A 57457-nucleotide genomic window follows, 5' to 3' on the forward strand; every position below is an offset into this window, starting at 1 on the left:
AGGGTCAGCGCATTGGGTTCGGCAAGGCTGTAGCCATATTCAAACCCCAGCACCGCATATTCCGACAGCATGGAATCGATGACCTCGTAGCGGGCCTGCCCTTCGCGGACATGGTTGAGCGGATAATAGCGGTCTTCGTTTTCCTGATTGATCAGGGCCGAGTGGCGCTGGCTGAACGTGCCGCGCGCAGAATCCTGACCGGACAGGCGCACGGGGAACCCTTCGGTCATGAGGCTGCCAAAGGCGAGCGCTTCGGCCGTGGCCCAATCAAAGCCTTCGCCGTTTTCGAACATGGCTTGCTTGGCTTCAAGCAGACGACCAACGGTCTTGTGGATCGGGAAACTATCAGGTGCGGTCGTGATCGCGCGCCCGATATCGGCCATGGTGGCCGGTTTGATCGCGGTTTCGCCACGTTGGTAATTGTCTTCGGCGTCACGATCCAGATGTGACCATTTCCCGTCAAGCCAATCGGCCTTGTTGGGTTTGTAGTCCTTGCCCGCCTCGAATTCGTCATTCAGGTGGGACTGGAAGCTGGCCTTCATATCCTCGATCTCGCCCTCGGGGATCAGGCCGTCGCGCACAAGGCGTTCGGTATAAAGCGTCAGCGTGGTCTTGTGGCCCTTGATCTTCTTATACATCACCGGATTGGTGAACATCGGTTCGTCGCCTTCGTTATGGCCGAACCGGCGGTAGCAGAAGATATCCAGCACCACATCCTTGTTGAACTTCTGGCGGAATTCCGTGGCGACCTTGGCGGCGTGGACCACGGCTTCGGGATCGTCGCCGTTGACGTGGAAAATCGGCGCTTCCACCACCAGCGCGTTGTCGGTCGGATAGGGGCTGGAACGGCTAAAGTGCGGGGCCGTGGTAAAGCCGATCTGGTTGTTCACGACGATATGCATCGTCCCGCCACAGCGGTGCCCGCGCAGACCCGACAGTGCGAAACATTCGGCCACGACACCCTGGCCCGCAAAGGCCGCATCGCCGTGCAGCAGGATTGGCATGACAGCCGTGCGGTCGGTATCGTTGAGCTGGTCCTGCTTGGCGCGCACCTTGCCCAGAACCACGGGGTTCACGGCCTCAAGGTGGCTGGGGTTCGCCGTCAGCGACAGGTGCACGGAATTGCCGTCAAATTCACGATCAGACGACGCGCCAAGGTGGTATTTCACATCGCCCGAACCGTCCACGTCTTCGGGTTTGAACGACCCGCCCTGAAATTCGTTGAAAATCGCGCGGTAGGGCTTGGACATGACGTTGGCCAGCACCGAAAGGCGGCCACGGTGGGGCATGCCGATGACGATGTCACGCAGGCCCAACGCGCCACCGCGTTTGATGATCTGCTCCATCGCGGGCACAAGGCTTTCGCCGCCATCAAGGCCGAACCGTTTCGTGCCCATGTATTTGACGTGCAGGAATTTCTCGAAACCTTCGGCCTCGACCAGCTTGCTCAGGATCGCCTTGCGGCCTTCCTTGGTGAACGCGATTTCCTTGCCGTAGCCTTCGATGCGTTCTTTCAGCCAGCCCGCTTCTTCGGGGTTGGAGATATGCATGTATTGCAGCGCGAAGGTGCCGCAATAGGTGCGGCGCACAATGGCAAGGATCTGGTTCATGCTGGCAATCTCAAGGCCCAGCACATTGTCGATAAAGATCGGGCGATCCATGTCGGCGGCCTCGAACCCGTAAGATGCAGGGTCCAGTTCGGGGTGCGGGGTCTGGTCGCGCATCCCCAGCGGGTCAAGATCGGCAACCAAGTGCCCACGGATACGATAGGCGCGGATGATCATCAGCGCACGGATGCTGTCCAGCACCGCGTTGCGCACCTGCGCTTCGCTGACCTCGACACCCTTTTCCTGCGCCTTGGCCTTGATCTTGTCGGCGGCCGCTTTGGGTTCGGCGGGCCACTGGCCATCCAATGCGGCGGTCAGATCGTCATTGGGAACGGGCGGCCAATCAGTGCGGCCCCAAGACGGGCCTGCGGCCTCGGCCTTGGCATCCGCAGGGGCATCGCCCAAGGACTTGAAGAAGTCCCGCCAGCTTTCGTCCACGGCACTGGGGTCGCTCGCATAACGGGCGTAAAGCTGCTCGATGTATTCAGCGTTATGCCCCTGCATGAACGAGGAGGCGTGGAATGCGTCGTTGGGGGATTGGTCAGTCATGAAGTCACCTGATGTAGGGTGGGACTTGTCCCACCAATGGTGGAAGGCGGGACAAGTCCCGCCCTACATTTTACCCGATTGCTTTCAGCACTGCTTCGCCAAGTGTCGCGGGGCTGTCGGCCACGACGATCCCTGCGGCTTTCATCGCTTCGATCTTGGATTCCGCGTCGCCTTTGCCGCCCGCAACGATTGCGCCTGCATGGCCCATGCGGCGTCCGGGAGGGGCGGTGCGGCCTGCAATAAAGCCGGCTGTTGGCTTCCAGCGGCCCGCTTTGCGTTCATCCGCAAGGAACTGCGCGGCTTCTTCTTCGGCGCTCCCGCCAATCTCGCCGATCATGATGATCGAGGTGGTTTCGGGGTCAGCAAGGAACATTTCCAGCACGTCGATGTGTTCTGTCCCCTTGATCGGGTCGCCGCCGATGCCCACAGCCGTGGACTGGCCAAGGCCAATGTCGGTTGTCTGCTTCACGGCTTCATAGGTCAGCGTGCCGGAACGGGACACAACCCCGACTGACCCGCGCTTGTGGATCGCGCCGGGCATGATGCCGATCTTGCAGGCGTCAGGCGTGATCACGCCGGGGCAGTTTGGCCCGATCAGGCGGGATTTCGACCCTTCCAGCGCGCGCTTGACGCGCATCATGTCCAGAACCGGAATACCTTCGGTGATGCAGCAGATGAACGGAATTTCCGCATCGACCGCTTCAAGGATTGAATCCGCGGCAAAGGGTGGCGGCACATAGATCACGGTCGCATCCGCGCCGGTTTTTTCCACGGCCTCGTGGCAGGAGTTGAACACCGGCAGGTCAAGGTGGGTCATCCCGCCCTTGCCCGGTGTCACGCCACCGACCATCTGCGTGCCATAGGCAATCGCTTGTTCGGTGTGAAACGTCCCCTGCGAGCCGGTAAGACCCTGACAGATGACTTTGGTGTTTTCGTCGATGAGAATGGCCATGGTGTTATCCTTTCACCGCTTTGACGATTTTCTGAGCACCGTCTTTCAGGTCGTCAGCGGCGATCACGTCCACGTCGGAATTGTTGATGATGGCTTTGCCCTCTTCCACTTTCGTGCCTTCAAGGCGCACGACCAGCGGCACTTTCAGGCCGACTTCTTTCACCGCGGCGATCACGCCCTCGGCGATGACGTCGCAGCGCATGATGCCGCCAAAGATGTTCACAAGGATGCCTTTGACGTTGGGGTCGGATGTGATGATCTTGAAGGCTTCGGTCACCTTTTCCTTGGTCGCGCCGCCGCCTACATCGAGGAAGTTGGCAGGTTCTGCGCCATAAAGTTTGATGATGTCCATCGTCGCCATCGCCAGACCCGCGCCGTTGACCATGCAGCCAATTTCACCATCCAATGCGATGTAGTTCAGATCGAATTTCGACGCGGCGAGTTCCTTGGGATCTTCCTCGGTCTCGTCGCGCAGGGCGGCCACATCGGCGTGGCGGTAAACGGCGTTGCCGTCGAACGATACCTTGGCATCCAGCACCTTGAGGTCACCCTTGTCGGTGACGATCAGCGGGTTGATTTCCAGCATCTCCATGTCTTTTTCGGTGAATGCCTTGTAAAGCAGGCCCATCAGGTTGACGCATTGTTTCACCTGTTGACCGGTGAGGCCGAGGGCAAATGCAACACGGCGACCATGGAACGGCTGGTAGCCTGTCGCGGGATCAACGGTGAAATTCAGGATTTTTTCAGGCGTCTTGGCGGCGACTTCTTCGATGTCCATCCCGCCCTCGGTCGAGCAGACAAAACCGATGCGGCTGGTTGCGCGATCCACCAGCAGGGCGAGGTAAAGTTCGGTTTCAATGCCCGATCCATCCTCGATATAGATGCGGTTGACGACCTTGCCCGCGGGGCCGGTCTGGTGCGTGACCAGGGTGCGGCCCAGCATTTTCTTGGCTTCCTGTGCGGCTTCTTCCACGGATTTGGTCAGGCGCACGCCGCCCGCTTCACCGGCGTCGGCCTCTTTGAACTTGCCCTTGCCGCGGCCACCTGCGTGGATCTGCGCCTTGACCACCCAAAGGGGTCCGTCCATTTCGCCAGCGGCGGTTTTCGCCTGTTCGGCGCGCAAAACGGCGCGTCCATCGCTGACCGGAGCGCCATAAGAGCGCAGCAGCGCCTTGGCCTGATATTCGTGGATATTCATGTTCGTCCCTCGTTTGCCAGTGGCTTTGGCTCTTTCAAACACACTATGGGGGCCTAAAACATGACTATTTTGACAACAGGGGCAAAAACCCGACATTTGTGATCACACTCGCAAAACGTGTGATCACAAAATTGGAAATGTCGCGAACTGTGATGATTCGGTCGTAGGGGTGGCGCACAAAAAAGGGCGCCCGGATGGGGCGCCCCGATTTCAGATGGGTTGGATCGTATTACGCAAGCGAACTGTCGATACCAACGCAGGCTTCGACAAGGCCTTTCACGGCGTCGACAGATTTGTCGAACATCGCCTGTTCGTCTTTGTTCATCTTGATCTCGACGACGCGCTCGATGCCGCCGGCACCAATCACAGTTGGCACGCCGACGTAGAAGCCGTTCAAGCCATAAGCACCGTCAACGTGGGCCGCACAAGGCAGCAGGCGTTTTTGGTCTTTCAGATAGGCTTCGGCCATTTCGATGGCGGATGTGGCAGGCGCATAGAAGGCGGAACCGGTTTTCAGCAGGCCAACGATTTCGGCGCCACCATCACGGGTGCGTTGCACGATGGCGTCCAGTTTTTCCTGCGTGGTCCAGCCCATATCGACCAGATCGGGCAGGGGGATACCGGCAACCGTGGAATAACGGGTCAGCGGGACCATCGTGTCGCCGTGGCCACCCAGCACAAAGGCTGTGACATCGCGCATCGACACGTCGAATTCTTCGGCGAGGAAGTGACGGAAGCGCGCGCTATCCAGCACGCCCGCCATGCCGCAAACCATGTTGTGGGGCAGGCCGGAAAATTCTCGCAGCGCCCAGACCATCGCATCAAGCGGGTTGGTGATGCAGATCACGAATGCATTGGGCGCGTGTTTGGCAATGCCTTCGCCCACGGATTTCATGACCTTGAGGTTGATGCCCAGCAGGTCGTCGCGCGACATGCCCGGCTTGCGCGCCACACCCGCGGTGACGATGCAGACGTCGGCACCTGCAATGTCGGCGTAATCGGATGTGCCCGACATCGCGGCATCAAACCCTTCGGCGGGGCCGGATTCGGCGATATCCAATGCCTTGCCCTGTGGCAGGCCATCAGCGATGTCGAACATGACAACATCACCCAGTTCCTTGACAGCTGCGAGGTGGGCAAGCGTGCCCCCGATATTCCCTGCGCCGATAAGCGCGATCTTTGCTCTGGCCATTTTGAAAGGTCCTTTGTCCGTTCGAGATTTGGTCGCCGATTGCTAATCCTTTCCAAGACATCGCGCAAGGTCGCTGCGCTGCGGCATAGCGCAGGCCATTGTTTGCAGGGGAATGTTTGCGTAAGTCTTTGCGCAAATCGGGGTTGGATTGGGCGTGGCGCAGCTGTGGCACCAATGATTCCCATGCGAAAGGCCACAACGTGGACGGAACCTATTTCTGGACATTGGCGGTGATTGCTGCGGTCTGCACCGGTCTGTCCAAGGGCGGATTGCCGGCGATGTCAATGCTGTCGGTGCCTGTTCTGTCGCTGGCAATTTCGCCCGTGACGGCAGCGGGCCTGCTGCTGCCTGTCTATCTCTTTTCGGATATTTTTGGTGTTCTGGCCTACCGTCACGAGTTTCGCCGCGACCTGCTCAAGATCACGGCGGTGGGGATGCTGATTGGCGGCGCGATTGGCTGGGCGACCGCGACGGTGGTTTCGGAAAATCTGGTGCGGGTGCTGATCGGGGTGATCGGCGCGACATTTGCCGTGAACCTGTTGTTGCGCCCGACCGGCGCCGTTGCCCCGCGCCCTGCCACATGGGGGCGGGGCGTGTTCTGGACAACCATTGCAGGGTTCACCAGTTTCGTGAGCCACGCCGGCGCGCCCCCCTGGCAGATCTGGCTGATGCCGATGAAGCTGACAAAGATGGCCTTTGCGGGCACGACGACCATGGCGTTCGCGATGATGAACGTATCAAAGATCGTGCCCTACTATTATCTGGGCCAGTTTGATCCGCAAAACCTGCGCGTGGCGGGGATGCTTTTGATCCCAGCAGTTGTGGGTGTTTACATCGGCTACCGGCTGACGCGCCTGTTGCCGGACAGGGTGTTTTTCGGGTTTGTGACCTGGGCGCTTTTGGGTGTGTCGATCAAGCTGATCTGGGATGGCGCATTGGCCTAGGCAGGCGCGTCCGTGTTGGGCAACCCTTCGGCCATCACCTGAAACGCCTGTCCTGACGCGACCATGCAGGTCAACCCGCCAGCCGCCGTGACGGTGATCGTCCAACTGCCCGTATCAAGCGAGGCAAACACCTCGACCACTGTATTGTTGGCGCCGACACCGATGGACTGGCGGCTTTCGCCATACCCTTCGGCAAGGCGCTGCACGACAACATCATGGGGTGCGCAGTTGCCCGATTGCGCGACGGCTTGCGTCGCCATGAAGGCCAGTGTTGTTACGCCCAGCGTCATTTTCAGAAAAGTGCGTGTCATGGCAGTGCCTTTCGGTGCGTTTCATCGTCTTGCCACAACCCTGCCGCCTGTTTCCTTAAATATGGTTAACAACCCTTAACGATGGGTGTTGCGCTGCGTTGCGGCATTTTCTCGGTTGAATGATCTGCGAATTTCTGGCCTGTTCCGCGCAACATTGTTGCGAGGAAGATTCGATGACCCAACGCCCCACACGGTCCGCCCTTTATATTCCCGGTTCAAAGGAACGTGCCCTGGACAAGGCGCGCGGGTTGGCGACCGATGTGATCCTGTTCGACCTCGAGGATGCAGTGGCCGTTGACGAAAAGGAAAACGCCCGCGCCACGCTGGCAGCGGAACTGGCCAAGGGCGGCTATGGCAACCGGATGCGGATCGTGCGGATCAACGCGCTGGACACGCCGTGGGGCAAGGATGATGCCGCTGCCGTGGCGCAGATGGATTGCGATGCGGTGCTGCTGCCCAAGGTGGACGGGCCGGATGACATCAAAGCCCTTGCTGCGTTGTTGGACCTGCCGATCTGGGCGATGATGGAAAGCCCCTTGGGCATTCTGAACGCCGCCGCAATCGCCGCGCACACCCGCGTGCAGGGGTTTGTGCTGGGCACCAACGATTTGGCCAAGGATTTGAACACGCGCTCGGTTGCCAACCGCGAACCGCTGCTGATGTCGTTGCAGATGTGCCTGTTGGCGGCGCGTGCGCACGGCGTTGTGGCGCTGGACGGTGTTTACAATGCCTTCAAGGATGACGCGGGATTGCGCGCCGAATGCGAGCAGGGCCGCGACATGGGCTTTGACGGCAAGACGCTGATCCACCCAGCGCAACTGGCCATCGCCAACGCCGCCTTCGCCCCGACCGAGGCCGAGATTGATCTGGCCAACCGCCAGATCGCCGCGTTTGATGCGGCCGAGGCCGAAGGGCAGGGCGTTGCCGTTGTGGATGGCAAGATCGTCGAGAACTTGCATATCGTCACCGCCCGCGCGACCTTGGCCAAAGCAAAGGCAATCACGGAAATGGGTGCATCATGATTTGGCTGATTTTGGGACTGGCACTGTGGTCGGGCGTTCACCTGTTCAAGCGGATCGCGCCAGAGCGGCGCGCTGCAATGGGCGACAAGGCCAAGGGGCCGATTGCGCTGGCGCTGGTCGCAAGTATCGTTCTGATGGTGATCGGTTATCGCGGATGGGATGTTGAAACCTTTTACTGGGGTCGCTCGCCCGCGATGACGGGTATCAACAACTTGTTGATGTTGCTGGCGTTTTATCTGTTTGCAGCCTCTGGCAAAGGCACACGTATCACCCGCGCGATCCGCCACCCGCAGTTGACGGCGGTGATCGTCTGGTCGGGCGCGCATCTGCTGGTGAACGGCGATGCGCCGTCCTTTGTGCTGTTTGGTGGTTTGGCCATCTGGGCCGTTGTGGAAATGATCGTGATCAATCGTGCTCAAGGGCCGCGCGGCGCCTATCACGCCCCGCCCGTCAAATCCGAGGTGATTGCCGTGGTGGCGACCCTTGTCGTATTCGCAATCGTGTCGGCCATCCACATCTGGCTTGGCTACAACCCGTTTGGATAACCCATGCAAATCTACCGCTTTCTGACCGAAGACGACACATCGGCGTTCTGCCACAAGGTATCTGATGCCCTGTCCAAAGGCTGGGTGCTTTATGGCGATCCGCAATACACATTCGATCAGGCCAACGGCGTATTGCGCTGCGGGCAGGCCGTGGTGAAAGACGTGGACACGCCCTATTCCCCCGACATGAAGCTGGGCCAGCAATGACCAAGACGAATGCGGGCCGTTTCTTCGAGGATTACGCCGTTGGCGATGTGATCACCCATGCGGTGCCGCGCACGGTGGGGGCGGGTGAGCGCGCGCTTTATCACGCGCTTTATCCGGCGCGCCATGCGGTTTGTTCGTCCGATCAGTTTGCCCAAAGTTGCGGATTGCCAGCCAGCCCGCTGGACGATCTGGCAGCATTTCATGTGATTTTCGGGAAAACCGTGCCGGATGTGTCGCTGAATGCGGTCGCCAATCTGGGTTACGGCGACGGGCGCTGGCATCGGCCCGTCTGGCCCGGCGATACGCTGCGATCTGAATCGCAAGTGATTGGAGTCAAACAGAACTCCAACGGCAAGACCGGGGTTGTCTGGGTGCGCACGCGCGGGCTGAACCAACGTGATGAACTGGTCATGGACTATGTGCGCTGGGTGATGGTGCGCAAAGGTGATCTGGATGCGCCCGCGCCCGAAACAGTCGTGCCGGCCCTTGCACCGGTGGTGGACCCTGCGACTTTGGTGATCCCGCAGGGCCTTGATTTCAGGGGTTATGATTTCGCGCTGGCAGGCGAGCCGCATCGCTGGGGCGATTATCAGGTGGGCGAGGTGATCGACCACGTGGATGGCGTGACCATTGAAGAAGCCGAACATATGCTGGCCACCCGCCTGTGGCAAAACACCGCCAAGGTGCATTTCGACGCGACCAACCGGGCGGACGGCAAGCGGTTGATCTATGGCGGGCATGTGATGTCGCTGGCGCGCGCGTTGTCATTCAACGGGCTGGCGAATGCACAGATGATTGTCGGGCTGAACGGCGGCGCCCATGCGAACCCCTGTTTCGCAGGCGATACCCTGCGGGCCTGGAGCGAGGTGCTGGATCACGCGGAAACGGATGCCCCCGGTGTTGGTGCGATCCGCCTGCGTCTGGTGGCGACAAAGGGTGCGGCGGGCGTGTTGCGGGGCGAGGATGGGAAATACCACCCCGATGTGCTGCTTGATCTGGATTATTGGGCGTTAATGCCAACTTAGGCGTTGATTTTCTGCATCACTTTTGGCGCACGGGCCAGTTTGCCCAGCGTCAGATTGACGCTGGGCGGCGGTTGACTCTAGATAGCTTCACGCAACCACGAACAGGTAAAGCATGACCGACAACACCGAAAAATCACCAAAGTCTTACGGTGTTGCTGTCACGCTTTGTGGCATTTTCGGGGTGATGGGCATCCACCATTTCTACCTCGAGGATTATCTGCACGGCATCGCCGACCTTGCGCTTTTTGTGCTGGCTATCTGGCTTTTCACACAGGGCAACGATGGCATGGCCGTGCTGGTCTTGCTGGTGGATGCGCTGCATTCGGTTATCATTTTTTATTACTTGATCATCGAAAAATGGCGTGACGGGCAGGGACGCCCGATCAGGCTCTAAAAAAACAACAACAATGACAGTGAAAGAGGGAACACCCCAATGACGATGAATGAAAATGGCGCACCACTGGGTGCCGTAAGTGACAAGAAATTCGTGCCGGCCGTGCTGCTGTGCTTCTTTCTGGGCGGTTTTGGTATCCATCGCTTTTACCTTGGCAAGGTCGGCACCGGCATCCTGATGCTGCTGACCCTTGGCGGTCTGGGCATCTGGACGATCATCGACTTCGTGCGCCTGATCATCGGCTCGCTTGGTGACAAAGATGGCCTGCCACTCCAGCGCTAAGACATTCGCCGGCGGGCTGTGATCAAGCGGTCACAGGTTCCCGCGGCATGCAATAGCGATCCAGACCGGCCAGTCGGAGCGGTCTGGATCATTGGCGGGCATGCGGGACAAACCCGTCATTGGTTTCAATGCACCCAATGACGGTAGCATCAGGTAGTGGATTACCTTGAAGTATAGCAACGTCACGCCTGTGTGAGGCTCCAATTGCGCTAGCCACTTCTAGACCCCAAATTGCTGGCCAGAGTTGGGGATCAACAAAAATCACCTGTAAATGTGGCGATCAGGTGAAAACATGACAGACAAACCCCGAATTTCAAGAAGCTCCAGAAGGTCAGGTTGCGACTGAAGATCACCTTTCGCAAAGGTCTTGGCTGGGGTGGTCTGTCGGGAATAGGAACACGCGGTCGTGTTGGATGCACAAACCTGTTGCTTCAGTCGACCGTAGTCCGTGCATCAACGGCCCCGGGTCCAAATCCCAAACGCCTGCCCAAACATCGAGGCGCGTTTGGGAGCAACCCTCGGATTGCCGCGATACTGCTTGAATCGTAAAAAGTATCTTAGCGTCATGAAAGCACTACATTCCGGGGCGGGGAAGCTATGGACAGTTATATTGCGGAAATGGATGACACGAACCGCATTGCTGCTGTTTGGGTCACAACGAAAACGGCGCGTGGCCCAAGCGTTTTTGATCTCGGAAAGCACATTTTTGATCCTCGACAACCTGCCGAGTTTTCAGGCGCGCCTCAAAAAAGAGATAGTCAGGTGGCTGGATGCCAACAACCAGAGAAGCTAGCTTTTTCGTGTGATGCCGCAGACCGGAAACCAGCGGGCATAGCCGCAGACCAGTAAAAGCAGGATCTCTTTTCTGCCGCACTTTACAGGGCTATGCCCAGGCAGGCGCCGGATACATTTTTTACAAAACCTTCACTTTGCGCCGATCTATATTTCAATTATTCATGAAGTATGGATAAACTGATTCCCGACCGACTTTCGACGCTTGGCCATCCGCAACGGCTCGCTGTGTTCCGTCTTCTCATGCGGCGCTACCCAGACCGCGTTCCTGCGACGGAACTCGCCAATGCGCTGGACCTCAAGCCCAATACTTTGTCCAGCTATGTGTCCGCGCTGATGCAGGCGGGTCTGATCAGCCAAGAACGGGTCGGCACATCGCTGCGCTACGCGGTGGATATGAAGGCGACGCAAGCGACGATTGGGTTCCTTCTTCACGACTGTTGTCGGGGGCGACCCGAAATTTGTTCTCCTTTCTCCAATCATGCCTCGCACGGGATTTCTGAAATGACGGATCAAAAATTCAATGTCTTGTTCATCTGCACGGGCAATTCTGCCCGCTCAATCTTTGCCGAAGCCATTCTGCGCGACCTTTCGCCGGACCGGTTCAATGTCTATTCCGCAGGCACCAAGCCGAAATCAGAGCTAAACCCCTTCGCGCTCGAGGTGTTAAAGAATAACGGCCATGACGTGTCGGAATTGCGGGCCAAGAACATCGGGGAGTTTCAGACCGAAGATGCGCCGCCCCTTGATTTTGTCTTTACCGTTTGTGATCAGGCCGCCAACGAAGAATGCCCCGCGTGGCAGGGTCAGACCATCAGCGCCCACTGGGGTCTGCCTGATCCGGTCAAGGTGCAGGGCACGGATGCTGAAAAAAGCCTTGCGTTCCGTCAAACTTACGGCGCGTTGCGCAACCGCATGACGGGGTTTACCGCCCTGCCGATTGCGTCACTTGATCGCATTTCCCTGCAAAAGGCCGTGGATGACATCGGCCAAATCAAAGACAAAGGATAACCTCATGACCGTCTACGCCCTGAACGGCCTTGGCCGGATTGGTAAGCTTGCGCTGAAACCCCTTTTGGCGCGCGGGGCAAAGATCGCGTGGATCAACGACGCAGTGGGTGATCCCGAAATGCACGCGCATCTGCTGGAGTTTGATACGGTGCACGGTCGCTGGGGCGCCGAATTTGCCCATGACGATGACAGCGTAACCGTTGATGGCACCCGCCTGCCGTTTATCGGGACACGTGACATTGCCGACCTGCCGTTGGACGGTGTCGATGTGGTGATCGACTGCACGGGCGTGTTCAAGTCCGAAGCAAAACTTGCGCCCTATTTTGATGCGGGCGTCAAAAAGGTTGTGGTGTCCGTGCCGGTAAAAGACGGCGATGCGGCCAATATCGTCTTTGGCGTCAATCACGACATCTATGATCCGGCGCGCCATAACATCGTCACCGCCGCCAGTTGCACGACAAACTGTCTGGCCCCCGTGGTCAAGGTGATCCACGAAAACCTGGGCGTTAAACATGGATCAATCACCACGATCCATGATGTGACGAACACGCAGACCATCGTTGACCGCCCCGCCAAGGATTTGCGCCGTGCGCGCTCGGCGCTCAACTCCCTCATCCCGACGACGACCGGCAGTGCGACGGCGATCACGCTGATCTACCCGGAACTGAAAGGACGTTTGAACGGCCATGCGGTGCGAGTGCCGTTGCTGAATGCATCGCTGACTGATTGTGTGTTCGAGGTTGAGCACGCGACGACGGCGGAAGAGGTGAATGCCTTCTTCAAAGCGGCGTCCGAGGGTGAATTGAACGGCATTCTTGGCTATGAGGAACGCCCGCTGGTGTCGACGGATTACACCAACGATGAACGCTCAAGCATCGTGGATGCGCTATCAACCATGGTGATCAACGGCACGCAGGTCAAAATCTACGCGTGGTATGACAATGAAATGGGCTATGCGCACCGTCTGGTGGATGTGGCGTTCATGGTGGGGGAAAGCCTGTGACCACGGCGCGCCCCGAGGGCCTGTCGGCCTACATCGCCGTCACAGCCGCCTATTGGGCGTTCATGCTGACGGACGGGGCGCTACGGATGTTGGTGCTGTTGCACTTTCACACGCTGGGTTTTTCGCCCGTGCAGCTGGCCTATCTGTTTGTGCTCTACGAAATCGCAGGCGTGGTGACGAACCTGTGCGCTGGTTGGATCGCGGCGCGGTTCGGGCTGACATCGACGCTTTATGCGGGCTTGGGGTTGCAAGTGCTGGCGCTGGTCGCCTTGGCGCAGCTTAACCCCGCGTGGGCCGTTGGTGCGTCGGTGGTGTTTGTGATGTTGGTGCAAGGGGCAAGCGGCGTCGCCAAAGACCTTGCCAAGATGTCGTCCAAATCGGCGGTCAAACTGCTGGCGCCAGCGGGTGATGGGGGATTGTTCCGCTGGGTCGCCCTGCTGACGGGATCCAAGAACATGGTCAAAGGCGTGGGGTTTCTGCTGGGTGCCGCGCTACTGGCAACAGTGGGCTTTGTTGGTGCGGTGCTGGGAATGGCCGCCGTTTTGGCGGTGATCCTGATCGCCGTGCTGGCGTTCATGCCAGCGGGTCTTCCCAAAGGCCGCAAAGACGCAAAATTCTCCGAAGTCTTTTCCAAATCGCCCAACGTCAACTGGCTTAGCGCGGCAAGGGTCGTTCTGTTCGGGGCACGCGATGTCTGGTTCGTGGTCGGTATTCCGATCTATTTCTACGCAGTCTTGTCGGACGGCACGACCGCAGGCAATCGCACGGCGTTCTTTCTGATCGGGACATTCATGGCGGTGTGGGTCATTCTTTACGGATTGGTGCAGGCCAACGCCCCACGTATCCTGCACGCCAAATCGCGCCCCACCTCTGAATTGATTATGGCGGCACGCGGTTGGGCACTCGCGCTTGCGGTGGTGCCGGCGGTTCTGGCCGTGGCGGCTTTGGTTGCCAATGGTCCGCAGGGCTGGCTGACGTTCAGCGTCGTCGCGGGCCTGTTGGTGTTCGGGGCTTTGTTTGCGGTGAATTCCTCGCTCCATTCCTTTCTGATCCTGTCCTTCACCAAGGCGGAGCGCGTCACCATGGACGTTGGGTTCTATTACATGGCCAACGCGACTGGGCGCTTGATCGGAACGCTCGCGTCGGGCTTGAGCTATCAAGCCGGGGGGCTGCCCTTGATGCTTGGGATCGCCGCGGGAATGGTCGCATTGTCCGCCGCCGCGGTGAGTTTCTTGATACCTGAAGACCGGCAAGCGGCATGACGCATCTTGCGACACTTGGCGGGGCGCGGCTGTCGTCTTTGTGTGTCTGACGTCAGCGCTTATGGGTCCAAATAGGGCGATTTCACCTGATCTATCGCAAGAATCCTTCTGTGGACCTGTTTGGTCCACCGGCCCCTTGGCTACGCCCGGTCCGTGCGCCGGATTTGTGATCACGGAAAACAATTGTGTGATCACAAGCCACACTTTTCTGCATAACCGCGTCAAATTTCCGCATATAGTGTGTCCGGCCCACCGTGACTCTTGCGAAAAACTTTGCCACAACAGGCCCAAGCAATGCCCCGCTTTGATCGGGGCCCGCAAAGAAGGAGCCTGACATGGCCGATGTGAACCGTGGCAATCGCCCGCTTTCACCGCACCTGACGATCTACCGCCCGCAACTGACGTCGATGACCTCGATCCTGACGCGGATCACAGGGAACGCGCTGATCGTCGGCGCGCTGCTGGTGGTCTGGTGGTTCATCGCCGCCGCCACGGGCGAGGCCGCGTTCAACCGTGCCAATGCCGTGATCACAAGCTGGTTCGGTGATCTTGTCATGCTCGGGTCGGTCTTTGCGATCTGGTATCACACTCTGGCCGGTATCCGGCACCTGATCTGGGACAGTGGCCGGATGCTTGAAATCGAAAAGGCCGAATTGCTGGGCCAGATCATCATTATCGTGTCGGTCCTGTTGACCGTTTTCACCGTTGTCGTGTTGTAGGGGGCTGCCATGAGATTTCTGACTGATCGCAAACGCGCCACCGGCCTTGGGTCCGCGAAAACCGGCACCGAACACCACTGGCACATGATGGTGACATCTGTGGCGCTGATCGGGTTGATCCCGCTGTTTGTCTTCACCTTTGGTTATATCCTTGGCGCGCCCTATGCCGACGTCATCGCCTATTACCAGCGCCCGTTCCCGGCCATTGTCGCCATCCTGACTTTGCTGGTCGGCTTCCTGCATTTCCGCGGCGGGGTGCAGACCCTGATCGAGGACTACGTGCACGGGTTCGCCCGCAAGGCCCTGATCATCGCGATGATCTGCCTGTCCTACACTGCTGCCGCCGTTGGTATTTTCGCCATCGTGCGCATCGCACTTTAATCCGCCGGAGCGTTTGAAAATGGCTGAATACGAATACGAGACCCATGAATATGACGTTGTGGTTGTCGGGGCTGGTGGTGCCGGTCTGCGCGCGACCCTTGGCATGGCCGAACAGGGGTTGCGCACCGCCTGCGTGACCAAGGTTTTCCCGACCCGTTCGCATACCGTTGCTGCGCAGGGTGGCATCGCTGCCTCGCTGTCCAACATGGGCCCCGATCACTGGCAGTGGCACATGTATGACACCGTCAAAGGCTCGGACTGGCTGGGTGATACGGATGCGATGGAATACCTTGCCCGCGAAGCCCCAAAGGCGGTTTACGAGCTGGAACACTACGGCGTGCCGTTTTCGCGCACCGAAGAGGGCAAGATTTACCAGCGCCCTTTTGGTGGCCACACCACCGAATTTGGCGAAGGCCCTGCCGTGCAGCGCACCTGTGCCGCCGCCGACCGCACAGGCCACGCTATTTTGCACACGCTTTATGGCCAGTCGCTGAAACAGCAGGCCGAGTTTTTCATCGAATACTTCGCCATTGATCTGATCATGTCCGACGATGGTCAGTGTCAGGGTGTCGTCTGCTGGAAGCTGGACGACGGCACGATGCACGTCTTTAACGCAAAGATGGTCGTGCTAGCCACGGGTGGTTATGGCCGCGCCTATTTCAGTGCCACATCGGCCCATACCTGCACCGGTGATGGTGGCGGGATGGTCGCGCGCGCAGGTCTGCCGCTTCAGGATATGGAGTTCGTGCAGTTCCACCCCACCGGCATTTACGGCGCGGGCTGCCTGATCACCGAAGGTGCGCGCGGCGAGGGCGGTTATCTGACCAATTCCGAGGGCGAGCGGTTCATGGAGCGCTATGCCCCGAACTACAAAGACCTTGCCCCGCGCGATTACGTGTCGCGCTGCATGACCATGGAAATCCGCGAAGGGCGCGGTGTTGGGGCCGAAGGGGATCATATTCACCTCAACCTCAACCACCTGCCACCCGAAGCGCTGAACCTGCGTTTGCCCGGCATTTCCGAAAGCGCCAAGATTTTCGCGGGCGTTGACGTGACCAAGGAACCGATCCCCGTGCTGCCCACGGTGCACTACAACATGGGCGGTATCCCGACGAATTATCACGGTGAGGTGCTGAACCCGACCGCCAAAGACCCCAACGCCGTTGTCCCCGGTTTGATGGCCGTGGGCGAGGCGGGTTGTGCATCGGTGCACGGTGCGAACCGTCTTGGTTCGAACTCGCTGATTGATCTGGTGGTGTTTGGCCGTGCGGCGGCGATCCGTGCCGGTTCTGTCGTGGACGCCGATGCGCCCAACCCGACCCTGAACAAGGCCAGCGTTGACGCGGCATTTGACCGGTTTGACGGGCTGCGCCATGCGGACGGCAGCACGCCAACCGCCGATCTGCGCCTTGAAATGCAAAAGGCGATGCAGGCCGATGCGGCCGTGTTCCGCACTGACAAGACCCTGAAGGCAGGCGTCAAGGAAATGACCGCAATCGCCGGCAAGATGAATGATATCAAGGTTACTGACCGTTCGCTGGTCTGGAACTCGGATCTGATGGAAACTCTGGAGCTGACAAACCTGATGCCCAACGCGCTGGCGACAATCGTCGGCGCCGAGGCGCGCAAGGAAAGCCGCGGTGCCCACGCCCACGAGGATTACCCGACCCGCGACGACGAAAAATGGCGCGTCCACACGATCAGCCGTATCGACGGTGCCAAGGTCAAGCTGACGCATCGCCCCGTCATCACCAAACCACTGACCACAGAAAAGCAGGGCGGGATCAGCCAGAAAAAGATCGCCCCGAAAGAGCGGACATTCTGATGCGGATTGCCCTCATCCTGCCGATTGCTCTCCTTGCCGCCTGTGGCCCGCAACCGCCGATGGACCCACAGCGGGCGGCGGAAATCTGCGACGAACAGGCCCGCGCGGCGCAGGGGCCTACAGGGCGGGTGACGGTTGGCGTAAACTCCAACTCAGGGCCAAGCACCGACGTCGAGATCGGGCTAAGCAGCGATTTTCTGTCGGGGCGTGACCCGCTTGAAGTGTATCGGTCCTGCGTTTTTCAAAAGACGGGCGCAGAGCCGGTCCGTCCACCCAACCTGCGATAAAGGGAACGTATTATGAAACCTGCCATCATCCTTGCCGCCATCGCCCTGACCACCGTCACTGCCTGTGACATCGCGCTAAGCGAAGATCCGGCACGCGAAACCGCCAAATCTGTCGTGCGCCCGATTGTGGCCGACACCGTGCCCGGCCCTGCAGGCGTGGTGCTGACAGATTGCATCATCGACAACGCCAGCGACACCGAACTTGTCAATCTGGCGGGTGCGGCGGTTACGGGCGTTGAACCCAACACGATCACGCTTGTGTCCAATATCCTGCAACGCCCCGAAACCGTGGCCTGCGCCACATCGAGCCTTGCCGGATGACAACCCAGCCCAAGTCATCATTGCCTGAACAGGGCGCGCCGGTCGACCAGACCGCGCGCCATCAGGAGAAGATCGACAAATGGGCGCAGGTGCAGATCAACCGGTTCCGCAAGGCCGTCAAAGGTGTGCATCCGCGCAGCTGCCCGATCTGCGATTACCATGGCAGCTTTGTCGCCTTTGGCCAGCCACCGCGCTATGACGCGCGCTGCGGCAGTTGCGGATCGCTGGAACGGCACCGCCTGTTCGTGCTGTTTTGCGCGCGCACGGGCTTTTTCGGCCCCGATCATGCCGTGTTGCATTTCGCGCCCGAACATCTGCTGTCCCTGCGCATCAAGGACGTGGTGGCGCAGTATGAAACGGCGGACCTGAGCGAAAGCCGCAACGTGACCCACCGCATCAATATCGAGGACACGGGCCTGCCCGATGCCAGCTATGACCGGATCGTGTGCAATCACGTGCTGGAACACGTCGATGATACAGCCGCACTGGGCGAGTTTTTCCGCCTGCTGAAACCGGGTGGCCGCGCGATCCTGTCGACGCCGATCTGCGAAGGCTGGGCCGAAACCTATGAAAATGACGCCGTTGAAACCCCCGCCGACAGGCTGGTCCATTTCGGACAGGCCGATCACGTGCGTTTTTATGGCCGCGATCTACGCGACCGTATCCGTGCTGCCGGTTTCGAGTTGGAAGAATTTACGGCCCGGGAACCCGATGTGCTGACCTATGGTCTGATGCGCGGCGAAACCCTTTTTGTTGTAACCCGCCCGGACGGGGCCAAGACATGACCCAAACAGGAGCCTTCCCGAATGGTTGAATTTACGCTTCCCAAAAATTCCCGCATGACCAGCGGCAAGACATGGCCCAAACCAGCGGGTGCCAAGAACCTGCGCAAGGTGCAGATTTACCGCTGGAACCCCGATGACGGGCAGAATCCGCGTCTGGACACCTATTTCGTGGATATGGACACCTGCGGCCCGATGGTTCTGGACGCGCTGATCAAGATCAAGAACGAGATTGACCCGACCCTGACGTTCCGTCGGTCCTGCCGCGAGGGGATTTGCGGATCATGTGCGATGAACATCGACGGGATCAACACGCTGGCCTGCATCTATGGCATGGATGACGTAAAGGGCGATGTGAAAATCTATCCGCTGCCGCATATGCCCGTGGTCAAGGATCTGATCCCCGACCTGACCCATTTCTATGCCCAGCACGCCAGCATCATGCCGTGGCTGGAAACCAAGACGAACCGCCCCGCCAAGGAATGGAAGCAGTCGATCAAGGATCGTGAAAAGCTGGACGGGCTTTATGAATGCGTGATGTGCGCCTGCTGTTCCACATCCTGTCCGTCCTATTGGTGGAACAGCGATCGCTACCTCGGGCCAGCCGCGTTGTTGCATGCCTATCGCTGGATCATCGACAGCCGCGACGAAGCCACGGGCGAACGTCTGGACGATCTGGAAGACCCGTTCAAGCTGTATCGGTGCCACACGATCATGAACTGCACCAAGACCTGCCCCAAAGGTTTGAACCCCGCCAAGGCGATCGCCAGCATCAAAAAGATGATGGTCGAACGTGTCGTTTAGGACGCCGCAACGCCCGTCAGGAATGCAGCGATCGCATCAATGCCTGCGCCCATGTCATCGGCGCGGGCGTATTCGTCGGGGTGGTGGCTAAGGCCCGCCTTGCAGCGCACAAACAGCATCGCAATCGGGCAAGTGCCGGCCATGGCCGAGGCATCATGCGTTGCCCCAGACGCAAGCGATATCGCTTGCGGACCAGCCCCCTGCAACAGCGCACGGGTAAGCGCCGCATCGCAACTGACAGCGGGTTGCTGATAGGTGCGCGTCATATCAAATGTCGTGCCGGACTCGGCGGCGATTTGGTGGCCCAAGTCGCGCATCAAATCCGAAAACGCCGCGCGCGCGCCATCATCGACCGAGCGGACCTCAAGCGGGAACTGCGCCACATTCGGGATCGCGTTCACCGCATCCGGCAGAACGCGGATCGTGCCGACAGTGGCGCGGGTGGCGTTGGTTTTGCCCGCACGATCCGACACTGCCGCGATGAATTGGGATGCGGCAACAAGCGCATCGCGCCGCCCGGCCATCGGAACCGTGCCCGCATGTCCCGTTTCGCCTGTGAAGCGCACCGCGTTGCGTTCGATCCCGCAAATGCCCGTCACTACGCCCAAGGGCAGGTCTGCCGTTTCCAGAACCGGGCCTTGTTCGATGTGCGCCTCAAGATAACCAAGGATACCGGCGGGATCGCGGTGCAGGCCCGCAATGTCATCCGGCGCGCCGCCGAAATCCGCAAGGGCCTGTGCAAGGGTCACACCATCCTGATCAACCAGTGCCAGATCGTCCGTGTCAAAGGTGCCGGCCAGCGCCCGTGGCCCCATCAGCGCGGTGGGAAAGCGCACGCCTTCCTCGTCAGCAAAGGTAAGGATTTCGACAGCGAAGGGCAGGGCGATACCTTTGGCCTGCAGCTTTTCCAGCGCAAGACAGCCCAGGGCGATGCCCATAATGCCGTCGTATCGCCCGCCCTGACGCACGGAATCCTGATGTGATCCGATCAGCAGGGTCTTGGCATTTTCCGGACCGTCCAACCGTCCGATCAGCGTGCCCGCAGCGTCCATCCGCACCTCTAACCCAGCCGCCGCCATCCATGCGCCGATATGGTCCAGCGCTGCGCGGTGTTCGGGTGTAAAGGGCAGGCGGGTCACACCCGCGTCCCCGCTTGAACAAGCGGCGATCTTGGTCAACCGGTCTTGGGCGATTTCACCGTAAGTCATATCGTGCGGATATTTATCATGATGAATTATGCCCTACACAACGCGCTGCACCTCGTCTAGGTATTTATGATGATGGATGACGGCGCACCCAACCCCAAGATGACCGATGCACCGCGCGCGCAAAAACGCTCGCGCCCGGTGCAGGTCGCCGACCAGATCAAGCGGTGGGTCGTGGAGCGCGACTTGCGCAAAGGCGACAAGCTGCCCAACGAGGCGGCGATGATCGCACAGTTTGGCGTGTCCAAGGGAACCGTCCGCGAGGCGATGCGCATCCTTGAAGCGCAGGGGCTGATCGTGACCAAAACAGGGCCGGGCGGGGGCAGTTCGGTGGGCGAGGTCAGCAAGGATCGCGCGATGTCCCTTCTGGGCAATTATTTCTATTTCAAAGACCTGTCCCTGTCGGACATCTATCAGATACGCAAAATCCTCGAGCCCGAAATGGTAGCCGGCCTGGCCGGCCAGTTGGACGCGGAAACGCTCGCGCAGTTGCGCCAGATGGCCGAACAACACCCCGAACCTGCGCGCGATCCCGAAGAAGAAAAGCAGCAACACATCACGTCACTGATGTTTCACGCCCGTCTGGCAGACGCGGCAAAAAACGAACTGATGGGCTTTGTCATTTCATTCATGGCGCGGATACTGACCGAACTGACGGTCTATCGCCGCCTTTACGAGACACCCAATCGCGCATTGTGGGAGCGGGGCCGTCGCCACCAGATTGACCTTGTCGATGCTCTGCAAGCAGGTGACGGGCCGCGCGCGCGCGACATCATGCGGTCACATATGGAAGGGGCGGAAAGCATGATGAACGCCCAAGAGGTCCGCATCACGCGCGAGTTTATGGGCGAATAGCCTTAAGACCCTTTGGCACGTGCGACGGGCGATGCGCCATCTTGGGGCGCGCATTCGCGGTCAAGCAAAACCGGCGCAACAGCAAGCCAGTCGGCATAGGGTGATTTTGCCGCGCGTGCTGCAAGGGCTGCCAGATCATCCAAAGGCGCGTCGCTGTGATCAATGCGCAAATCCAGCGGTGGCGCATCGGGCGACAGCACCAGCAAGGCGGCAGACTGCAAGCCGCGCACATCACTGCCGGCTGTTTCGGCGGCGCGCAAGGCAGCGATCAGGCGTGTATCCGGCCTGCCCGACGTTGCACGAAACGTATCGAGCAGCGCCATCAGAACATCACGCGATGCGATCATGTTGCCCGCAACGATCTGATTTGGCGCAGCGATGGTATCGGCAAAGGGCACACTGTTTGCACCGGTCATTCCGGCTGTGCCACCGTTGCGATCAAGCACGGCAAGCTGGCGATGATCGGCCCCGCTGTCGGATTGCGTCAGGTCGGAAACCACCGATGCAGCTGTCGCGCCGCCATACATTTTTCGGAGCGCATCATCCCGCCAAAAGGTGCTTGGGGCCGTCCCCTGGGACGCGCACAACCCTGATTCGATGTCACCACGCAGCACCCAACCCCCGACACACAGGCTGCCGGTTGCGGCGGCACCCGCGTAAACGCCTGTTTTTTCGTCATAAGTCAGAATCGAAAACGTCATAACCCAAGCCCTAGCACATTAGCCTTGAATTTATCATGAGAATTTGGCCAAATACAATTAATCATGATAAATAGACGACAACAGAGAGGATACCCCATGACACTCCTGCCCTTTACACGGCGCGCGCTGCTGGCCGCTTCGGCTGCAACGGCGATGGCTTTGACCGCTGGCGGCGCACTGGCGCAAACCCCCGAGGATGTGTTGATCGTCGGGCAGATTGCCGAGCCCCAGGCGCTTGACCCGGCCGCGGTGACGGCCGTGAACGATTTCCGTATCCTGATGAACGTCTATGACGGGCTTGTGCGCTACAAGGACGGCACGCTTGAAGTTGAACCTGCGCTCGCGACGGACTGGACCATTTCGGACGACGGCACCGTCTATACGTTTACCTTGCGCGAAGGTGTCACATTCCATGATGGCAGCGCCTTTGATGCCGAAGCGGTCAAGTTCAACTTTGACCGGATGCTGAACGAAGATCACCCCTATCACGACACCGGGCCTTTCCCGTTGTCGTTCTTCTTTTCCGCCGTTGAGGATGTGGCCGTGATTGATGCGCAGACCGTGCAGTTCACGCTGAACGGGCCTTATGCACCTTTCCTGTCCAACCTTGCTTATCCCACAGGCCTGATCGTTTCGCCTGCGGCGGTTGCGGAACACGGCGCTGATTTCGGCCGCAATCCGTCCGGCACAGGGCCGTTCATGTTCGGTGAATGGCGCAGTAACGAGGCCGTCGTGGTCGAAGCAAACGCCGATTACTGGGACGGCGCGCCGGAATTGCAGACAGTTGTGTTCCGCCCGATTACTGACGCCAATACCCGCACCGCCGAAATGCTGGCAGGCGGGATTGATCTGATGGTCGAAGTGCCACCCGTTGCGCTTTCGGAATTCGAAGGCGATGCTTACACCCTCCATGAACAGGCAGGCCCGCATGTCTGGTTCCTGATCCTGAACGCCAAGGAAGGCCCGTTTGCCGATGTGCGCGTCCGTCAGGCTGCCAACTTTGCCATCAACAAGGAAGCCATCGTCAATGACGTGCTGGAAGGCACCGCCGAAGTTGCCGCCGGCCCGACACCCCCCGCATTTGCCTGGGCCTACAACGCCGACCTCGAACCCTATCCCTACAATCCCGACCGTGCGCGCGAGCTGATCGCCGACGCAGGGGCCGAGGGCGCGGAACTGACGTTCTATGTCACCGAGGGCGGGTCGGGCATGCTTGACCCGATCGCCATGGGCACCGCCATTCAGGCCGATCTCGAGGCCGTGGGCTTTGATGTCACCATCGAAACCTACGAATGGAACACCTTCCTTGGCAACGTGAACCCCGGTCTTGAGGGCAAGGCGGATATGGCCGAAATGGCGTGGATGACCAACGATCCCGACACGCTGCCATTCCTTGCGCTGCGCACCGAAGCCTGGCCGGAAAACGGCGGCTTTAATTCGGGTTACTATTCCAATCCCGAAGTGGACGCGCTGCTGGATGCCGCCCGCGTCGAAACCGATCAGGACGAACGCGCGCGCCTTTACCAGGAGATGCAAGTGATCGTGCAGGAAGATGCGCCATGGGTCTTTGTCGCCAACTGGAAACAGAACGCGGTGACATCGGACCGTGTCAGCGGCTTTACGCTTCAGCCATCGTTCTTCCTGCTGCTTGATGATGTCGTAAAGAACTAGTTACGATTGCAACGGCCCCTCCGCGCTGGCGGGGCCGCGCTTTGGGGGCACCATGACCGGATACATTCTGAAACGACTGGTGTCCGCGGTGCCGGTCCTGCTGGGGATCAGCCTGATCGTGTTCGTGATCATGGCGCTGATCCCCGGCGATCCGGCCACCGCAATCCTTGGCAGTTACGCCACCCCTGAAAATGTTGAAAAACTGAACCGTGATCTGGGCCTCGATCAAGGGATGGTGCCGCGATATTTCATCTGGCTTGGCAATATGGTGCAGGGCGATTTCGGGCGCAGTTTTGCACTGAACCGCCCAGTTCTGGACGAAATTCTGGACCGGTTCGGTGCGACCCTTATCCTCGCGGGCAGCGCATTCATCATGTGTTCGATCCTTGGGATCGCGGCGGGTGTTGTTTCGGCGGCGCGCCAATACGGGCTTGCCGACAAGGCGATCACCTTTGTTGTTTTGTTGGGCATTTCGATCCCGTCATTTTTCCTTGGGATGATGATGATCCTGATTTTCGCGGTGAAACTGAAATGGTTCCCCGTGTCGGGCATGTGGCCCATCTATGGGGATCGCAACCTTTCGGTGCTGCTTGATCATTTGTTCATGCCTGCCTTTGCCCTCGCGGTTGTTGCCACGGGCGTCATCGCGCGTCTGTCGCGCTCGGCGATGCTTGAAGTGCTGCGTCAGGATTTCATCCGCACGGCCCGCGCCAAGGGCGTGCCAGAACGCGGCGTGATCTGGCGTCATGCCCTGCGTGCGGCCATGGTCGCGATCCTTCCGGTGCTTGGCATTCAGGCCGGCTTTGTGCTGTCCGGGGCCGTCTATATCGAGATGGTGTTCCAATGGCCCGGCGTGGGGCGGATGCTGGTCGATGCGATCCTGAAGCGCGATATCCTGCTGGTGCAGGGTGGCGTCGTGTTCATTGCCGCTTGCTATGTGATGTTCAACATTCTGGTTGATGTGGCCCAGGCCCTGCTTGATCCAAGGATCAAGACATGATGGCGTTCCTGAAACTTCTGGCGCGCAATCGTCTGGCCCTTGGTGGGCTGATTGTCATGGGGGTCGTCGTCTTTGTGGCGTTGATCACGCCGATCCTGCCGCTGGCCGATCCCGATGCCACCGCCACCGCCGACCGTTTCAAGCCACCTTTCAGCGAAGGGGCAATTCTGGGCACCGACCACCTTGGCCGTGATCTGCTGTCACGCCTGTTGTGGGGGACGCGCCTGTCGCTGGCGGTTGGGTTTGCGGCGGCGTTCATCGCAGCGACGCTGGGGGCTGCCATCGGGATCATCGCAGGGTTTTACGGTGGGCGCACCGACAACGTGATCATGCGCGGCGTCGATATGCTGATGGCCTTTCCCTATATTTTGCTGGCGCTTGCGATTGTCGCCGCCCTTGGGCCCGGCCTGCTGAATGCGCTGATTGCGGTTGCCGCCGTCAATGTGCCGTTCTTTGCGCGCAACATTCGCGGGATTACCGTTGGCATTGCCCATCAGGAGTTTGTCGATGCCGCGCGCCTTGCCGGGATGCGCAACAGCGAGATTATCATCCGCGAAGTCCTGCCCAATGTCCTCCCCGTGATCGTGATTGCCATGTCCACGACGATTGGCTGGATGATCCTTGAAACGGCGGGGTTGTCGTTCCTTGGGCTTGGGTCGCAACCGCCGCAGGCCGATCTTGGGTCGATGCTGGGCGAGGCGCGTTCGGCACTGATCACCAATCCACATACGTCGATTGTGCCGGGGACGATGATCCTGATCATCGTCATGGCGATTAACCTGCTGGGCGATGGCATTCGCGATGCTCTTGATCCCCGCCTCAAGTCCGGCGCCCTGTCGCGCCCGATGGCCGCTACACAGGTCGAGAGGCGCGAAAACGCACCCGCAGCGCAAACCGGTGCCCTGTTGGAAATCGCCGATCTGCGCACTGAATTTCGGGTGCGATCGCGGGTTTACAAGGCGGTGGGCGGCGTTGATCTGCACGTCGAACAGGGCGAATGTCTGGGCATCATCGGCGAAAGCGGGTCGGGGAAATCCGTGACCGCCCTAAGCGTGATGGGCCTTGTCGCTTCGCCACCCGGTGTGATCACCGGTGGGGCGGTGCATTTTGACGGGACCGATCTGATTGGCGCGCCCTATCGGCAGTTGCGCAGCCTGCGCGGGCGGCGCGTTGCATATATTTTTCAGGATCCGCTTGCCACGCTGCACCCGCTTTACCGTGTCGGCGATCAACTGGTCGAGGCGATCCAGACCCACGAATCCGTCAGCAAATCCACCGCCCGTGCGCGCGCCATTGACCTGCTGAAATCCGTGCGCATTCCAAACGCCGAAAACCGGATCGACAGTTTCCCGCATGAAATGTCGGGCGGGATGCGCCAGCGGGTCGGGATCGCCATGGCGCTGGCCAATGATCCTGATGTGATCATTGCCGACGAACCCACAACCGCGCTTGACGTCACCGTGCAGGCGCAAATCCTGTCAGTCCTTAGCGATCTGCGCCGCGAACGCGGGCTGGCGATCATCTTTATCACCCACGACTTTGGCGTGGTGGGGCAGTTGTGTGATCGGGTCGCGGTGATGTATGCGGGCCGGATCGTCGAGGAAGGACCAACAGGCGAAGTCCTGCGCGCGCCGCAACATCCCTACACCAGCCGGTTGATTGATTGCGTGCCAACGTTGGGTGGCGGGCAGCGCAAGCTTGCCGCCATTCCGGGCTTGCCGCCTGTCGTGGATCGCCTGCCTGATGGCTGTGCCTTTGCCGACCGGTGTGACAAGGCGCAGGACGTTTGCCGTGCCGCCGACATCGCGCTGGGCGAAACCGGCGAAGGGCGCAAGACACGCTGCCTGTTCCCCGAAACCACGCAAAAGGGGGCGGCATGAGCATCGCGCTGAAGCTGACCGAACTGTCCAAAGCGTTTCCCATCGGCAAACGTCTGTTCGGCCCGCCCCGCGCGGTCGTTCACGCGGTGCAGCCGTTGACCCTGTCTGTGCAAACGGGCGAAACCCTTGGGGTCGTGGGTGAATCCGGCTGCGGGAAATCGACGCTTGCGAAAATGCTGGTCGGGCTGTTGGCCCCGACAACGGGGCACATCGAGATCGAGGGAAAGGTTCTTGATAACGCCGATCCGGCAATTTTCGGCAAGCGTATTCAGTATGTGTTCCAAGACCCGCAAAGCAGCCTGAACCCGCGCAAGACCATCGGCCAGATCATGGAGGTGCCGCTGAAAAAGCTGCACGGGATGGGGCGCGCGGACCGGGACAAACGGATCGCCGAAATCTTTGCGGCCGTGAACCTGCGCGAAGAATTTCTGGACCGTTATCCGCACGAATTTTCCGGTGGGCAGGCGCAGCGGATCGGCATCGCACGGGCCTTGGCCGCAAATGCGCGCATCCTGATTTTGGATGAACCGGTATCGGCCCTTGATGTGTCGGTGCAGGCGCAGGTGTTGAACCTGCTTGCCGACCTCAAGAAAGAATTTGGGCTGACCTATTTGTTTATCAGCCACGACTTGGCCGTTGTCGAAGCCGTGAGCGACCGTGTCGCCGTTCTCTATTTCGGGGCTATCGTCGAAGTTGGCCCCGCCCGCGAGATATTCGCCAATCCGCGCCACCCCTACACAGCCCTGCTGGCCCAAAGCGCGCCCGAAGTGGGGCGACCCATCGCAGCGCCCGAAAGCACGCAAACCGAACTTCCCGATCCGTTGTCACCCCCTAAGGGGTGCGCGTTTCATGAACGCTGCCCCCATGCCAGCGATCAGTGCCGCCAAGAGCCGCCTGTCTTGCGCGGGGATGGCACAGGGCGCGAGTTCGCCTGCTTTCATCCGCTTGGTGACTAAGCGGATCTGCCAATTCACAGCCCCGCGCATCACGCGCGCGGGGCTGCGTATTGTTTATTGGTCGAACCGGTCCGCGTTCATCACCTTGACCCAGGCCGCGACAAAATCATGCACGAACTTTTCGGCGTTGTCGTCCTGCGCATAGACTTCGGCGTAGGCGCGCAGGATCGAGTTTGACCCAAACACCAGATCCATTCGCGTGGCTGTCCATTTGACCTTGCCGGTTGCGCGTTCACGGATTTCATAGGTGCCGCCGTCAACCGGGTGCCAACTGAAATCCATGTCCGTCAGGTTCACAAAGAAATCAGGCGTCAGCGCGCCGACCCGATCAGTGAAAACGCCATGCTGGGTGGCGCCGTGGTTGGTGCCCATGGCCCGCATCCCGCCCACCAGAACGGTCATTTCCTTGGCGGTCAGGCCCATGAGTTGGGTGCGATCCAGCATCAGTTCTTCAGGGCTGACCGCATAGTCCTGCTTGACCCAGTTGCGATATCCGTCTGCAAGTGGTTCCAGCGGATCAAAGGATTCTGCATCTGTCATATCGGCGCTGGCATCACCACGGCCGGGCATGAAAGGAACAGAAACGGTGTGACCTGCCGCCTTGGCGGCTTGTTCGATCCCGACGTTGCCGGCCAGAACGATCACGTCTGCGATGCTTGCGCCGGTATCGGCGGCGATGCCTTCCAGCACTTTCAGCACCTTTGCCAGACGGGCAGGTTCGTTGCCTTCCCAGTCCTTTTGCGGGGCCAGACGAATACGCGCGCCATTCGCACCGCCGCGCATGTCAGAGCCGCGATAGGTGCGTGCACTGTCCCATGCCGTCGACACCATCTCGGCCAGTGTCAGGCCGCTGTCGGCGATCCGCGCCTTGACGGCGTCGACATCGTAATCGCTGCGCCCTGCAGGGATCGGATCCTGCCAGATCAGGTCTTCTTGCGGCACATCGGGGCCGATATAGCGCGCCTTGGGGCCCATATCGCGGTGTGTCAGCTTGAACCATGCACGTGCGAAGGTATCGGCAAAGTAGTCCGGATCAGCCATGAAGCGTTCGCAAATCTTGCGATAGATCGGGTCAACTTTCATGGCCATATCGGCGTCTGTCATGATCGGATTGTGGCGGATGGACGGGTCGGTGGCATCGACAGGTTTGTCTTCTTCCTTGATGTCGATGGGTTCCCATTGCTGCGCGCCGGCGGGGCTTTTGCGCAGTTCCCATTCATAGCCGAACAGCAGTTTGAAATAGCCCATGTCCCATTTCGTCGGGTTGGTCGTCCAAGCGCCTTCGATGCCGCTGCTGACGGCCTCGCTTGCCTTTTCCGTGCCGTTCGGGTTGCGCCAGCCCATGCCTTGATCTTCGACGTCTGCGGCTTCGGGTTCTGCGCCAAGCGTGTCGGCATTGCCATTCCCGTGGGCCTTGCCAACAGTGTGGCCCCCTGCGGTCAGGGCAGCGGTTTCTTCGTCGTTCATCGCCATGCGGGCGAATGTTTCGCGGACATGCAGGGCTGATTTCAGCGGATCGGGTTTGCCGTTCACGCCTTCGGGGTTCACATAGATCAGGCCCATCTGCACAGCGGCCAGCGGGTTTTCCATGGTCGCCGGATTTTCAAGATCGCCGTAACGGCCATCGCTTGCGGCCAGCCATTCCTTTTCTGCACCCCAGTAGGTATCCGTTTCGGGGTGCCAGACGTCTGCGCGCCCGAACGCAAATCCAAAGGTTTTCAACCCCATGGATTCATAGGCAATATTGCCCGCTAGGATCATCAGGTCGGCCCAGCTTAGCTTATTGCCATATTTCTTTTTGATCGGCCACAGCAGGCGGCGCGCCTTATCAAGACTGACGTTATCGGGCCATGAATTCAGTGGCGCAAAGCGTTGCGTGCCGGTGCCACCACCACCGCGACCATCGGCAAGGCGGTATGTGCCAGCCGAGTGCCAGGCCATGCGGATCATGAAACCGCCATAGTGCCCCCAATCGGCAGGCCACCAATCCTTGCTGTCCGTCATCAAGGCATGGAGGTCTTTTTTCAACCCATCCACATCCAGTTTCTTGACCTCTTTCGCATAGTCAAAGTCGGGGCCAAGCGGATCGGTTTTCGTGTCATGCTGGTGCAAGATGTCAAGGTTCAGCGCGTTGGGCCACCACGCCATCACAGATGCGCTGCTGGCCGTGTTGCCGCCGTGCATGACCGGACATTTGCCCAAGGCGCCTTTGTCGTTTCCATCCATTTTTCTGCTCCAATCTTGGGGTTGTGATCGTGTTCCGTAGAACGGTTTCCATACAATTATAGACCGCCAGTGTGATAATGAAAAATTGCATTTTCTAATCACGGTGATAATCAAAAGCTATGATCGATATCACCATAAAGCACCTGCGCTACTTCGAGGCTTTGGCTCGTCACCGCCATTTCGGGCGTGCCGCCGAGGATTGCGGCATTTCCCAGCCCGCACTGTCCGTGCAAATGAAGGCGCTGGAGGACCTGCTTGCAACGCCGCTTGTGGAGCGTGGTGCGAAACACCTGCGACTGACAAGTTTTGGCGAAACATTTCTGGCCCGCGCCCAAGAGATATTGCAGTCGGTTGATGCGCTTGGTGATCTGGCGCGGGCCTCGCATCAACCGCTGATCGGGCGATTCAGGTTCGGGATTATCCCGACGGCCGCACCGTATTTCCTGCCCCGTTTCATTACGTGCCTGTCCCAGGATTACCCGGGGCTTGACCTGCGACCGCGCGAAGCTGTCACCCAAAAGCTGATCGAGGGCCTTTTGGGCGGCAACCTTGACACTGCCATTGTCGCCCTGCCTGTTTCCGAGCCGTCCTTGCACGAAGAACCCCTTTTTGACGAGGAGTTTGTGCTGGTGCGTGCCCTTGAGGATGCCGACAAACCTGTACCGAACTCCAAGTTGCTGCGCGAAATGCGGCTGCTGTTGCTAGAGGAGGGGCATTGTTTTCGCGATCAGGCCTTGTCGTATTGCGGCGCGCCATCGTCGCTGCCACGTGACCTGATGGAGGGCAGTTCGCTGTCGACACTTGTGCAGATGGTAGGCGCGGGCACCGGCGTGACGTTGATACCGGAAATGGCTGTCGCGATTGAAACACGATCGGCGGCGGTATCGGTCGCGCGGCTTTTGCCACCACGCCCATCGCGCACGATTGGCATGGTCTGGCGCAAGACAAACCCGCTGGCGGGGCAGCTTAAGGACATCGCGCAGCTGGTGTGGCAACGGTATCAGGACACAGGTCCGGCTGGCCTGCGCGGACCAACGCAAGGAACCACCGGCATGCGACGATAGCGCCTCGTTCCTAAATCGTTTTGCTTTGCTTGGGCAGTTTGGCTTTGTCCAAACCACTGGGTGCGGCGCTGACAAGTTGACGCTTGCGCGGAAAAACTTCGCCGCGCTTTACAAGCCACATCAGCCTGCGCAGATAGTTGCCGGCCTTGAGCCGGTAATGGGGCAACCTTTGGCGCAACGGAAATTTGACGACATCGGCAAATCCAACCCCGGTGATCTGGCTTTGGTTGTGGTCGTCGACGTGGCTTGGAAACGGTTCAATCCCGCGCAACCGGTAGTCATGAACGAAAAAGCGGCTGATCTCGTGGTCGGTTGCGCGCGTGATCGGCAGCATGGCTGGCAAAATCTTTGCCGCGGTCTCGCGTTTGATCAGATATGCTGCCGTGCCGGTTTTTGGCCCCCAGTAGGCATTCAGCCGATAGTGACCAATGTGGCCCTGCGAGATGGGAAGCTTGGCGCGAACGCAGTTCAGTTTCAGGATGTCCCAATGTGCCTGCGCGCGCAGGCCCAGGTTCAACGCCACCAGAAAGTCGTCGTGAAAAACGACATCGTCTTCCAGCACAAGCGCGACGCCGGCCCCCGTTTCAAGAAATTCCCGCCACACGCCAAGATGTGAATGGTAACACCCGATCCCGCCCAGAAGAATGTTGCGGCCCATGTTCCGCGCAAAGGCCGGTGTGTTCATGCTGGCAAGCATTTCCGTTTCGCGCGCCACGCCGTCAACGCCTTCAAAAAGGGTGTAGTTCAGCCCCAGTGCGTTGAGTTGCGACACCATGCTTTCGCGGCGTTCAACAGCACGCGGGAGATTGATCAGCCAAATCGGGAGGTCATCAATGCGGTCCAGCAAATCTTTCTGTCCTAAAAAATATCACGAATACCATGGCCAACTATCCAAAAAACCTGGGCCACACTGCCCGTCATGCATCAAAATGGTCTTTGCCTAATACCGTCATCCTAGCGCAACCGCGGGCATAACGCCAGAAACAGCGAAATCACCGGCGTCGTGCCAACGTTACGCCACTCATTCTTGCGCCGATTGGATTGCTCCTCTAGCGTTGTGATATTTAGCAATGAGGTATTGATATGTTGATTATGCGCGATCTCAGGCGCGTTCTGTGCGCAATAGGTCTGATCTTTCTCACCGCGAGCAGCGCATTCGCCGACTATCGCGAACAGCTTTCGGGACGCACCCTGGATGTGATGGTTGGCTTTTCCAACAGTGGCGGCGGTGCGCGATTCTGGAGCCTTTTTTCAACACATATGCGTAAGCATTTGCCCGATACGATCATCCGCGCCGAATTCAAGGATGGCCCGCTGGCCGTCACCGGCATCGGGGAATTGTATCAGACCGAGGCCGGATCCTTGGCGATTGGCCTGATCCGCCCGCCCGAACTGGCGTTTGTGCAAATCGACGATCCAGCAGCGATCACCGGTGACTTGCGCAAGGCACACTGGCTTTTGTCGGTCGAGAACCTAAGCTACATCATGGCCGCGCGGGCGGGCCTGCCTGTCGATCCCCAACAGCTGCGGGCACCGGCAGAAACGCTGATCCTGCCGGTCAGCGATCCGCTTTCGACCGCGTCCCGCGTCAGTGTCTTGCTTAGCGCGATCACGGGTATCGCGACGCGCAATGTTGTCGGTTTCAATCGCTCGGCGCGCTCTGCCGCACTTTTGGCGGGCGATGTTGATCTGCTGACGGTTGGGCTGACTTCTGATCTGGAATCAGTCATCGCATCGGGTGATGTTGTTCCGCTTTACAGCATTGTTGGCGACGATTTTTCAGCGCTCGACCCGTCATTGCCAACACTTGATGATTTCCTAAGTCCTGACGCACCCGACACTGTGGTGACGTTTGTGCAATCCGCCCGCGGGATGGGGCGCGCATTCTTTGCGCCTCCGAACACCGATCCGGCGGATGTCGCGGCCTTGTCGGAATTGATGCAAGCGATCGTCACGGACCCTGACTTTATTCAGGATGCGCAGCTTCAGGGAATCCCGATTGCGGCAAAATCCGGCGAAGCCCTGAGCCAGCAGATTGATGCGCTGATCCCAAGCGATGAAACCGCGCGAACGCTGATCTTGAACGCCTATGCCTGCGGGTTGGAGATGTCTTTGAACCCAGCGCACACATGCAGCTATTAGACCTTGATCCGCGGACGGGTCGGACGTGGAGCTAGGCGCATACGTCTTTGCAACCGTTTCGGCCCTGTCGACAGGCTGGGCGGGAACGGTTGCCGCCATCGTCATCGGAACCCTCTTGGGGTTCATCGCTGGGTTGGTGCCCGGTATCGGCGGGCGCATCGGCATCATCTTGTGCCTGCCGATTGCCTTGTTCTGGGATCCGCTTGCAGGGGCCGTTTTTCTGTTTGCGATGCATTCGGTCGTGCACACATCAACCTCGATTCCGGCCATCGCATTTGCCTTGCCATCAACGGCATCAGACGCCGCGACAGTGATTGACGGCTATCCCCTGGCCAAAGCGGGGCGCGGCGGCGAGGCATTGGGTGCCAGCCTGTCGGCATCGGCCATCGGGGGTGTCATTGGCGCAGGAGCGTTCTTGCTGGCCATTCCTGTCGCGCGGGTGCTGTTGCGCTGGTTCGGACCACCTGAATTTCTGATCCTTGCGCTATTTGGCTTGTGTATGGTGACGGTCCTGTCAGGCAAGAACTGGATTGCCGGCCTGCTGGTTGCGTGTATGGGGTTCGCGGCAGCCCTTGTCGGGCTGGACGTTCAAACCTCGGCTGACCGGTTCACCTTTGGATTTCACGAGATTTCGGACGGGTTGAACATTGCCGCTGTCATTGGTGGGTTATTCGTGGTTCCCGAGATGCTCAGCCGGTTCAAGTTCACGCAGGCGGGCCACGATCAAGCGGTTCACACGCGCGTTTCCGACGTGATTGCCGGGATGAAAACAACGCTGCGGCATCTTGGGTTGGTCTTTCGATCATCGCTGTACGGGATTGGCATCGGGCTGATGCCCGGCCTTGGGTCAAGCGTGGCGGTTTGGTTGGCCTATGCCTATGCGGGCACCAGAAACAAGACCGGCGTTCCGATGGGGCAGGGTGTGATTGCGGGTGTAATAGCGCCCGAAGCGGCGAACAACTCCAAGGAAGGCGGGGCGATGGTGCCAACGCTTTTCTTCGGTATTCCGGGCAGTTCCAGCATGGCGATCATGTTGGGGGCGTTTGCGGTGCTTGGCCAACCAATTGGCCCGACGCTTTTGACAACGGATGTCGGGGTTTCCTACCTCCTTGCCGCAACGGTGTTGGTGGCCAACATTCTGGCGATCCCGTTGTTTTTGCTGACGGTGCCCTTCATCGTCAGGCTGGCCGCATTGCAGCGCGCGCATATGGTGCCTTTTGCCATCGCGATTTCCCTGTTCGCGGCCACATATCAAGCCATGCAGGTAGGCGTGTTGTTTCAGTTCGCCCTAAGCGCTGCCTTGGGGCTTGTGTTGAAACGGCTTGAATGGTCGCGCCCCGCATTTCTTCTGGGTTTCATCATGGGGCCGCTGGCCGAGATTTCGTTCATCCAGACCTCGCAGATTTGGGGCTGGACGATGTTCTTGCGGCCCGCCACGATCGGGTTGCTTGTGGTCTTTGCCCTATTGGCGTGGAAGGCGGCCAAAGCAAGCGCGCGCACATTCAGCGCCGCCCAACGCCAGTCCGATAGCTGGGCGGCCTTTGCAGCGCTTCTGGGGTTCGCCGGCATTTTTGCCCAAACAACAACCTTTGCGCCACACGCATCACAGGTTCCGGCATTGGTTGCTGTCATTGCCATGGGTTTGGCGGTGGCGATCATCATTGCGCGCCGCATTGCGCCTGCCGACACGGCCCATCTTGACGCCGGCGGGTTTTCCGGCATTTGGGCTGCGATTTTGTTCATCACGGGCGTTTTTCTGGTCGGAATTCCGCTGGCATCGGTTCTTTATGCGCTGGGCGTGCTGATCCACATGAAAGTCCGCTGGCACGTGGCTGTGATCTGTTCGGGCGTGCTTGGCGCGGCGCAGCTTGGGCTGTTCTCACTGACCTCCTACATCTGGGCCGAACCCCTGGTGATCGGGGTCTGGACGCAGCGGTTGTTGTAAGATCAGGTTTGCGCGCGCGTGCCCATGACGATGCAGCGTTGCTTGTATTTGCGATTGAACTTGGCTGTGTCGGCGGCGTGGTGATGCACCACCCATGCCGATTGCAAAGCCAGACCGGCAGACTGATAGAATTCAGTCGCGTCATCCAACCCTGCAAAGACCGAGCGCTCGTTCTCACGCCCGTGCGGGCTGTCTTTCAAACGCTTGGTCAATGATGCGACTGTTTTTGCGTCAATCCCCAACCCTGCGTCTGCGAATTCTTGCAGATTGGCGATGGCAAGCTCTGTGCGCCGGGCATGTGTGGTTCGGTCAGGATCGCGACCCAGGTGGGTCGACGAAATCAATGTTGCGTCCGCTGACAACCAGCTGATGATATGGGTCATATAGTCGTGCTGCTGCGCTGAGGGAAAGAACGGCAAGACACCGTGCATCAGCACCAGATCGAACTTTGCCGCACATGAAAAGCGTTGGATATCGGCCTGCACAACCTCCAGTTCGACATCGCAGTTGTGTGCATAAGCCTTGCACAGCGCAAGCGGGGTTGCGCATTGGTCAATCAAGGTCACGGCCAGCTGCGCAACCATAGGGTCCCCGCCCACAGCATGCGCCGATTGCAACAGCGTTGCCAGGATGCCTGTGTCCGTCGAACCGACAATCGCCACACGGATGGGCCGCGTGGATCGCTGCTGTCGCGCTAACGCAAGCATGATCATCGCACGAAATTCGTGCATGTCGCCGATCTTGGAGTCGGGCGCGACCGCAATGCGGCGCAGAACCGAACGCAGATGGAAATCTCCGCAATCACAGCAACTGTCATTGGCGATTTCAATGCAAAGGCGGGCGTTCTCCAGCGGGTTTTCCGCAAATCGCGCGCCGCCCTCTGGTGTTATGTCCATGTTCCCCGCCCGTGACCTGGCCTATTGTTCTTGCTATCATGAACCATCGGGATTCACGTTGGCAAGGCAGGCCTCGGCGCAAGCGGGCCGGAATGGACATAGGAAAATGGACCCAAATCTGGCACAGACCAATCTGCAGCTATATGTCCAGATGCGCGCGGCAGGCGCGCCGGACACTGACATTCACACGATCCAGAAAGATTACGAAACGGCCTGCATGTTGTTTGGCACGCTTTGCCGCTCGACCGGACGGCCGTTTCTGTGCCATGCCGCGGGCACGGCAAGCGCGGCATTGCATGAGGGTGCCACCTTCATTGATGTGCGCGCCGCACTGCTGCATGCCGCATACAAGCATGGCCGCTTTCCCGATGGAAAAAAGAAACGCACGCCCCGTCACCGTGCATGGCTGACCAACCGCGTTGGCCCCGAACTGGCTGATCTGTTGACGGTGTATTCGGGCTTTTCCTTTACGCCAGAAGATGTGCAGGGCTACATCGCAAGTGATAGCCCGCCCGATGACCTGACCTTGCGATTGATCCGCCTCAAGCTGGCCAACGATGTTGACGACAGCCACTGTTTTGGTGCGGCATTGGGGCATAAGGCGCGATACCAGGACCCGACATGGCTGACTATGCGCCAAAGACTTTCGCAAAAGCTGGGATTTTCCTTTAGCGCCAAGGCTTTTGCAAAGGCCCTGGAAGAATGCGCCGACGCAGGCTGGCTGGATACGCAGACCGAATTTGCGCGGGTTGGCTACACCCGATCCATCGTCAATCAAACCTACCGCAAGATCATGGGAAAAGACCGCTAGGTGCGCCTAGGTCACAAACATCCTTTGCACCACCCGCCGCATCGCCCGTGGCAGATATTTGACCGGCAGCCGAAACTTGTGATCAAGGGTCTTGGGCAGCTTGAACCGCACGAATGCCTGTTTCCCGACGATAGGCGTGTTCAAGGTGTGAAACCCGGCGACAAGCTGCGCTTTTGTGATGTCGCGGACAACGTTCCGTGCATCCGAGCGCGTAAATTTCGGCAGGCCTGGATTGGTGTTGATCTCGAAGATCTCGATGCGGCCGTCGACAATTCCGTAGTCAATGCGCCCGAATTCCGTTTGCGCAATTTCAAAGGCCTTGTTGATGATCTCGCGGTGCGGATTGGTGCGGACGTATTCCAGTTCTTCGGTAACCGCGCTGTCGCGCAGCTCGACACTGCGATCATTCGGCTGCGTCCAGTCCAGGTCCGGCACGTTGCGCTTGACGACCCAGTGCTGCCCAAGGTGGATATGATGCGGCAGTATGTCTGCGCCGATCTTGTAAGCGCCATACTTGCGAAAATGGCCATCTGGTCCAGCTTGCGCTGCATAGCCGACCGCGATGCGGCCACGCAGCGTCTTGCCCCGCGCCTTGAGGCTCGCAAGCGCACTGTCAAATTCTGAATCGTTGTGAATGAGGTCTGTTTCCGGCCCGCCACATCCATCCTCGGACCGCAGGAACACAGGGTATTGCGGTGGCCGTTCACCCGTTTCAAGGCGGGTGACGCCAAATGAATTGATCCCTGCCTTCTGAAGCGCAAGCAGAAAAGGCACACGGTCTTTCAGGCGCGCAGGGTGATTGAGGATTGTCGCATCAGGCGCGACCTTTTGCAGCGCGTCACAAAAAAGCGATGCGCAGTCCAGTTCAAATCGCGTCAGCCGGTCGTGATCGGTAAAGATGTAGTGCCCGACAGGACCACCGCGTTGAAAAAAGATTTCCTCGTAGGTCAGGGTTCTCAGCACGTTCCTGAGGTCGGGATTGATGCGCAGGTATTTTTCCGGTCGCCGGATATGGCGTTCAGTGGCAACGTAATAGATCAACGAATGTCCCCCTGCATCATCGCCTGACGCGTCCAAAGTGACCTGCGCAACACGATAAAAAGCCACAAAACCGCGACCCTTTCCAAACGCTAGTGCATGATCTGGCGGGGGTCCATTCTCGTGTTGCGAACGTTTGGAGGATTTGCTGGCTGGGATGGTAGGATTCGAACCTACGGTACACTGTACCAAAAACAGTTGCCTTACCACTTGGCTACATCCCAGCAGCGAGGCGGGTGATACGCCACGCAGACGTGGTGATCAAGCCCGTATTGCGCGAAAAATGAACCTATTCCTTAAGCGCATCCTCTCGCAGCAGGTCCTCGCCTTCACCATCCTCGCGTTCGGCGTCGATCATCCGGTCAAGCGCGTTTTCCTGTTCCGCGTCGACAGCTTCGGGTGTCAGGGTCTCGGGCGATGAAACTTGCGCTGATTTGGCCGCTGTGCCCTTGGATTGGGCGGCGGCAGGGGGTTCGGCGCCGTCAAGGCGTATCGTGTAGGTTGTGTCGGGAATGGCCACGCCTGCGGCGGTGATCGCCCCTTTGACAAGGCGCAACGCCTCGCCACGGGCGGCGACAAGCGAGGTTTCGTTCTGGTCGATCCAGCCCGTCACGATCACCTCGACGCCAGCGTCGGTAATGTCGCCCAACCAGACAGACACGGCCGGTTCATCAAGGATAAATGGAAGGCCCTGCAATGTGTCGGCAGCAAGAGTGCGCACGGCGGCAAGATCAGCGTCAGAATCCACGCCGATCGTGAATTGAAAACGCCGCTCGCGGTTGAGGGAAAAGTTGATGATCCGGCTTTTGAACACGGTCGCGTTGGGGATGCGGATGTGGTTGCCATCAAACGACAGCAGGATTGTCGCGCGGCTGGTCAGGCGGATCACCTTGCCCTGATCGCCGTTGATTTCCACCACGTCATTGGGTCGGAATGGCTGGCGGATCGACAGCATGACCGATGCGATAAAGTTTTCGACCGTGTCGCGCACGGCAAACCCGATGGCCAGACCAATCAGGCCGGCCGCCCCAAGGATCGTCGACAGCAGCGCAGTGGCGTTCATGATATCAAGCGCGATGACGACCCCGCCAATCACAAAGGCGATGCGCACCAGCGTGCGAAACAGGTCAGCGATAAACGCGTTTGGCGCGATCCGTTCCCAAGGCTGGCGCAACCGCGCAATCCGAAACCCAAGAAAGACGATGACCGCAAAGACGGCCAGGGCGATCACAAGGATTGGCAGAAAAATCAGGAACTGGTCCATCCGCGCCGTAAACCGTTCCACGGCGGGGTTCAGGCGGCGGGCAATATCGGCAGTTTCGGTGACGTTGTTCTTGATCGCGACAACGCCCTCGACGCGGTTCACCAAGGCTTCGAGGCCCGCGGCCTCGGCGGCGGAATTGGTGGTGCCACGCAGGGTGACGATGCCCTCGTTGACGGTGACGGTCACGTCTTCAAACCCGCCCAACTCGCTTAGGATTTCGCGCAGCCGCACGGCCATGTCGGCATCAGTCTGGGCCGTGGCATCGGTGGAAATCGCGCCTGTGGGCGCATCGGTTGTTGTGTCCTGCGCGCTGACGGGCAGGGCCAGAAACAGGGTAACGCAAAGAACGGCAAGCAGGCGAAGAATAGTCATGGGAACATCGCTTTGGTGATCAATGGGATGATCCTAAATCGCCACGGCCCCAAGGCCAAGCCATTAGAGGCGGATCGGATTTTCCTTGGCCAGATTGTCAAACGCCATCAGCGATGCCATCAGCGCGCCCATCTGATCCAACGGGATCATGTTGGGGCCATCGGATGGGGCGGTATCGGGTGCCTCGTGGGTTTCGATAAACACCGATGCGATACCCAAGGACACAGCCGCGCGCGCCATGACGGGGGCGAATTCGCGTTGCCCGCCACTGCTGCCACCCATGCCGCCGGGTTGCTGCACCGAATGGGTCGCATCCATCACCACAGGGTATCCGGTTGCGGCCATCTGCGGCAGGCTGCGCATATCGGCCACAAGGGTGTTGTAGCCAAAGGATGTGCCCCGTTCCGTCAGCAGGATGCGTTTGTTGCCGGTGCTTTCGATTTTCGACACCACGTTGGGCATATCCCATGGTGCCAGAAATTGCCCCTTTTTGACGTTGATCACGGCACCGGTTTCGCCAGCGGCCAACAACAGGTCGGTCTGGCGGCACAGGAACGCGGGAATCTGCATAACATCGCAAACCTGCGCAACCGGGGCGCATTGGTCGACCGAATGAATGTCGGTCAGCACGGGGCAGCCCAGTTCGGCCTTGACCTGTTCCATCACCCGCAACCCTTCGTCAATCCCAAGGCCACGCTTGCCCGACAGGGAGGTGCGGTTGGCCTTGTCAAAGCTGCCCTTGAAAATGAACTGCGCGCCGGTTCTGGCGCAAACATCCGCCATATGCGAGGCGATCATCAGGGCATGATCCAACCCTTCCAACTGGCAGGGACCAGCGATCAGGGTCAGGGGGCGGTCATTGGAAACCGTCAACGGGCCGATGGAAACGTCATTCATGAGCTGACCTGTTCGCGCAGGATTGATGTCGTAAGCGAGATCATAAGGTAGATGCCCGAAAAGATCAGAAAGGCCAAGACGGTGTTTTCAAACGCCTTGGGATAGGTTGCTTCGTCCGGGGCGATGGGTTCAACGCCCAGGGACAGATAGCGCACCTGCCGGTTGGCTTCGATTCGCGCACTTTCCATTTGCGCAAGCGCCTGTTGCACCAGCACGGTCTGGAAGTTGTAATTCTCCTCGGCCTCGCGCAAGCGGGCGGTGACGCTGCTGAGGGAGGCGGTATCGCCGGACGCTTCGGTCAGCTGGCTGCGCAGGATTTCGATCTGTTCGTTCAACCGGTCCACTTCGGCGCGCAGGGCGTTCACACGGGCCTCGTTCGGGCGGCGGTTGTCCAACATTGACGCAAGCTCGATCGATTTGGCATCAAGTTCGATTTCCAGCGTGGTGATCCGCTGTTGCAGCGCGGCGGCGGCGGCAAGCGGGTCAAGCGTGGTTGTTTCGCCCTGAATGCGTGACAGTTCGGCCAAGGCTTCGGCGCGGCGCGCTTCGGATGCTTCATAGCTGGCCAAGGCCCCCGACATTTGATCCTCACGCAAGCGCTGGGTCAGTTGATCAACCTGTTCTTCGGCGTATTTGATCAGCGCATTGGAAAATTCCTGACTGGCCTCGGGAGAAGCGGCGATCACTTCCATCTTGAGGATACCCTCGGTCGGGTCATAGCCGATCTTGACGTGGCTTTGATAAAGGCCATATGCGTCTTCATTCGTGGCCCCTTCGGGCAGGCGCTGGATGGCGTCAATGTCAGGGTCGCTGAAGTGTTCGATAAACCCGTGGTCCTGATCCAGCCGCACCATCGCGGCGCGCGAGGTAAGGTAAGATTGCACGGTGGTGCTGTCTTGTTGCGTGGCCATGCCTGTGCCTTGGAACAAGCCGCCAAGCCCGCCCGCGCCCTGCGGTTCGGCCTGCTGGATCACGAATTCGGCCTTGGTTGCGAACATCGGCGTGGCAACAACATAGAAATACCACGCTGCGGCAAAGGTTGGCAGCAAGACAAACATCCCCAGCCGCGAAAACAGCATCACAAGGCTTTTGCGGCGGCGGCGCGCGATGTCGCGCTGGATCTTCATGATTTCGCCCGCGCGTTGTTCGGCGGGATTGGCCCGTTCGGTCGAGGGCAGCATCTGCTTTTTCTGGATCGTCTGGGGCAATTGCACGCGGCCCTGACCATCGCCGGATTTCTGCGGCACACCGGCGCGGCCACCGCCGTTGCCCTGACCACCACCGGCAGCGCTGGCGTCCATTCCGGGGCCTGCACCGGGCGCCGTGCCATCATCGGGCACCACAAGTTCAAGGATATTGGCCCGCTGGAACGGGTCAATGCCGCGGGCACGCAGCTGGCGCACGGCGTCAAAATCCGATGTGACGGCCAGCCCCTGTTTCTGGGCCACGCGGCGCGCCATGCGCAGCTGTCGCCCTGTCAGCCCTTCCTTGCGGATCGCGTCCATATCCCCTTCGGTGGCGACCGTTTCGGCGCTGTCGACCTGACCACTTCGCGCGGTTGGCTGATCGTCGGGCTGCTGGGCCTGTTCGGGCGCATCCCGACCATCGCTGGCGGGGCCAGCCGATCGCTTGATGCGGAACTTTCTAGCCTTGGGTTTCGTAGTCATAGAGCTGTTTCGCTTCTTCCAAGGTATCGAACATATGCAACTTGCCACCCAGCAAAACCGCAGCCGAGCGGGCAAATCGTTCGAGTGTTTCCGGCTGGTGCGACACGATGATCACCGTGGTCTTTTGAAGCCGTTCGCGCAAGACTTCACCAGCCTTGCGATTGAATTCCTGATCCGTGGTCTGCGGCATCCCTTCGTCGATCAGATATATATCAAAATCAAGGGCAAGCATCAGCGAAAACGTAAAGCGTGCGCGCATCCCCTGACTATAGGTGCCCACGGGCATGTCGAAATATTCCTCGATCCCCGAAAGCCAGCGGCAAAACGCCTCGACGTAATCAGGATCAAGGCCGTAAAGCCGCGCGATATAGCGACTGTTTTCACGCGCCGTATGCCGGTTCACGACCCCGCCCATGAACCCCAGCGGAAACGAAATCCGGCTGGTGCGGCGGATGTCGCCCTCATCTGGTTTTTCAAGGCCGGCCATCATGTTGATCAGCGTGGTCTTCCCGGTGCCGTTTGGCGCAAGGATGCCAAGCGAATGCCCCACGTCCACGCGAAAAGAGGCGCGATCAAGGATTACCTTGCGCTGCTTTCCTGTCCAAAAGGACTTACTGACGTTATCAAACTCGAGCATTACCCGTTTCGGCCTCGTGCGCCCCGCCCTTATATGGCCGATGGCTGTTAACACCTGATGAGCAGATGCCATTTCCCCCTTTATGTCGGATCAACTGCCCAAAATACAATGAAATTTGGTAAAACGCGCATGTTTGGGCGGGGTTTTGTGGCAACTACGGCGCATTTGCGCGATTTCTGCTGCCGCGTGGCGCATTTGCGCGCTAGGACAGGGGGATGAAAGACCTTGCCCGCGCCATTGCTGATTGCCGGATCTGTGCGGACCGGTTTGCAGCCACCGCGACGGCCCACAGCCCGCGCCCCGTGCCGTGGTTTCAGCCCGGTGCGCGCCTGTTGATCGCCGGACAGGCACCCGGCGCGCGGGTGCATGACAGCGGCCGCCCCTTTGATGATCCGTCAGGGGACCGGCTGCGCGATTGGCTGGGGTTGGAACGGGGGCAATTTTACGACCGCGACCAAGTGGCGATCGTGCCGATGGCGTTTTGCTTTCCCGGATACAACGCGGGCGGCGCGGATCTGCCGCCGCCCGCGATTTGCGCGCAGACCTGGCGCAACCCGGTGATGGACGCGCTGGGCGATGTGCCGCTTACCGTGCTGGTGGGCGGGCATGCAATGCGCTGGCACTTGGGCGCAGGGCGGGTCAACGACACCGTGCGGGCATGGCGTGACCACGCGCCGCGTGTGTTTCCCTTGCCACATCCGTCGTGGCGCAATACCGCTTGGCTGCGCCGCAATCCGTGGTTTGAAAACGAGGTTTTGCCCGTCCTGCGCGGGCGGGTGCAAGAGGTTATGGCATGAGCGAGAACGCGACCCAGATTGATCAGGCCCATGCCGTGATGGAGCAATCCGATGATGCCAACGCCCGTTTGCGGTTTTACGAACGTCTTGCCGATGGTGAACTGCTGATCCTGCTTGAAGCGGAACCGGTCGGTGACAAGATCGAACCTGCGCTGTTTCCGGTCGAGGACCAGACATTCGTTCTGGTCTTTGACCGCGCTGAACGACTGGCCGAATTTGTCGGCAAGGTCGCCCCCTATGCGGCGATGTCGGGGCGTGCGCTGGCGGCCATGCTGGCGGGGCAGGGGATTGGCATGGCGCTGAACCCCGACGTCGCGCCGTCGTCCATTTTGATCCCCGCGACGGCCGTTGATTGGCTGGCGCAGACCCTTGGGAACGGCCCTGAACAAGGCGAGGCGCGTTTCCTTGAGGTGCGCGCGCCTGTTGGATTGCCCGAAGACTTCATCACCGCCCTTGATCGCAAGCTGGCCAGCGCCGCGGGGCTGGCGCGGTCGGCCTATCTGGTCGGCGCGACATACGAAGGGGGTGCGAAGGGGCATTTCCTGGCCTTTGTCGATGCGATTGCCCCCGCCCAAAGCGCGTTGGCCCAGTCCGTGGCCGAGGCATTGACCTTTTCGGGGATCGAGGCAGGCGCGCTTGATGTCGGTTTCATTGACGCATCAGACGCGATGGCCGCACGCCTTGCCAAGGTTGGTTTGCGGTTCGATCTGCCTGCGGCCAAGACGCCTGCCACCCCTGGCGCAAACCCCGGCATGGACCCGTCCCGCCCGCCAAAGCTGAAATGAGCGGCTGCGCCGCGCGCGATGTTTTGACGGGGCCTTGCCCCCTTGGCCTGCTGCCAATTCCCCCAGAGTATTTGCAAACAAAAGAAGGGCTTAGTAGCCGCGTGACCGGTTGACGAGGTTCTTGAGTGGCTGGCCGGCTTCAACCCGCGCGATGTTTTGCGCGATGACTTTTGCGGCACTTGCCGGGCGCGTCTCCGAGGCAATATGCGGCGTGACCGTGACCTTTGGATGTGTCCAATAGGGGTTGCCCGCGGGCAGGGGTTCCTGGCGGAAAACATCAAGTGTGGCGTGGGCGATTTGACCCGTCTCCAGTGCAGCGAGCAGGGCCGTATCGTCAATCAGCGGCCCGCGCCCCGGATTGATGACAAAAGCACCCTTGGCGAGGTGCGCCAGCCGTTCGGCGTTGATGAGGTTGCGGGTAAGCGGCGTCAAAGGCAGCAGAAGGATCAGGATTTCAGCATTGGTCAGGGCCTGTTCCAGCCCCGCGCTACCGTGCAGGCAGGTGATCCCCTCGATTGTCTTTGCTCCGCGCGACCAGCCGGTGACGGGAAAGCTCAGGCTGGCAAGTGCCTGTCCGCAGGCTGCCCCCAAGGCACCAAGCCCAAGGACCGTGACAGGGCGATCACCGGCCAGCGGCGGGACATGATCGCGCCAGACACCGTCCTGACCAAAGATATGGGTATCCATCCCAAGGTGGTGGCGCAAGGTATGCCCGACAACCCATTCGACCATCCCTTGCGTCAATCCCGGATCAACGAGGCGCGCCAGTGGCTGGGTCAGCGTGTCATTCGTGACGATGGTTTCAACGCCTGCCCAAAGACTAAGGACAGCCTTGCAGCGGGTGAAGGGCGCGAAATCGGTCAGGGCCGGATTGGGGGCAAAGACGATATAATCGACGGTTGCGGGCGCATGATCGCGCGACAGGTGGGCGTGCACCCCCGCCTTTTCCAACGCCTGTGGCAGAACGACGTTATAGTCGTCCCAAACATGATCAGCGGCCGAGAAATGGATATTGAGAGGCATGACTTAACGTGGCCTGTGCACATGCGCGCTTTGGACCAGACCAAAGCCTGCCAGCAGGACCAGCATGGCCGATCCGCCATAGCTGACCAATGGCAGCGGCACACCGACAACGGGTGCAAGGCCCATGACCATCGCCATGTTGACCGCAAAATACAGGAAAAACGTCATTGCCACGCCAAGCGTGACAAGGCTGGCAAAGCGATCCTTGTTTTGCAGTGCCGAACTGACGGCAAACAGGATGATCAGTGTGTAAAGGATCAGCAGGGCAAAGGCGCCGACAAAGCCGAATTCCTCGGCCAATGTGGTAAAGATAAAGTCGGTGTGTTTTTCGGGTAGAAAGTTCAACCGCGATTGGGTGCCCTGCATGAACCCGCGCCCTGTCCAGCCACCCGACCCAAGCGCGATTTTCGCCTGCGTGATGTGATAGCCTTCGGCCAGAGGGTTTGCGGTGGGATCAAGGAAGGTGTTGATCCGGCTGATATTGGTAGTCTTCAAGGAACTGCCAAGACGTGCCTTGCGACTGGAACACCGCCACAACAGCGCCGATCCCTGCCGCAATCACGCCTGCGAAATAGGCCCAGTGGACACCCGCCAGAAACATCATCACCCCGCCGCCCATCAACAGCAAAAGTGATGTGCCAAGATCGGGTTGGCTCAGGACCAGATAAACGGGAATGAGGGTCAGCGCGACCGGCGCCATAACCCAAAGCGGGCGCGAGGTTTTTTCAATCGGCAACCAGTCGTAATAGGCGGCCAGTAACATCACAAGCGCGATTTTCATCACTTCGGAGGGTTGCAACACCATAAAGCCAAGGTCAATCCAGCGTTGCGACCCGCCCCGTGTCACACCAATAAACTCGACCAGTATCAACAGGATAATGGCAAAGACGTAGGCCAGAACCGCCATGTTTCGCCAAAACCAGATGGGCACCATCGCGATGGCCAACATAAGCGTAAGCCCAAGGCCAAAGCGGGCGACCTGCGGGCGCACCCACGGATCCATCGACCCGCCCGCGACGGAATAAAGCATCAGGAAACCGGCCGCGGCGACAGCCGTAAGCAAGATCACGATAGGCCAGTTCAGGTGCAGCAGCTTGCGAAAGCCGGTGGGCACATACTTGGCCTGATACTCAAGATAACTCATGCGTCAGGCCCGATCCGTTGACGGCGGCAGAACAATGTCGCGCAATTGGAAAGTGCGATGCTGTTCGGCGATCCGGCCACGCGCGCTGGATGGGTAAGCCGACAGCGGCGGCGTGCCGTCATAAAGCGCTTGCAGCATGATATCACGGGCAATCGGGGCCGCGGCCACTGATCCGCCCCCGCCGTGTTCCACAACCACTGCGACCGCATATTTCGGGTTCTCGAAGGGGGCAAAACTGACGAACAATGCATGATCGCGCCGTTCCCACGGCAGGTCTTCGTTGCGGGTCACGCCGCGTGCGCGCTCTTCTGCGGTGATCCGGCGCACCTGGCTGGTGCCGGTCTTGCCTGCCATGCGAAATGCGTCTTCGACGATGCGCGATCCGAAACCGGTGCCACGGTTGTGGTTCGTGACCGCATACATCGACTGGCGCACACGGCGCAGGTAGTTTTCGTTCAAACCCAGTGGTTCACCCGCGCCCGAGGGCTGTTCAACCCCGTCAATGGCGCGCACAAGGCGCGGTGTTACAGACCTGCCCGTGGCAATCCGCGCGGTCATGATGGCCAGTTGCAAGGGCGAGGCCAGCACATAGCCCTGCCCGATGGACGCGTTGACCGTATCACCGATCCGCCAGTCTTCGCCGCGCACTTCGGCCTTCCAGGCCTTGTCGGGGGCCAGCCCGCTTGAAACAGCCGACAGCGGCACATCGTGTTTGATGCCAATCCCCAGCTTGCGGGCCATTTCGGCGATCTTGTCGATCCCGACACGCTGGGCAAGGTCATAATAATAGACATCGCAGCTTTGCTTGAGGCTTTCGTGCAGATTGATATTGCCGTGACCCGACCGTTTCCAGCAGTGGAACCGTACGTCCGACACATCTGTATGGCCGCCGCAATAGACAGTTTCTTCGGGGTCGACGTCGCCGTTTTCAAGCGCCGCCAATGCCGTAACCATCTTGAAGGTTGAACCGGGCGGATAGGCGCCCTGCACGGCCTTGGCGGACAGGGGCAGGTATTTGTCTTCGTTCAACCCGCGCCAGTCGGCCACGGAAATCCCGCGCACAAACAGGTTCGGATCAAACGTCGGAGCCGAGCCGATGGCGCGCAAGTCACCGTTTTCAAGGTCAATGACAACGGCCGACGCGCTTTCGCCCTGCATGCGGACCTGGAGGTAGTTTTGCAGCCGGGCATCGACGCTCAGTTGCAGGTCAGCACCCGGCACGCCTTCCTGACGGTCAAGTTCGCGCATCACGCGGCCCACGGCGTTGACTTCGATCCGGCGGCTGCCAGCTGATCCACGCAGCGCCCGTTCCATCTTGTTTTCAACGCCGGTCTTGCCGATTTGAAAGCGCGGGATGCGCAACAGCGGATCATTGTCGTCGATCCGGCCAAGGTCATAATCACTGACCGGGCCAACATAGCCGACCACATGCGCCATATCCGATTGCATCGGATAAAGGCGTGACAATCCGACCTCGGCAATCACGCCGGGTAGGGCAGGGGCGTTGACGGTCACGCGGGTGATGTCATCCCATGTCAGCCGGTCGGCAATGGTGACGGGCACAAAGGCGGAACGGCGCAATTCAACCAGCGCATTTTCGATCGCTTCGGGTGGCAACGGCACAAGCCGCGACAGGCGGGCCAGCACGTTTTCGACATCGCCTGCGTCTTCGCGGACCATGACGATGCGGTAGTTTTGTTCATTTCCGGCAAGGGGTATGCCGTTGATATCAAAGATCAAACCACGCGGTGGCGGCAAAAGGTGAATGTTGATCCGGTTTTCATCGGCCAGCAGGCGATACTGGTCGGCCTGTTCGATCTGCATCGAGCGCATCCGCAACCCAAGCGCGCCCACGACACCAACCTGAGCCGCGCCCAGCACAAGCGCCCTGCGGCTGATCTTGCGTGCGCTTTCGGCGGTGTCCTTTGGTGCGCGCCTCATATGCGATGCCCCCGTGAATCAACCGCACCGGCAGCAGGGCGGCTGACCCCGAACACCACATGCGACAGGCCGACAACGACCGGATAGAACAGGATTGTCAGCACCATCTGCGTCATTGTCAAACCCAGCGGCGCTTGGGGGACCAGCACCATCGCAAGGACCGCGCGATAGGCAATTGTGATGCCAACAATGCCTGCGGCGACGGTGGCCCATTCAACCGGAAACGGCATCGCGCGCAGGCCGGCAGCGCGTGCGCGCAACATTTCGGTCAGAATCAGCACCAGTGCTGTCCAAAGCCCCGGCGGGCGCTGGAACAGAAAATCGGCGAGCAGGAATACCGTGCCAATGAGAAGGGCAGGCACATAATCAGGTCGCCGCGCTGCCCATGTCAGGGCAAGGCACAGCATTGCATCAGGAAACCCGATGCTGCGCGGCATGGTTTCCAGCGGCAACAATTGCACAAAGACAATCGCCAAAGTCAGCGCCGCAAAAATCGCGCGACCGATCCAGACTTGTGTGGTGGGAGAGTCAGCCATCGGTGGCTTCCTCGGCGTTCACCTCGGCGGGGGGGTCAACTGTGGGCAGGACCGGTGGATCAACCGGGGCGATCAAGGCACCTGTGTCGCTGATCCTTTCGGCCTCTTGGCTGCGCAGGACGCGCAGGAATTCAAGGCGTTCGTAATCCGCGGACAGGCGCACGCGCAAGCGGCGGTCATTGCCCAGGGCCACCCGCCCGACCAGCAGATCGGCCGGGAACAACCCGCCATCGCCGGAGCTGACCACGCGGTCGCCGGGGCGCACGGCGTCCGGTGTTTCAAGAAATTCGATCGGCGGGTTGATCGTGTTGTCGCCAACCAACACCGCGCGTTGGCCCGATGGCTGGATCGTTACCGGAATCCGGCTGGACGTATCGGTCAGCAGGATCACACGGCTGGTATTTTCGCCCACGCCACTGATCCGCCCCACAAGGCCGATCCCGTCCATCGTTGGCCAGCCGTCCAGAATACCGTCACGCGCACCGACGTTCAGCAACACCGATTGGCGAAACGGCGACCCGCTGTCGGCCAGCACCACGCCCGTCACATGGGTGATTTGCGGATCAAGGCGCACATTGTTCAAATCGCGCAGCTTGGCGTTTTCCTGTTCCAGTTGCAGTGCCGCCTCGCGCCAGGCTCGCATCTGTTGCAATTCGCGGCGCAGATCGCGGTTTTGTTCGGCAATCCGTTGATAACTCTGGAAATCCGCGATCAGGTTCACGGTGCCTGTCACCGGTGCCATCGCCCAATCAAACGACGGCACGACCCGGTCAATCACGGCCGCACGAAACCTTTCAACGCGCGGACTGTCGATCCGCCAGACCAGAAAGACGGCGAACATAAACAGCACCAGCACCCCGATCAGAAGCCTGCGGAGCGGGTTGATATAGTCGTCGTTGTTCTGCCGGTCGCGTGCCAAGGGTGGCTTACCCCCCTCGTGTTAGATTAGCTGTCGTAATCTATGACATGGCGGAGCTGTTTTTCATACTCCAGAGCCTTGCCGGTGCCGAGCGCCACACAATTAAGTGACTCGTCAGCGACCGAAATCGCAAGGCCGGTCTGTTCGCGCAGCGCCAGATCAAGTTCGCCCAGCAATGCGCCACCACCTGTCAGCATCACGCCACGGTCAACAATGTCAGCCGCCAGATCGGGCGGGGTGGCTTCCAGCGCGGTCATCACCGCCTCGCAGATTTGCTGCACGGGTTCGGCAAGGGCTTCGGCAACCTGGGCTTGGGAAATCTCGGTTTCCTTGGGCACACCATTGAGCAGGTCGCGGCCACGGATCTGCATGGATGCACCACGGCCATCGTCGGGCATGCGGGCCGTGCCGATAGATGTCTTGATCCGTTCAGCGGTGGATTCACCAATCAGCAGGTTATGCTGGCGGCGCAAATAGCTGATGATTGCCTCGTCCATGCGGTCACCACCAACGCGCACCGAACGGGCATAAACGATGTCACCAAGCGACAGCACCGCAACTTCGGTCGTCCCGCCGCCGATATCCACGACCATGTTGCCGGTCGGATCGGTAATGGGCATGCCGGCCCCGATCGCCGCTGCAATCGGTTCTGCGATCAGGCCCGCACGGCGCGCACCGGCGGACAGAACTGACTGGCGAATGGCGCGCTTTTCAACGGGTGTCGCGCCGTGGGGGACACAAACGATGATCTTGGGCTTCGAAAAGGTCGTGCGTTTGTGGACCTTGCGGATGAAATGTTTGATCATTTCCTCGGCGGTATCAAAGTCGGCGATCACGCCTTCGCGCATGGGGCGGATGGCCTGAATTGATCCGGGCGTGCGGCCCAGCATCAGCTTGGCATCTTCGCCCACGGCCAGCACTTTTTTGACGCCGTCCTTGAGGTGGTAGGCAACCACGGACGGTTCGGACAAGACAATGCCCTTGCCGCGCACATAAACAAGTGTGTTCGCTGTCCCAAGGTCAATCGCCATGTCTGACGAAAACAAGCTGCCCAAACCAAACATAGTCGTGTGTTCCCAATAATTATCTGTCCGCGACTCCCCTGTGGAGGCAGACGTTGCGTCTTATAGGGCGATGGGCTGTCAGGGGAAAGGGGCATTGGCAGGCACATTGGCGTGATGCCGCTTGCGAAAATGGCGGGCCGTGTTGGCCCGCCAAATCAAAGGCTATTCACCCGCGTCCGTGTAGCGGATTTCCTTGACGTCAGACCCGGGTGCGGATTTTTCGCGCCGCACCAGAAGACGGTTCAACGCGTTGATATAGGCCATGGCGCTGGCCACGACTGTATCAGTGTCAGCGGACTGGCCAGTGGCGATGCGCCCGTCTTCCTCCATGCGCACCGAAACGGTGGCTTGGGCGTCGGTTCCCTCGGTCACGGCGTGCACCTGATAAAGCTGCAAACGCGCGTCATGGGGGAACAGCGCCTTGACGGCGTTAAAGGTCGCATCGACCGGCCCGTCACCGGTGGCGGATGTGCTGTGATCCTCGCCATCAATTTCAAGCACCATATCGGCCTTTTGCGGGCCATTCATGCCGCAGATCACGGTCAGGTCTTTCAGTTTCAGCCGGTCATCGTCGCTGTTGTTCTGACGGATCAAGGCGATCAGATCGTCGTCGAACACTTCCTTCTTGCGATCCGCCAGATCCTTGAAGCGCACGAAGATGTCCTTGAGCTCGTTATCGCCCATCTCGTAGCCCAGCTTGGCCAGCTTGTCGCGCAACGCCGCGCGGCCCGAGTGTTTGCCCAGCGGCAGGGTCGTGCCCGACAGGCCCACATCTTCGGGCTTCATCACCTCGAATGTTTCGCGGTTTTTCAGCATCCCGTCCTGGTGGATACCACTTTCGTGCGCAAAGGCGTTTTTGCCGACGATGGCCTTGTTGAACTGCACAGGAAAGCCCGACACGGTGGCGACACGGCGCGAGATGTTCATGATCTTGCGGGTGTCGATGCCAGTGTCATAGGGCATGATATCGTGGCGCACCTTCAATGCCATCACGACTTCTTCCAGCGCCGTATTGCCAGCACGTTCGCCCAAGCCATTGATTGTGCATTCAATCTGGCGCGCGCCGCCATTGACAGCGGCAAGGCTGTTGGCAGTCGCCATCCCCAGATCGTTGTGACAATGGGTCGAGAAAATCACCGTATCGGCGTTGTCCACCTCGGCGATCAGCCGTGCGATCAGATCAGCCGATTCCACGGGTTCGGTATAACCGACCGTATCGGGAATGTTGATCGTGCTCGCGCCTGCCTTGATGGCGATATCCACGGTGCGTTTCAGGAAATCCCATTCGGTGCGCGTGGCATCCATCGACGACCACTGCACGTTGTCACACAGATTGCGCGCATGGGTGACGCAGTCGTGGATGCGATCGGCCATTTCATCCATCGTCAGGTTCGGAATGGCGCGGTGCAGCGGCGAGGTGCCGATAAAGGTATGGATGCGCGGGGATTTGGCGTGTTTCACGGCCTCCCAGCAGCGGTCGATATCCTTGAAGTTGGCGCGCGACAGGCCGCAGATCGTCGAGGTGCTGGCACGTTCGGCAATCTCGCTCACGGCTTTGAAATCACCCTCGGAGGCGATGGGAAACCCCGCCTCGATGATATCGACGCCCATATCGTCAAGCATCTCGGCGATTTCCAGCTTTTCAGCATGGGTCATGGTTGCGCCGGGGGATTGTTCGCCGTCACGCAGGGTTGTGTCGAAAATCAACACGCGGTTCTTGTCGTTTGTCATGTGAATGGTCCTTTGGTCCTTAGCTGAATGTCATGGCGCGAAACACCTCTGAGCGGTCGCGCCGACAGGCACGCTCAGAGGCAGCTAAGGAGAAGTAGCGCGCTCAAAGACAGCCCACGGGGGGCAGTCATCGGGGTATGTTGGCGCGTATCCATGGGTCGGACTATACAACGGGCACCTAGTTTGAAAAGGGGCAGTTTTGAAAAACTGCGCATGATTGTTTGTTTTTGGGGCGCTGCCCCCTTGGCCCTTGGCCAATTCCCCCGGAGTATTTTCGAACAAAAGAAGCTGGACGTTGCGCGCGGTTGGCCTAGGTGGCGCATCATGGAAAATGCTTTGATTATTGGTGCTTCTGGCGGGATTGGTGCGGCGGTGGCACAGGAGATGTCGGCGCGCGGTGTGACGGTGACGGGCCTTTCGCGCAGCGTTGACGGGTTGGACGTGACTGATCCGGCATCAGTGGCGCGTGTTATGGGTGATCTGTCGGGTCCGTATGATTGTGTGTTCATCGCTGTCGGGGTCTTGGCCCCCACGGGTGGCGTGCCTGAAAAATCGCTGGGGGCGATTGACGCAAACGCCATGGCGCAGGTCATGGCCGTGAATGCCATCGGTCCGGCGTTATTGTTGGCACAACTGCCGCGATTGTTAAGCAAGGATCGCGCGTCGGTCGTGGGTGTGCTTTCGGCGCGGGTCGGGTCGATTGGCGACAACCAGATCGGCGGCTGGCATTCCTACCGCGCTTCAAAGGCCGCCGTGAACCAGATCGTGCATGGCGCGGCGATCGAACTGCGCCGCTCGCACAAAGGGGCGGTTTGTGTCGCCTTGCATCCGGGCACTGTGGCCACACCTTTTACGGCCGATTATGCGGGGCGGCACAGCACCGTTTCCCCCGATGAAGCTGCGCGCAATCTGGTGAATGTCATGGCGGGGCTGACCCCTGCGGACACCGGCCGGTTCTTTGATTATGCTGGGAAATCCGTGCCGTGGTAAAGCTGGTTCTGGTTCTTGGCGACCAGTTGAGCGAGGGGATCGCGGCGCTGCGTGAGGCCGACCCTGCGTGCGATGTCGTGGTCATGGCCGAGGTCATGGGTGAAGCGGAATATGTCCCCCATCACCCCAAGAAGATCGCGCTGATCTTCGCGGCGATGCGCAAGTTTGCCGCCCGTCTTGAAGGGCAGGGGTGGCGGGTGGTCTATACGCCTCTGGATCACCCTGAAAACAGCGGCACGATCGCGGGTGAACTGCTGCGCCATGCGGCGGCGTTTGGCGCGGATGAGGTGCTTGCCACGCAACCCGGTGAGTGGCGGTTGATCGCGGAACTGGACGCAGTGCCGCTGCGGCTGCGCCAACTGCCAGACGACCGGTTCATTGCCACGCAGGCAGAGTTTGCGGATTGGGCAAAGGGGCGCAAGCAGTTGCGGATGGAGTGGTTTTACCGTGACATGCGCCGCAAGACCGGCCTGCTGATGGTGGGGGACGAACCCGCAGGCGGGCAGTGGAACTTTGACCATGAAAACCGCAAGCCACCACCCGAAGGCATTGATTTCAAAGGGCCAATGCGGTTTTCGCCGGGCGGGGATGTGGCCGAGGTTCTGGCACTTGTCAGTGCGCGTTTTGCGGTTAATTTCGGCAGTCTGGATGATTTCTGGTTCGCCACAGATCACGAGCAGGCGCGCCAGCATCTGGCCCATTGGGTGCGGCATGGTTTGCCCCGATTTGGCGATTATCAGGATGCGATGATGGGGGGCGAAAGGTTCCTTTATCACGCGATTGTCGGGCTTTACCTGAACATCGGTTTGCTGGACCCGATGGAAGTATGCCAAGCCGTTGAAGACGCGTGGAAAAACGGTGACGCGCCGATCAATGCCGCCGAAGGGTTCATCCGCCAGATCATTGGCTGGCGCGAGTATGTGCGGGGCATCTATTTCCTTGAAGGGCCGGAGTATGTGTCGCGTAATACGTTGAATCACAAGCGGGATTTGCCCTGGCTTTATTGGGGTGGCGAGACGAAGATGCGCTGCATGGCCAAGGCCGTGGAACAGACCCGCGAGGAGGCCTATGCCCACCACATCCAGCGCCTGATGGTGACGGGCAATTTCGCCCTGCTGGCGGGGGTTGATCCGGCGCAGATGCATGAATGGTATCTGGCGGTTTATGCGGACGCCTTTGAATGGGTCGAGGCCCCCAATACCATCGGGATGAGCCAGTTTGCCGATGGCGGGATTGTCGCCTCAAAGCCTTATATTTCCAGTGGAAATTACATCAACAAGATGTCGGACTACTGCAAGGATTGCGCCTATAAAATCAAGGATAAGACGGGGGAGGATGCCTGCCCTTTCAACCTGCTCTATTGGCATTTTCTGGACCGTCACCGCGTCCGGTTCCGGGGCAATCCGCGCATGGCGAATATGTATCGCACGTGGGACCGGATGGATGGCGAAAAGCGCGAAACGGTGCAGGCAGATGCGCGCCGTTTTCTGGAAAAGCTGGACGCGGGCGAGGCGGTTTGACGGGGAAAAGGCCCGTATGGACAGCGTATGGAAACCATATGGAAAGCGTATGGGTCCGATATGGCGTGTGGCGGGATGAATCCCGCCCTGCGGGGTTATTCGCTGGTCGGTTCGTCCTCGATAACCACACCGTCGGTTGCCGGGCTCGTGTCGCCTTGGGTCACGAGCGCGCCATCTTGCCACGCACCCGTCGCGGTTTCGCCCGAGGCATAGCGCATCGTGCCGTCACCCTGGCGGCGGCCTGCGCGGAACATGCCCTCGTAAACGTCGCCCGTGGCGTAGGTCGCCACACCGATGCCGCTGATTTCGCCGTTCTGCCATTGGCCTTCGTAGGTAAAGCCGCCGACCATCGTCATTTTCCCGCGACCATGGCGTTGCCCGTCAAGGAACTCGCCCTCGTAAACGGTGCCGTCTGCATAGGTCGCCGTGCCCATGCCGTTGCGCTGCCCCTGAACCCAGGTGCCCGCATAGGTGTAGCCATCGGCGTAGGTCATCGTGCCTTGACCGTGGTAGGCGCCAGCCAGAAATTCGCCTTCATAGATCAGGCCGGTGGCATAGGTGAATGTCCCGCTGCCTTCGATCACGCCGCCGCGCCAATCGCCTTGATAGCTTGAGCCGTCCGCATAGGTGTGGGTGCCGCTGCCATCAGGCAGGCCGGCGCGGAAATCGCCCTCAAAGCTGGACCCGTCCGGATAGGTTACGACACCGATCCCCTCCATGTCGCCGCCGACCCATGACCCGATATAGGTGTAGCCATCCGCGCCACGGAATGTGCCTTGGCCGTGGCGGCGGTCATCGGCGAAACCGCCCTGATAGACATCGCCGTTGGCAAATGTCAGCGTGCCGGTGCCGTCCTTCAGGCCGGCGACAAGATCACCATCGTAGATGTCGCCGTTCGGGCGCACGACGCGGCCTTGGCCCTGAATGGCCCCTGCCGCCCAAGTGCCGGAATAGACCAGACCATCGGCCATTGTCAGGGTGCCTTCGCCCTCGCGTTCGCCGTCCACAAGCGTGCCCTGATAGACGGCACCATCGGGATAGGTGATCGTGCCTTCGCCCTGTTTGACACCGTTCACCCATGGGCCTTCGTAGATGTATCCCGATGGGCTGCGCATGGTGCCTTGACCGTGGTGCATGGCGTTGCGCAATTCGCCCTCGTAAACCGTGCCGTTGGCATAGCGCACGATCCCGCGGCCAGTCATTTTTCCATCAGTCCAGTCGCCCTCGTAGGTGCCGCCATCGGCAAAAACGATTGTTCCGAACCCTTCGGGCTTGCCAAGGGCGAACTGCCCTTCATAGACCGCGCCGTTGGGATATTGCGCGGTGCCCTGTCCTCGAATTTCGCCCTCGAACCATTCGCCGGTATATTCGTAGCCGTTGGGCAAGCGGTAACTGCCCATCCCGTGTTGCAGGCCGTTCAAAAAGCCGCCCTCGTAAACGCCGCCGTCTTCGTATTGTTTGACGGTAACGTCTTGTGCAAAGGCGGGCGTGGCAAACAAAAGCGCGGCGATCAGGGGCAGGTGGCGATTCATATCTGTGCGGTCCTCGATATTCTTGGGCCAAGCTAATGGACGGGGCAGGGCCGTGCAACGGTGGAAAGGGTCACGTCATGGTGCAATCGGCTTCCCCTTGCCGGTTGTTCTGCTAAATGAAGGAACTTGAACCAAGGATTGCTGCAATGACTGACACCTTTCGCCTGACCCTTGCCCAGTTGAACCCCACCGTGGGGGACATCAAGGGCAACGCCACCAAGGCCCGCGAAGCCTGGGAACAAGGCCGCGCGGCGGGGGCCGATATGGTCATGCTGCCGGAAATGTTCATCACCGGCTATCAGGCGCAGGATCTGGTGCTGAAACCGGCGTTCACGTTGGCGGCGATGGATGCGGTGGAACAGCTGGCGCGCGATTGCGCCGATGGCCCGATGGTCGGGATTGGCGGGCCGCTGTCAGAACTGCCGAAACTGCACAACGCCTATTTCATTCTGAAGGGCGGCAAGGTGCACGCCACGACCCGCAAGTATTACCTGCCCAATTTCAATGTTTTTGACGAAGTGCGCCTGTTTTCCCGCAGCGACATGCAAGGCCCGTGGGACGCGGGCGCGCTGCGCATAGGCACGCCGATCTGCGAGGATGCGTGGTACGAGGACGTTTGCGAAGCGATGGTGGATAGCGGTGCGGAAATGCTGTTGGTCCCCAACGGCAGCCCCTATTTCCGAAACAAATACGATATCCGCCTGTCCAACATGGTGTCCCGTGTGATCGAAAACGATGTGCCGCTGGTCTATCTGAACTTTGTCGGCGGGCAGGATGATCAGGTGTTTGATGGCGGGTCGTTCGTGTTGAACCGCGGTGGCAAACTGGCCGTG

At 59.6% G+C, this 57457-nt stretch carries 54 protein-coding genes, 1 tRNA gene and 1 pseudogene (2 of these 56 only partly in view); 32 read left to right on the forward strand and 24 right to left on the reverse strand.

What is annotated here, in order from left to right:
* The 4 genes from SJY21_RS13340 to mdh all read right to left on the reverse strand — a co-directional run.
* Window positions 1-2156: the 5' portion of a 2-oxoglutarate dehydrogenase E1 component gene (locus SJY21_RS13340; protein ID WP_377511586.1), read on the reverse strand. It extends 805 nt beyond the left edge of the window; the window shows 2156 of its 2961 coding nt (coding positions 1-2156); the start codon lies at window positions 2154-2156; its stop codon lies beyond the left edge, outside the window.
* Window positions 2157-2226: 70 nt separating this feature from the next.
* A complete protein-coding gene (gene sucD, locus SJY21_RS13345; RefSeq protein ID WP_377511589.1) occupies window positions 2227-3108 on the reverse strand; it encodes a succinate--CoA ligase subunit alpha in 882 nt (293 codons plus the stop codon).
* Window positions 3109-3112: 4 nt separating this feature from the next.
* Complete coding sequence (gene sucC / locus SJY21_RS13350) at window positions 3113-4306, reverse strand: ADP-forming succinate--CoA ligase subunit beta (protein WP_377511592.1); 1194 nt, start codon at window positions 4304-4306, stop codon at window positions 3113-3115.
* 229 nt (window positions 4307-4535) lie between these two features.
* Window positions 4536-5498, reverse strand: a complete 963-nt coding sequence (mdh, locus tag SJY21_RS13355) for a malate dehydrogenase (RefSeq protein WP_377511595.1) — start codon at window positions 5496-5498, stop codon at window positions 4536-4538.
* Between the two features lie 200 nt (window positions 5499-5698).
* Between mdh and SJY21_RS13360 the strand changes: the two genes are divergently transcribed.
* Entirely contained in the window at window positions 5699-6442 is a 744-nt protein-coding gene (locus SJY21_RS13360; protein ID WP_377513248.1) for a sulfite exporter TauE/SafE family protein, read from the forward strand.
* Here SJY21_RS13360 and SJY21_RS13365 read toward each other — a convergent pair.
* Window positions 6439-6753: a hypothetical protein gene (locus SJY21_RS13365; protein ID WP_377511598.1), complete on the reverse strand. Its 315-nt coding sequence runs from the start codon at window positions 6751-6753 to the stop codon at window positions 6439-6441. The two genes, SJY21_RS13360 and SJY21_RS13365, sit on opposite strands and share 4 nt — an antisense overlap.
* Window positions 6754-6926: 173 nt before the next feature.
* Here SJY21_RS13365 and SJY21_RS13370 point away from each other — a divergent pair, with 173 nt between their 5' ends.
* The 17 genes from SJY21_RS13370 to SJY21_RS13450 all read left to right on the forward strand — a co-directional run bounded on the left by SJY21_RS13370 (window position 6927) and on the right by SJY21_RS13450 (window position 19415).
* Window positions 6927-7775, forward strand: coding sequence for an HpcH/HpaI aldolase/citrate lyase family protein (locus tag SJY21_RS13370; RefSeq protein WP_377511601.1), 849 nt, complete (start codon window positions 6927-6929; stop codon window positions 7773-7775).
* Window positions 7772-8320: an NnrU family protein gene (locus tag SJY21_RS13375; RefSeq protein ID WP_377511604.1), complete on the forward strand. Its 549-nt coding sequence runs from the start codon at window positions 7772-7774 to the stop codon at window positions 8318-8320. The genes SJY21_RS13370 and SJY21_RS13375 overlap by 4 nt, the downstream gene beginning before the upstream one ends.
* Before the next feature lie 3 nt (window positions 8321-8323).
* On the forward strand, window positions 8324-8527 hold the full coding sequence (locus tag SJY21_RS13380; protein WP_377511607.1) for a DUF1737 domain-containing protein: 204 nt from the start codon (window positions 8324-8326) through the stop codon (window positions 8525-8527).
* Window positions 8524-9552 carry a MaoC family dehydratase gene (locus tag SJY21_RS13385; RefSeq protein ID WP_377511610.1) on the forward strand — a complete coding sequence of 343 codons (1029 nt, stop codon included), beginning with the start codon at window positions 8524-8526 and terminating at the stop codon, window positions 9550-9552. The genes SJY21_RS13380 and SJY21_RS13385 overlap by 4 nt, the downstream gene beginning before the upstream one ends.
* A 112-nt stretch (window positions 9553-9664) precedes the next feature.
* Window positions 9665-9946 carry an NINE protein gene (locus SJY21_RS13390; protein WP_377511612.1) on the forward strand — a complete coding sequence of 94 codons (282 nt, stop codon included), beginning with the start codon at window positions 9665-9667 and terminating at the stop codon, window positions 9944-9946.
* Between the two features lie 39 nt (window positions 9947-9985).
* On the forward strand, window positions 9986-10228 hold the full coding sequence (locus SJY21_RS13395; RefSeq protein WP_377511615.1) for an NINE protein: 243 nt from the start codon (window positions 9986-9988) through the stop codon (window positions 10226-10228).
* A gap of 597 nt (window positions 10229-10825) precedes the next feature.
* Window positions 10826-11077, forward strand: coding sequence for a hypothetical protein (locus SJY21_RS13400; protein ID WP_377511618.1), 252 nt, complete (start codon window positions 10826-10828; stop codon window positions 11075-11077).
* Between the two features lie 114 nt (window positions 11078-11191).
* The gene (locus SJY21_RS13405; RefSeq protein ID WP_377511621.1) at window positions 11192-12031 is read left to right on the forward strand and encodes a helix-turn-helix domain-containing protein; all 840 of its coding nucleotides are present in this window, start codon (window positions 11192-11194) and stop codon (window positions 12029-12031) included.
* Between the two features lie 4 nt (window positions 12032-12035).
* A complete protein-coding gene (locus tag SJY21_RS13410; RefSeq protein ID WP_377511624.1) occupies window positions 12036-13034 on the forward strand; it encodes an ArsJ-associated glyceraldehyde-3-phosphate dehydrogenase in 999 nt (332 codons plus the stop codon).
* Window positions 13031-14296, forward strand: coding sequence for an organoarsenical effux MFS transporter ArsJ (gene arsJ / locus SJY21_RS13415; protein WP_377511627.1), 1266 nt, complete (start codon window positions 13031-13033; stop codon window positions 14294-14296). The genes SJY21_RS13410 and arsJ overlap by 4 nt, the downstream gene beginning before the upstream one ends.
* 335 nt (window positions 14297-14631) lie before the next feature.
* Entirely contained in the window at window positions 14632-15015 is a 384-nt protein-coding gene (sdhC, locus tag SJY21_RS13420; protein WP_377511630.1) for a succinate dehydrogenase, cytochrome b556 subunit, read from the forward strand.
* A 9-nt stretch (window positions 15016-15024) separates the two neighbouring features.
* Window positions 15025-15396, forward strand: coding sequence for a succinate dehydrogenase, hydrophobic membrane anchor protein (gene sdhD, locus SJY21_RS13425; RefSeq protein WP_377511633.1), 372 nt, complete (start codon window positions 15025-15027; stop codon window positions 15394-15396).
* A 19-nt stretch (window positions 15397-15415) separates the two neighbouring features.
* A complete protein-coding gene (gene sdhA, locus SJY21_RS13430; protein WP_377511636.1) occupies window positions 15416-17221 on the forward strand; it encodes a succinate dehydrogenase flavoprotein subunit in 1806 nt (601 codons plus the stop codon).
* On the forward strand, window positions 17221-17508 hold the full coding sequence (locus SJY21_RS13435; RefSeq protein ID WP_377511639.1) for a hypothetical protein: 288 nt from the start codon (window positions 17221-17223) through the stop codon (window positions 17506-17508). Before sdhA ends, SJY21_RS13435 begins: the two co-directional genes overlap by 1 nt.
* Window positions 17509-17520: 12 nt before the next feature.
* Window positions 17521-17829, forward strand: a complete 309-nt coding sequence (locus SJY21_RS13440) for a succinate dehydrogenase (RefSeq protein ID WP_377511642.1) — start codon at window positions 17521-17523, stop codon at window positions 17827-17829.
* Window positions 17826-18614, forward strand: a complete 789-nt coding sequence (locus tag SJY21_RS13445; protein ID WP_377511645.1) for a class I SAM-dependent methyltransferase — start codon at window positions 17826-17828, stop codon at window positions 18612-18614. Before SJY21_RS13440 ends, SJY21_RS13445 begins: the two co-directional genes overlap by 4 nt.
* Before the next feature lie 21 nt (window positions 18615-18635).
* Window positions 18636-19415 carry a succinate dehydrogenase iron-sulfur subunit gene (locus tag SJY21_RS13450; RefSeq protein ID WP_377511648.1) on the forward strand — a complete coding sequence of 260 codons (780 nt, stop codon included), beginning with the start codon at window positions 18636-18638 and terminating at the stop codon, window positions 19413-19415.
* On the opposite strand, the gene SJY21_RS13455 is transcribed toward SJY21_RS13450, so the two are convergent.
* Window positions 19412-20623 carry a M20 family metallo-hydrolase gene (locus tag SJY21_RS13455; protein WP_377511651.1) on the reverse strand — a complete coding sequence of 404 codons (1212 nt, stop codon included), beginning with the start codon at window positions 20621-20623 and terminating at the stop codon, window positions 19412-19414. The genes SJY21_RS13450 and SJY21_RS13455 overlap by 4 nt on opposite strands.
* Window positions 20624-20689: 66 nt before the next feature.
* Here SJY21_RS13455 and SJY21_RS13460 point away from each other — a divergent pair, with 66 nt between their 5' ends.
* Window positions 20690-21475: a FadR/GntR family transcriptional regulator gene (locus SJY21_RS13460; protein ID WP_377511654.1), complete on the forward strand. Its 786-nt coding sequence runs from the start codon at window positions 20690-20692 to the stop codon at window positions 21473-21475.
* Window positions 21476-21477: 2 nt separating this feature from the next.
* On the opposite strand, the gene SJY21_RS13465 is transcribed toward SJY21_RS13460, so the two are convergent.
* Window positions 21478-22176: a DUF1028 domain-containing protein gene (locus SJY21_RS13465; protein WP_377511657.1), complete on the reverse strand. Its 699-nt coding sequence runs from the start codon at window positions 22174-22176 to the stop codon at window positions 21478-21480.
* A 96-nt stretch (window positions 22177-22272) separates the two neighbouring features.
* On the opposite strand from SJY21_RS13465, the gene SJY21_RS13470 reads away from it, so the two are divergent.
* Genes SJY21_RS13470 through SJY21_RS13485 form a run of 4 tightly spaced genes read left to right on the forward strand, consistent with a single transcriptional unit; the run spans window position 22273 to window position 27683 of the window.
* On the forward strand, window positions 22273-23847 hold the full coding sequence (locus SJY21_RS13470) for an ABC transporter substrate-binding protein (RefSeq protein WP_377511660.1): 1575 nt from the start codon (window positions 22273-22275) through the stop codon (window positions 23845-23847).
* 52 nt (window positions 23848-23899) lie between these two features.
* Window positions 23900-24847 carry an ABC transporter permease gene (locus SJY21_RS13475; protein WP_377511663.1) on the forward strand — a complete coding sequence of 316 codons (948 nt, stop codon included), beginning with the start codon at window positions 23900-23902 and terminating at the stop codon, window positions 24845-24847.
* Window positions 24847-26727: a dipeptide/oligopeptide/nickel ABC transporter permease/ATP-binding protein gene (locus tag SJY21_RS13480; protein ID WP_377513250.1), complete on the forward strand. Its 1881-nt coding sequence runs from the start codon at window positions 24847-24849 to the stop codon at window positions 26725-26727. The genes SJY21_RS13475 and SJY21_RS13480 overlap by 1 nt, the downstream gene beginning before the upstream one ends.
* Window positions 26724-27683, forward strand: coding sequence for an ABC transporter ATP-binding protein (locus tag SJY21_RS13485; protein ID WP_377511666.1), 960 nt, complete (start codon window positions 26724-26726; stop codon window positions 27681-27683). The genes SJY21_RS13480 and SJY21_RS13485 overlap by 4 nt, the downstream gene beginning before the upstream one ends.
* 54 nt (window positions 27684-27737) lie before the next feature.
* Here the strand turns inward: SJY21_RS13485 and katG are convergent, their stop codons facing one another.
* Window positions 27738-29909 carry a catalase/peroxidase HPI gene (katG, locus tag SJY21_RS13490; RefSeq protein ID WP_377511668.1) on the reverse strand — a complete coding sequence of 724 codons (2172 nt, stop codon included), beginning with the start codon at window positions 29907-29909 and terminating at the stop codon, window positions 27738-27740.
* A 119-nt stretch (window positions 29910-30028) separates the two neighbouring features.
* Between katG and SJY21_RS13495 the strand changes: the two genes are divergently transcribed.
* A complete protein-coding gene (locus SJY21_RS13495) occupies window positions 30029-30973 on the forward strand; it encodes a hydrogen peroxide-inducible genes activator (protein WP_377511671.1) in 945 nt (314 codons plus the stop codon).
* 10 nt (window positions 30974-30983) lie between these two features.
* On the opposite strand, the gene SJY21_RS13500 is transcribed toward SJY21_RS13495, so the two are convergent.
* Window positions 30984-31820 carry a glycosyltransferase family 25 protein gene (locus SJY21_RS13500; protein ID WP_377511675.1) on the reverse strand — a complete coding sequence of 279 codons (837 nt, stop codon included), beginning with the start codon at window positions 31818-31820 and terminating at the stop codon, window positions 30984-30986.
* Between the two features lie 413 nt (window positions 31821-32233).
* Between SJY21_RS13500 and SJY21_RS13505 the strand changes: the two genes are divergently transcribed.
* The gene (locus SJY21_RS13505) at window positions 32234-33115 is read left to right on the forward strand and encodes a hypothetical protein (protein WP_377511678.1); all 882 of its coding nucleotides are present in this window, start codon (window positions 32234-32236) and stop codon (window positions 33113-33115) included.
* A gap of 25 nt (window positions 33116-33140) precedes the next feature.
* Window positions 33141-35060: a tripartite tricarboxylate transporter permease gene (locus tag SJY21_RS13510; protein WP_377511681.1), complete on the forward strand. Its 1920-nt coding sequence runs from the start codon at window positions 33141-33143 to the stop codon at window positions 35058-35060.
* 2 nt (window positions 35061-35062) lie between these two features.
* Here the strand turns inward: SJY21_RS13510 and SJY21_RS13515 are convergent, their stop codons facing one another.
* On the reverse strand, window positions 35063-35956 hold the full coding sequence (locus SJY21_RS13515) for a class I SAM-dependent methyltransferase (RefSeq protein ID WP_377511684.1): 894 nt from the start codon (window positions 35954-35956) through the stop codon (window positions 35063-35065).
* 106 nt (window positions 35957-36062) lie between these two features.
* Here SJY21_RS13515 and SJY21_RS13520 point away from each other — a divergent pair, with 106 nt between their 5' ends.
* Window positions 36063-36767 (forward strand): hypothetical protein, encoded by a 705-nt coding sequence (locus tag SJY21_RS13520; protein WP_377511686.1) that lies wholly within the window; start codon window positions 36063-36065, stop codon window positions 36765-36767.
* A gap of 6 nt (window positions 36768-36773) precedes the next feature.
* Here the strand turns inward: SJY21_RS13520 and SJY21_RS13525 are convergent, their stop codons facing one another.
* The 6 genes from SJY21_RS13525 to SJY21_RS13550 form a co-directional block, all read right to left on the reverse strand.
* Window positions 36774-37874 (reverse strand): hypothetical protein, encoded by a 1101-nt coding sequence (locus SJY21_RS13525; protein WP_377511689.1) that lies wholly within the window; start codon window positions 37872-37874, stop codon window positions 36774-36776.
* Between the two features lie 80 nt (window positions 37875-37954).
* Window positions 37955-38029: transfer RNA gene (locus SJY21_RS13530), tRNA-Gln, on the reverse strand.
* A gap of 65 nt (window positions 38030-38094) precedes the next feature.
* The gene (locus SJY21_RS13535) at window positions 38095-39441 is read right to left on the reverse strand and encodes a mechanosensitive ion channel domain-containing protein (protein ID WP_377511692.1); all 1347 of its coding nucleotides are present in this window, start codon (window positions 39439-39441) and stop codon (window positions 38095-38097) included.
* Between the two features lie 63 nt (window positions 39442-39504).
* A complete protein-coding gene (gene kdsA, locus SJY21_RS13540) occupies window positions 39505-40338 on the reverse strand; it encodes a 3-deoxy-8-phosphooctulonate synthase (protein ID WP_377511695.1) in 834 nt (277 codons plus the stop codon).
* Window positions 40335-42005 carry a capsule biosynthesis protein gene (locus SJY21_RS13545; RefSeq protein WP_377511698.1) on the reverse strand — a complete coding sequence of 557 codons (1671 nt, stop codon included), beginning with the start codon at window positions 42003-42005 and terminating at the stop codon, window positions 40335-40337. Before SJY21_RS13545 ends, kdsA begins: the two co-directional genes overlap by 4 nt.
* Window positions 41983-42642, reverse strand: coding sequence for an ABC transporter ATP-binding protein (locus tag SJY21_RS13550; protein WP_377511701.1), 660 nt, complete (start codon window positions 42640-42642; stop codon window positions 41983-41985). The genes SJY21_RS13545 and SJY21_RS13550 overlap by 23 nt, the downstream gene beginning before the upstream one ends.
* A gap of 215 nt (window positions 42643-42857) precedes the next feature.
* Between SJY21_RS13550 and SJY21_RS13555 the strand changes: the two genes are divergently transcribed.
* Together SJY21_RS13555 and SJY21_RS13560 are read left to right on the forward strand one after the other, a co-directional pair.
* The gene (locus tag SJY21_RS13555) at window positions 42858-43439 is read left to right on the forward strand and encodes a uracil-DNA glycosylase family protein (protein WP_377511703.1); all 582 of its coding nucleotides are present in this window, start codon (window positions 42858-42860) and stop codon (window positions 43437-43439) included.
* Window positions 43436-44224 carry an SseB family protein gene (locus SJY21_RS13560; protein ID WP_377511706.1) on the forward strand — a complete coding sequence of 263 codons (789 nt, stop codon included), beginning with the start codon at window positions 43436-43438 and terminating at the stop codon, window positions 44222-44224. Before SJY21_RS13555 ends, SJY21_RS13560 begins: the two co-directional genes overlap by 4 nt.
* A gap of 90 nt (window positions 44225-44314) precedes the next feature.
* Here SJY21_RS13560 and SJY21_RS13565 read toward each other — a convergent pair whose 3' ends face one another.
* From SJY21_RS13565 to SJY21_RS13595, 7 genes and pseudogenes are all read right to left on the reverse strand, one after another.
* Window positions 44315-45247 (reverse strand): 2-hydroxyacid dehydrogenase, encoded by a 933-nt coding sequence (locus tag SJY21_RS13565; RefSeq protein ID WP_377511709.1) that lies wholly within the window; start codon window positions 45245-45247, stop codon window positions 44315-44317.
* Between the two features lie 3 nt (window positions 45248-45250).
* Window positions 45251-46391 (reverse strand): annotated as a pseudogene (gene rodA / locus SJY21_RS13570) (rod shape-determining protein RodA).
* A gap of 3 nt (window positions 46392-46394) precedes the next feature.
* Window positions 46395-48332, reverse strand: coding sequence for a penicillin-binding protein 2 (gene mrdA / locus SJY21_RS13575; RefSeq protein ID WP_377511712.1), 1938 nt, complete (start codon window positions 48330-48332; stop codon window positions 46395-46397).
* Window positions 48329-48868: a rod shape-determining protein MreD gene (locus tag SJY21_RS13580; protein WP_377511715.1), complete on the reverse strand. Its 540-nt coding sequence runs from the start codon at window positions 48866-48868 to the stop codon at window positions 48329-48331. Before SJY21_RS13580 ends, mrdA begins: the two co-directional genes overlap by 4 nt.
* Window positions 48861-49787, reverse strand: a complete 927-nt coding sequence (mreC, locus tag SJY21_RS13585; protein WP_377511718.1) for a rod shape-determining protein MreC — start codon at window positions 49785-49787, stop codon at window positions 48861-48863. The genes SJY21_RS13580 and mreC overlap by 8 nt, the downstream gene beginning before the upstream one ends.
* A gap of 26 nt (window positions 49788-49813) precedes the next feature.
* A complete protein-coding gene (locus tag SJY21_RS13590) occupies window positions 49814-50851 on the reverse strand; it encodes a rod shape-determining protein (protein ID WP_148054633.1) in 1038 nt (345 codons plus the stop codon).
* Between the two features lie 162 nt (window positions 50852-51013).
* Entirely contained in the window at window positions 51014-52582 is a 1569-nt protein-coding gene (locus tag SJY21_RS13595; RefSeq protein WP_377511722.1) for a 2-isopropylmalate synthase, read from the reverse strand.
* A 324-nt stretch (window positions 52583-52906) separates the two neighbouring features.
* Between SJY21_RS13595 and SJY21_RS13600 the strand changes: the two genes are divergently transcribed.
* Window positions 52907-53572 carry an SDR family NAD(P)-dependent oxidoreductase gene (locus tag SJY21_RS13600; protein WP_377511725.1) on the forward strand — a complete coding sequence of 222 codons (666 nt, stop codon included), beginning with the start codon at window positions 52907-52909 and terminating at the stop codon, window positions 53570-53572.
* Window positions 53566-55092, forward strand: a complete 1527-nt coding sequence (locus tag SJY21_RS13605; protein ID WP_377511728.1) for a cryptochrome/photolyase family protein — start codon at window positions 53566-53568, stop codon at window positions 55090-55092. The genes SJY21_RS13600 and SJY21_RS13605 overlap by 7 nt, the downstream gene beginning before the upstream one ends.
* Window positions 55093-55187: 95 nt before the next feature.
* Here the strand turns inward: SJY21_RS13605 and SJY21_RS13610 are convergent, their stop codons facing one another.
* The gene (locus tag SJY21_RS13610; RefSeq protein WP_377511731.1) at window positions 55188-56624 is read right to left on the reverse strand and encodes an MORN repeat-containing protein; all 1437 of its coding nucleotides are present in this window, start codon (window positions 56622-56624) and stop codon (window positions 55188-55190) included.
* Between the two features lie 146 nt (window positions 56625-56770).
* Here SJY21_RS13610 and SJY21_RS13615 point away from each other — a divergent pair, with 146 nt between their 5' ends.
* Window positions 56771-57457, forward strand: partial view of an NAD+ synthase gene (locus SJY21_RS13615; protein ID WP_377511734.1) — the beginning only. It continues 972 nt past the right edge of the window; the window shows 687 of its 1659 coding nt (coding positions 1-687); the start codon lies at window positions 56771-56773; the stop codon falls past the right edge of the window.

Source organism: Octadecabacter sp. R77987 (assembly GCF_042466115.1).
Classification (GTDB): domain Bacteria; phylum Pseudomonadota; class Alphaproteobacteria; order Rhodobacterales; family Rhodobacteraceae; genus SW4.

Coding starts and splice junctions, on each gene's coding strand:
- SJY21_RS13475 (WP_377511663.1), top strand. CDS start 23,900: ATGACCGGATACATTCTGAAACGACTGGTGTCCGCGGTGCCGGTCCTG.
- mrdA (WP_377511712.1), bottom strand. CDS start 48,332: ATGAGGCGCGCACCAAAGGACACCGCCGAAAGCGCACGCAAGATCAGC.
- SJY21_RS13485 (WP_377511666.1), top strand. CDS start 26,724: ATGAGCATCGCGCTGAAGCTGACCGAACTGTCCAAAGCGTTTCCCATC.
- kdsA (WP_377511695.1), bottom strand. CDS start 40,338: ATGAATGACGTTTCCATCGGCCCGTTGACGGTTTCCAATGACCGCCCC.
- SJY21_RS13435 (WP_377511639.1), top strand. CDS start 17,221: ATGCGGATTGCCCTCATCCTGCCGATTGCTCTCCTTGCCGCCTGTGGC.
- sdhD (WP_377511633.1), top strand. CDS start 15,025: ATGAGATTTCTGACTGATCGCAAACGCGCCACCGGCCTTGGGTCCGCG.
- sucD (WP_377511589.1), bottom strand. CDS start 3,108: ATGGCCATTCTCATCGACGAAAACACCAAAGTCATCTGTCAGGGTCTT.
- SJY21_RS13370 (WP_377511601.1), top strand. CDS start 6,927: ATGACCCAACGCCCCACACGGTCCGCCCTTTATATTCCCGGTTCAAAG.
- SJY21_RS13400 (WP_377511618.1), top strand. CDS start 10,826: ATGGACAGTTATATTGCGGAAATGGATGACACGAACCGCATTGCTGCT.
- SJY21_RS13520 (WP_377511686.1), top strand. CDS start 36,063: ATGGACCCAAATCTGGCACAGACCAATCTGCAGCTATATGTCCAGATG.
- SJY21_RS13365 (WP_377511598.1), bottom strand. CDS start 6,753: ATGACACGCACTTTTCTGAAAATGACGCTGGGCGTAACAACACTGGCC.
- SJY21_RS13465 (WP_377511657.1), bottom strand. CDS start 22,176: ATGACGTTTTCGATTCTGACTTATGACGAAAAAACAGGCGTTTACGCG.
- SJY21_RS13470 (WP_377511660.1), top strand. CDS start 22,273: ATGACACTCCTGCCCTTTACACGGCGCGCGCTGCTGGCCGCTTCGGCT.
- SJY21_RS13555 (WP_377511703.1), top strand. CDS start 42,858: ATGAAAGACCTTGCCCGCGCCATTGCTGATTGCCGGATCTGTGCGGAC.
- SJY21_RS13560 (WP_377511706.1), top strand. CDS start 43,436: ATGAGCGAGAACGCGACCCAGATTGATCAGGCCCATGCCGTGATGGAG.
- SJY21_RS13440 (WP_377511642.1), top strand. CDS start 17,521: ATGAAACCTGCCATCATCCTTGCCGCCATCGCCCTGACCACCGTCACT.
- katG (WP_377511668.1), bottom strand. CDS start 29,909: ATGGATGGAAACGACAAAGGCGCCTTGGGCAAATGTCCGGTCATGCAC.
- SJY21_RS13515 (WP_377511684.1), bottom strand. CDS start 35,956: ATGGACATAACACCAGAGGGCGGCGCGCGATTTGCGGAAAACCCGCTG.
- sdhA (WP_377511636.1), top strand. CDS start 15,416: ATGGCTGAATACGAATACGAGACCCATGAATATGACGTTGTGGTTGTC.
- SJY21_RS13405 (WP_377511621.1), top strand. CDS start 11,192: ATGGATAAACTGATTCCCGACCGACTTTCGACGCTTGGCCATCCGCAA.
- mdh (WP_377511595.1), bottom strand. CDS start 5,498: ATGGCCAGAGCAAAGATCGCGCTTATCGGCGCAGGGAATATCGGGGGC.
- SJY21_RS13385 (WP_377511610.1), top strand. CDS start 8,524: ATGACCAAGACGAATGCGGGCCGTTTCTTCGAGGATTACGCCGTTGGC.
- SJY21_RS13550 (WP_377511701.1), bottom strand. CDS start 42,642: ATGCTCGAGTTTGATAACGTCAGTAAGTCCTTTTGGACAGGAAAGCAG.
- SJY21_RS13375 (WP_377511604.1), top strand. CDS start 7,772: ATGATTTGGCTGATTTTGGGACTGGCACTGTGGTCGGGCGTTCACCTG.
- SJY21_RS13595 (WP_377511722.1), bottom strand. CDS start 52,582: ATGACAAACGACAAGAACCGCGTGTTGATTTTCGACACAACCCTGCGT.
- SJY21_RS13505 (WP_377511678.1), top strand. CDS start 32,234: ATGCGTAAGCATTTGCCCGATACGATCATCCGCGCCGAATTCAAGGAT.
- SJY21_RS13535 (WP_377511692.1), bottom strand. CDS start 39,441: ATGACTATTCTTCGCCTGCTTGCCGTTCTTTGCGTTACCCTGTTTCTG.
- sucC (WP_377511592.1), bottom strand. CDS start 4,306: ATGAATATCCACGAATATCAGGCCAAGGCGCTGCTGCGCTCTTATGGC.
- SJY21_RS13445 (WP_377511645.1), top strand. CDS start 17,826: ATGACAACCCAGCCCAAGTCATCATTGCCTGAACAGGGCGCGCCGGTC.
- SJY21_RS13410 (WP_377511624.1), top strand. CDS start 12,036: ATGACCGTCTACGCCCTGAACGGCCTTGGCCGGATTGGTAAGCTTGCG.
- SJY21_RS13455 (WP_377511651.1), bottom strand. CDS start 20,623: ATGACTTACGGTGAAATCGCCCAAGACCGGTTGACCAAGATCGCCGCT.
- SJY21_RS13480 (WP_377513250.1), top strand. CDS start 24,847: ATGGCGTTCCTGAAACTTCTGGCGCGCAATCGTCTGGCCCTTGGTGGG.
- SJY21_RS13545 (WP_377511698.1), bottom strand. CDS start 42,005: ATGACTACGAAACCCAAGGCTAGAAAGTTCCGCATCAAGCGATCGGCT.
- sdhC (WP_377511630.1), top strand. CDS start 14,632: ATGGCCGATGTGAACCGTGGCAATCGCCCGCTTTCACCGCACCTGACG.
- SJY21_RS13450 (WP_377511648.1), top strand. CDS start 18,636: ATGGTTGAATTTACGCTTCCCAAAAATTCCCGCATGACCAGCGGCAAG.
- SJY21_RS13565 (WP_377511709.1), bottom strand. CDS start 45,247: ATGCCTCTCAATATCCATTTCTCGGCCGCTGATCATGTTTGGGACGAC.
- SJY21_RS13395 (WP_377511615.1), top strand. CDS start 9,986: ATGACGATGAATGAAAATGGCGCACCACTGGGTGCCGTAAGTGACAAG.
- SJY21_RS13580 (WP_377511715.1), bottom strand. CDS start 48,868: ATGGCTGACTCTCCCACCACACAAGTCTGGATCGGTCGCGCGATTTTT.
- SJY21_RS13390 (WP_377511612.1), top strand. CDS start 9,665: ATGACCGACAACACCGAAAAATCACCAAAGTCTTACGGTGTTGCTGTC.
- SJY21_RS13610 (WP_377511731.1), bottom strand. CDS start 56,624: ATGAATCGCCACCTGCCCCTGATCGCCGCGCTTTTGTTTGCCACGCCC.
- SJY21_RS13590 (WP_148054633.1), bottom strand. CDS start 50,851: ATGTTTGGTTTGGGCAGCTTGTTTTCGTCAGACATGGCGATTGACCTT.
- SJY21_RS13600 (WP_377511725.1), top strand. CDS start 52,907: ATGGAAAATGCTTTGATTATTGGTGCTTCTGGCGGGATTGGTGCGGCG.
- SJY21_RS13460 (WP_377511654.1), top strand. CDS start 20,690: ATGATGATGGATGACGGCGCACCCAACCCCAAGATGACCGATGCACCG.
- SJY21_RS13380 (WP_377511607.1), top strand. CDS start 8,324: ATGCAAATCTACCGCTTTCTGACCGAAGACGACACATCGGCGTTCTGC.
- SJY21_RS13495 (WP_377511671.1), top strand. CDS start 30,029: ATGATCGATATCACCATAAAGCACCTGCGCTACTTCGAGGCTTTGGCT.